We start from the raw sequence: 57,671 nt of genomic DNA on the forward strand, positions 1-57,671 counted from the left end.
GTGCGTAATTTGAATAGGAAAGAAAACTAATGAGCAACATCGAAGAACGTGTAAAGAAAATCATCGTAGAGCAACTGGGCGTTAAAGAAGAAGACGTTAAACCAGCGGCCTCTTTCGTCGACGACTTGGGTGCCGATTCTCTGGACACTGTTGAGTTGGTTATGGCTCTGGAAGAAGAGTTTGACACTGAGATCCCTGATGAAGAAGCTGAAAAGATCACTACTGTTCAAGCAGCGATCGATTACGTTTCAAAGAATCAGTAATACTGAATTCCTGAAAACAGGCGGCTCTGGCCGCCTGTTTTTGTTTCCGCGCTTTACATCAGTGCAGAAAGAGAGTGTTATTAGTGTCATTATGTTGATTGATGTGACTAGGTCATGTCAGGTAAAAAAGGTAAATAGCGTGTCAAAACGTCGTGTAGTGGTAACTGGCCTGGGTCTGGTGACCCCTGTCGGCAATACTGTTGACAGCACTTGGAAAGCGTTGCTGGATGGTAAAAGTGGTATTGCCCCGATAACCAAGTTTGATGCCAGCGAGTTTACAACTCGGTTCAGTGGCTCAGTCAAAGATTTTGATTGTGAGCAATATCTTTCCAAGAAAGATGCTCGCAAAATGGATTTATTTATTCAGTACGGCATTGCCGCCGGTGTTCAAGCGATTAATGATGCCGGTTTAGATATGAATAATGAAGATCCGCAGCGTGTTGGTACCGCCATCGGTGCTGGTATGGGCGGAATGTGGTTGATTGAACAAAATCATAGTGCCTTGCTCAATGGTGGCCCACGCAAAATTTCTCCTTTCTTTATTCCGAGCACCATTATTAATATGGTTGCGGGTCATTTATCGATTATGTACGGCATGCAAGGTCCTAACTTTGCGGTCACCACCGCCTGTACCACAGGTGTACATAATATAGGCTTTGCTGCTCGCACGATTGCCTATGGCGATGCGGATGTCATGGTTGCCGGTGGTGCTGAAGACGTCACCAGTCCATTAGGTGTTGGCGGATTTGGTGCAGCGAAAGCCTTGTCGACTCGCAATGATTCCCCAGAGCAAGCCAGTCGACCATGGGATAAAGATCGCGACGGTTTTGTGATTGGTGATGGTGCCGGTGTCATGGTGCTTGAAGAATACGAGCGTGCTAAAGCCCGTGGCGCGACCATATACGCTGAGCTAGTTGGCTTTGGCATGAGTGGCGATGCCTTCCATATGACATCACCTCCAAGCGATGGCCGCGGTGCGGCATTAGCCATGGTTAATGCGATTAAAGACAGCGGAATTAATGCTGAGCAAGTGGGCTACATTAACGCCCATGGCACATCAACCCCAGCGGGTGATAAGGCCGAAGCGGCTGCGGTCAAATCAGTGTTTGGCGATCACGCCTATAAAGTGATGGTCAGCTCGACTAAGTCAATGACAGGTCATTTGCTTGGCGCTGCCGGTGCCGTAGAAACTATTTTCTCTGTGCTCGCATTAAAAGATCAAGCCGTGCCACCTACGATTAATTTGGATAATCCCGATGAGGGATGTGATTTAGACTTTGTGGCGCATCACGCCCGTCAGGCTAAGTTTGATTATGCCTTATGTAATTCTTTTGGCTTTGGCGGCACCAATGGTTCGCTATTGCTAAAGAAGGTGTAACCGTATTGTTCGATTAAAGGCGCCAATTGGCGCCTTTTTTATGCGTAAAATAAATCCCAGATTAACTTTTCACCATTGACTATTCCCCTTGAGCATAAATCGTAATAATGTTCCTTTTTATGAAAGGATAGCGTTTGATGTTAAATCTTAGCGTCGTACCAGGTGTCTTTATTATGGGAGCAATAGCCGCTAATTTGACCGAATTTGCCCGGGGAGAAACCGGCGCACGATTGCCACAATTTTCATTAGGTGTCACCACATTAACCTTAGCCGTGCTGAGTTACACCATCGTATGGTTTGCGCTATTAGTGTGTGGCATATATTCATCAGATGGTGAGGGGTTTTTCGCAGGCATGGAATTATTGGGGGTGTTTCTCGCCGGCATTTGCCTGTATGCGCTTTTGCCCGTATCGCGACTCATAACCGCGGCCACTCAACGTTGGATATATCGTCTGGCCTTACCCATCATTCTATTAAGTACTTACTTGGTGGTATCTATTGCGGGGTAAGGTGTTAGCCATGTTTTGCTTGGGACCACTTGGATATCGGGCTTAAGCTTACTCGTTAATCTTATGCGATCATCAATGTGATTGAGATATATTAGAATAATTGGATTACAATTATATAAATCTTTCTATCAGAGTCTGTTATGGAACAACAACGCACTATTACCCTACGTTTTTTAGCTGAGCCTAGCGATGTTAATTTTGGTGGCAAAGTTCATGGTGGCGCGGTCATGAAATGGATTGACTTAGCGGCATACGCCTGTGCGGCAGGTTGGAGTGGTCAGTATTGCATTACTGCTTACGCCGGCGGTATCCGTTTTGTCAAACCGGTGCAAGTTGGTAGCTTAGTAGAAGTGACGGCTAAGGTCATTTATACCGGCAATACCTCCATGCACATCGCTTTAGACGTAAAAGCCAGTGATCCTAAGACTCGAGACTTTACCTTAACGACTCATTGTGTGGTGATTATGGTGGCGGTCGATGACCAAGGCAAACCGGCTACTGTGCCAGAATGGGTACCCCAAACAGACGCAGATATTGAGCTGCGCAATTCTGCTATTCGTTTGATGGAAATGCGCAAGAAAATTGGGGCGGAAATGGAAGCTCATATCAAGTTGTAAATCCGAGGTGGTCAAGGCGCTAATTATGCTGCCGAAGTGTTCTTGGTTTGTTAGACTGGCAAAAAACAAATGGGAGACATTAGGTTATGGCGAAAGTTGCCTTTATTGGATTAGGTGTGATGGGCTATCCCATGGCGGGCCATTTAGCTAAGGCTGGTCATCAAGTTCAAGTGTACAACCGGACTGAAACTAAAGCTCGTGCTTGGAGCCAAGAGTTCAAAGGTCAGTGGTGCGCCACCGCGGCTGAGGCCGCTGCGGGTTGTGAATATGTGTTTGTTTGCGTCGGCAATGATGATGACCTTCGCCAAGTGGTACTTGGTGAGCAAGGAGTCGCTGAAGGTATGAGCCCTGACAGCATACTGGTCGATCACACGACAACCTCAGCGGATGTGGCTCGTGAATTATCGCGTATTCTCCATTCACGCCAAATAGCCTTTGTTGATGCGCCTGTGTCCGGTGGCCAAGCAGGGGCTGTCAATGGTGTGTTAACTGTCATGATGGGCGGCAAGGAAGATGTGATAGCCAAAGTGACACCCTTGATGACGGCTTATGCCCGCTGTAGTCAACGCATGGGCGATGTTGGCTCTGGGCAGTTGACTAAAATGGTCAATCAAATATGCATTGCTGGCGTGGTTCAGGGGTTAGCCGAGGGCTTACACTTCGCCCGTCAGGCCGGCCTTGATGGCGAGGCGGTGGTTGAGGTCATTCGCCATGGTGCGGCGCAAAGTTGGCAAATGGAAAATCGCTATCAAACCATGTGGCAGGGACAATATGATTTTGGATTTGCGATTGATTGGATGCGTAAAGATTTAGGGATTGCGCTAGACGAAGCTCGCCGCAATGGCTCGACGTTAGCATTGACGGCGTTAGTGGATCAATTTTATGGTGATGTTCAAGCCATGGGTGGACATCGCTGGGACACTTCAAGCTTGCTGGCGAGATTAGATAAATAATAACGCCAATTAAGTGACTTAATTGGCGTTTTCAGCTTGAGTGTCTGCCTGATTAGCTGGGGCTGACGCTCAAGTATTCAAGTTCGATATCGGCAACCGAGGCTAAGGCACAACGGCTCATCGCAAATAATGAAATTTGCCCAGCATTTGATTCCACTAATACTGCTCTAATCATGTCTTGATAATCCAGTCGATGAATATTCATCAATGATAACGCCATCTGCATCGGCATTAAGCTGGGGTTAAAGGCGGCATTTTCAGCGTAACGACCGACCACAAATTCCCCTGTACGCATTTCAATGACAACGGCTGCATGACACGCAGAGTAGGGGGCATAACTGCGTCCTGCTTGTATTAAGGCGTGTTGGTATAGTGGCTCATTGGTGGTGTAAGCCAATGCGGCGCCTGAATTTTGTAGCAATGGGGCATTGATACCTAAATCTGAAGGTCCAAAAGCATAGGGTAAATAATGACTCAAGGGGGCAACATCTTGGGCAGGCAGATGAATGTTGATCGATTGGCCTTGATATAATTCATTGATAAATTGGCGGCAATGACCACAAGGACTGGCATTGACTATGATGTCACTGATGGCGGTTTCGCCTTTGATCCAAGCATGACTAATCGCACTTTGCTCAGCATGGACTGAATGACCCAAAGCTTGCTGAGGGAGTTCTAAGTTAGCCCCCATGTACAAACGACCACTGGCTCCGATGGCTAATGCGCCAACTCGGAACTGACTTATCGGTGGATTGGCTAGGGTTGCCGCCAGCGTTAACAGCGCGACGTACAACTCTTGTCGTGTCAGGCGACTGTTAAGTGCGAACTCGGCTAATTGCGAGGCAGAAAAGGTACCATCAAATTGCGCGGTTAATAACGGCCTGACTGAGTCGGCAAGGGCGCTAGACATGGTATCCAATGCAGGTGTAAAACGTGTTGGCATGAATAATATTCCTTATAAGGACTGCAAATATTTAACGAGTGCCTGTAATAACTTTTGTTTCTCTGGATTTGCTTCGGTTTGCTCTAATAGATTCTCAATCCGCAAGACATAATCGGGATCTTCCATGCGCTGTTGGCAAAAAGTGCGCCAGCGCAAACTTTCGTCATAACTTAATGTGGTGGGATAGTTGCGAGCCCGATATCGGAATAACATTTCAGGTAAGCGTGGGTCATCAAACTGTAACGACAGTCCCGCCAGTTGCTCTGGCGCGGTATGACGGATAATTTCCATTTTCGCTTTATCAGCATGACTAAAGAATCCGCCGCTATACAGCATGAGATCAGGATCTTTATGACTGTTTTCCATGGGGGTATCAAATACCGCCGCTAACTTTTCACGCAATTCGCTGTGTTGACGTAGGCGCTTATACTGTTCTCTAGCAAAGTCTTTATCAAAACCTAAACGAGCGGCATTGTCATCGGTGAGACTTTTGGCCGGTGCAATAAAGGGGCTTTTATTGAGGTGGATTTGTTTTATACCTACCGGCAACTCATCGTCGGCAAGATCCGCTCTAGCCGTGTATAAACGTTGTCTCAGTTGCTCAACATCTAACTCAAGCAACGGCGAGATATCCATGGCTAAATTGACACAAATAACAGAATTTTTGTTGTCGGGATGATAAGCCACGGGGGCTATGAGTGTCAGACACCCTTGGCTGGCCGCAATTTTACTACTGATATGCACCAAGGGTTGCATGTTGAGGACATCTACCATGCTAGCGACTTGCTGCTTGCGCCGCAGTGAGAAGTAGTAATCGAATAGCTTAGGTTGTAATTGCTTGATAAGTTTAGCAAGACCAATCGTTGCATAGACATCAGACAAGGCATCATGGGCTTTTTCATGGCTTAAGCCATTGGCACTGCTTAAATGTTCGAGTTTAAAGCTTGGGCTGCCATCTTCTTTCTGCGGGAAATTAATGCCTTCGGGTCTCAAGGCATAGCAGGCACGCACGAGATCAATAATGTCCCACCGGGAATTTCCTTGTTGCCATTCACGGGCATAAGGATCGATAAAATTCCGGTAGAATCCATAACGGGTGACTTCATCATCAAAGCGTAACGAGTTATAACCCACGACACAGGTGTTTGCTTGACTAAACTCTGCCTGGATGCGCCCCATAAATTCTGTTTCAGGCATGCCTTTCATGTTAGCTAATTGCGGAGTGATCCCCGTGATCAATATGGCTTCAGGCTCTGGTAGGTAGTCAGTCGCAAGCGCACAATAAAAGGTCACGGGTTGACCTATGATATTGAACTCATGATCGGTTCTAATGCCAGCAAATTGCGCTGGTCTGTCTTTAGCGGGCACGGCGCCAAACGTTTCATAGTCGTGCCAAAAGAAGGTGGGTTGTTCACTCATGTTTAATATTGTCCGATGTGTAGACTAAATTTTTTCATTTCAGCAGCTTAGTCTTATTTGATGTTCAGTGTTGTTTAGTGAAGTATTTTGTTAATTGCTGTTGCGTACATAATTTTCGTCCAGCGCTTTAAGCGGCAGCGTACATAAAAATAAAATAAAGAATGAACTGACAAATAAACAACTAAACAAACTGCTCGGTAACTAGCATGATAAGGCTTTCTTGATAGCAGATCGAGAATCTTTCTGTGTCTATGTACATAAGAAGGGGACGCTAGGTTGGTAATATCGATTTTGAAGAGGGAGTGTGGCGAATACCTGAGCCTAAAGGTTTGAGAGTGCGGTAGACAAGGGGCGCACATCAAGATAATAAAGAGGGTACAAAGCCTGAAAACATCCGGTCCCTAACAAAGTGCAGGAAATATTACTGAATTTAGGTTTACTAGTGCAGACCAGAACATGATGTTCTGGTTTAATCCCATCGGACACTTAATTTTGAGACAGTATGGTCAATAAATTAAGAGGTCTATGAGTGACTAGCCTAGTGAATTTGTCGATACTGGCGCTTAGATTTTCGTCATTAAGAAGGGAACATTCAACATCTGCTGTGGTATTGATGCAAATCTTTGCTTGGAGCAGTAAACTAGCGCGCTCAAACATGAGTTTTCATCGTTTTACCGCGTAAAGCCGTTTTAGATCCCGCTGGGATAAGGTGTGTCATGAGTTATCGTTGTCCCATTTGTACCGAAAAGTTAACTATCCAACAGCAACACGATGCGCCAAGGTCTTGGTCATGCTGCTTGGGTCATAGCTTCGATATTGCCAAAGAAGGCTATGTCAATTTATTGCCAGTGAATAAAAAGAAGTCCAAAGATCCCGGTGATAATAAAGAGATGATGTTTGCTCGGCGTGAATTCCTTAATGCGGGGTATTATCAATGCTTAAGTGATCGGGTTAATCAAGTCATGATTGCCCATCTCCATGACGATGCCGAAAGTTTACTCGATATTGGCTGTGGTGAAGGTTATTACACCGGACGTTTAGCTCACGCTCTAGCTAGCGCCGGCTTTAACATCGAGCTTGCCGGTTTGGATATTTCTCGTAGTGCATTACGCTATGCCGCTAAAAGATACTCAGCAATACATTTTGCGGTTGCCAGCAGTTATGACATGCCTTATGAAACGGCGAGTATGGATGCCATGTTACGTATCTATGCACCATCACAATTGAGTGAGCTGCAACGAGTACTCAAACCTGATGGCCTGCTATTGACGGTATCGCCCGGTGAACATCATCATTTTGCCATTAAAAAAATGATTTATGCCAACCCCAGACTCCACTGTGAGACTGTGCCTGAGTTGGCGGGATTTACTTTACTTCATAGCGAACGAGTACAAACCCATTTACAACTCGAACGAGCCGATATGATTGCTCATTTCCTGCAGATGACACCTTATGCGTGGAAGCTAAGTGATGAGCAAAAACAGCAAATGGAACAGTCAGGATTAAGCTGCGAATTAGACTTTCAACTGGCCTTATATCGTCGCGATTAACGCGGCGCTTGTTAGTGATTTGTAGCGACTTTTTCGGCTAATAAGGCGCAGTTGCCGCCTGAAAATGCAGCGAACAGGTGGCTTGATTAATTTATGTTGGAAAAATGCAACAACTATTTCCATAGGAACTGATATCTTTTGTTGACATCTCCCTCCAATGGTTTATAGTCATTCTAGCTAGAAAGTTAGGCTTATATTTATGTATGCAATGCGACCCAATTTGTCCTGTTAACATAAGTAAAACCGGCATTTTCAGCTCTACCGCCGTTAGGCTTTTTATTATTTATGTACAGGATGACTATTATGTCTCAAGTAACTGGTGTAGTTAAGTGGTTCAACTCTGACAAAGGTTTTGGTTTCATCGAGCAAGAAGCTGGCCCAGATGTGTTCGTTCACTTCCGTGCTATCAACTCTGATGGTTTCAAAACTCTGGACGAAGGTCAGAAAGTACAGTTCACTGTAACTCAAGGCCAGAAAGGTCCTCAAGCTGAAAACGTAACCATCGTTGGTTAATTTCGCTTAAGGCTCTTATCGAGAGTCAAATAAAAGCCGTGGCATTGACCATGGCTTTTTTATTGGCTGACGTTTAGTAGTCCGGCATTTTCTGTCCGATACATCATCTTCTGCATTCTATTCTGCTTTAGTGTTGCACTCTGCTATTGGCTCTTATGCCATCGCTCTTTACGCCTGAGTATTTCACTGCCACCACACGATTTACACTAAGCGATTAAGCGCTAAGCATGAGGTAATACCCCCTCAGCACTGGGTAATAATTTCTAAGCAATATGCCCTAAACAAAAAGCCCCGAGTCATAAAGGTAATCGCCATTCATGTTATCTCTAAGCATGACGGCATCGAGGTTGCTGTTGTCTTTGATTGCAATGCAGGCTTTCAACGAGTTATCTACCTTGGCAAAATGGTCACTTTGATGGCGAGATGAACTTGATTGTTAGCTGGCGTGACTAAGGCTAATCAGCGCTAGGCAACACAAGCCGCTTGCCTGAGAGTTGGCAACACGTTGGCGCTGCTGGCCGAGATAATCGGGATGATTTTGCCTGTCAGCTAACATCATTTTTCGTAGTGACAGGCTAGAGTAAGACTAAGGCTAGGCTAAGGCTAAGGCGTAACAATCTAAGCGGGGTAAAGTTAGCCAAATAAAGACTCTTCGAGCGTCTTACCTTTCATCAGCAATTTGTATTGCCAACCACGACTGGCCAATAATTCAAATATCGATTGTTCAAGTGCAAATGCCTGATTGGAATCATACTCTATGATAAATAAACGGTTTTTAGTATTTGAGACTTGAGTGACGCCAGCCAACGCCCGTAAGGTTTGTTCTGCATCGGCACTATCATGGCATAACTCGAGGCTTAAACAAGAGTGTTGATGAGCATTGAGATCCAGCTGGCGGGTCACTTGGCCATGCTCGAGATAGATCACTTGGCGACAGAGACTTTCAAGTTCGTCGAGATTGTGCGAACTAATCACAAAGGTGACTTTATCGCTGAGAGATTGGATTAGCTGACGTAACTCTCTGGCATTTAACGGATCCAGCCCCGCCGTGGGTTCATCCAGCAACACCAATTCCGGTGTGCCGATTAAGGCTTGGGCAATTGCGACACGCTTGGCCATACCATGGCTTAATTGTCCGGGCTTTGAATTGGCACTGGTTTGCATACCGACCAAAGCTAACACTCTGTCAGTTTCATCCCTTGCTTGGCGTTTATTAAAACCTTGCAATTGCGCCATAAACATCAGCTGATTACGAATGGTTTCATTAGGGTTTAGTTTCGCATCTTGCGGTAACACGCCAATCCGGTTGACTAATTTGGGGGAGCCAGGCGCTTGACCCAATACGTTGATCTCGCCAGCATCAAAAGGGAAAAAACCAGCGATACAACCAAATAATGTCGTTTTACCGGCACCATTGGCTCCAACTAACGCAACGGGTTCGCCTTTCACTATGGTTAAGGATAACTGTTGCAAGACAGGCTGTTGGTATCGCTTACAAAGACCCGAAATAGTTACAAGTGTCATAGGGACATCCGTTTCAAATAAAAGTAGGCCATAATCAGCAGCACCAGCGTTTGAGCGATAGGGAGCGGAATATATCCTAAGGCATCCGCCCCAGAGGCCAGTAATAAATCCGTGGTTTGTGAACCTAACATCACTAAGTTCACCACGTTGAGCCAAGGGAAATTAGTATTAATGACTAAGCTGACAATACTGGCAATCAATAACAGTGCCGCGGCAAGCATACTGGCATGACGGGCGCTGTTGGCATATAAGGATAATAGTGCCATTAATCCAGTGAAAGGTAACAGGCTGATAGTGATCAATAGGCTGCTACTGATCATGGCAGTGAGGCTAGCATCATGATTGGCCATTATAGCCATCACATAGGCGAGCAGGGCTGCCAATAGCACTAAGCTAAACTGGATAAACATTTGGCCAATGAATCGACCGTAAAATAATCGATATCTACCGGTTCTGATGGTCAGAAACTTAAGGGTGCCATTGTGTTTATCGGTGGCAAACATATCGGCACACAGTAACAAGGTATATAAAGGGAACAGGTAAAGCCCTATGGCCCAATACAGCATCTGTTCGGGACTCGTCCAACTTAATAGCGCATTGACTTGTTGGTCAAGGCCATAGCTGCGCAGTAATTCAACCACGATGGGCATGGTAATCAGCTGACTCGCTTGATTGATTGGGTAGATAAAGATTAATAACCAAATGCCGGTAAACACCCCCAGCCCCATCATTCCTCGTTTGGTGAATAATGTTCGCGAGATCTCTTTGACAGCAATGAGTGTGACTTGGTGCTGGGATGTCATAAATCGTCCAAATTTATTCGAGTAATTTTTCTAATTGGCTGAGTCTGTCATGCAATTGCTGGACTTGAAGCTCAAGCGCCTGAATACGGTCAAGACTTGTGTTTTCCATGGGGGCATCTGACGATACACTTGCGCTTTCAGCCACAGCCTCTGTTAGTAGGCAGCTAAAGCGTGACTCCCGTTTCCCTGCTTGTCTTGCCAGCATCTTGACTATCGGTGTGGGCGCGTGTGCCAAGCTTTGTAACTGTTGCTCGACTTGCTGAGTGTCACTAAATTCGAATAAGCGCTGACAGCGGGTTCTCAGTTCCCCTGGGGTTTGTGGACCGCGTAGCAGTAACACGCAGACAATGGCCACTTGGGCTGCACTAAATTGCAAATCACTGAACTCAGTATTACAAAATCTATGTTGATATTTGCTAACTCGGCTGCCAAAGCCTGCACTGGTATTAACAAGGCGCTTTTTGGCAAGTTCATCTAGGGTATCTTGAACCTCGGCTTCAGACAGTGACAGCACAGGTTCACGACTTGTTTTTTGATTACAGGCTTGAGTTAAGCTATTAAGAGAAAGTGGATAGAGCTCAGGGGTAGTGATTTCTTTTTCGAGTAAACATCCAATCACTCTGGCTTCAAGGGCAGTTAGTTCCATGTCAAGACTCCTCCGGAATAGTTGCCATTGTTATAACAAAGCGATTGGCACTTGCCTATGAAAAACCACTAACCAATGGCACTGTCTGCTGGTTAAACACCCAGTGCCATCAGAGATTATTCTTCGATAAGGCGAATACCTGTGGTTTCTATCGCAATTTTTTGTTGCTTATACAGACCACCAATACATTTTTTAAAGGCTTTCTTGCTCATTGCCAATGTTTGGTAAATCACTTCCGCATCGGTTTTATCGGTCAGTGGCAAAAAACCACCGGCTTGTTTGAGCTTGATCATGATAGACAGACTTTGACTATCTAATTCAACTTTTGAACCTCGGCTCAATTGCAGATCAATTTTACCATCTGAGCGCATGCGCTTGATGTAACCTTTGGTTTTGAAGCCTGGCTTGAGCACTTGGAAGACTTCATCTTTATATAGCACGCCCCAATGAGCGCCATTGATCACGGCCTTGTAACCCAAATCTGTTCGGCCAGCAATCACCAGATCGACTTGCTCACCTTCTTTATAGAAGGGCGGGGTTTTATCGAAGAACTTGTCAATTTTGGCGGAAGCAACGATCCGATCATCGGCACGGTTAATATGGACATAGACTAAGGCATAATTACCGACTTCTAATGGCTTAGCTTGCTCAGCAAAAGGTAAGAGTAAGTCTTTATCCAATCCCCAATCCAAGAATGCACCAAAGCGACTGGTTGACACGACTTTAAGGCTGGCCAGCTGACCGACTTCGGCCTTGGGAGTACGAGTCGTTGCTATGACCTTATCTTCGGAGTCTAAATGCAGAAACACCTCGACCTTGTCGCCAACTTGGCAATCTTTAGGCGCTAATTTGTTAGGCAATAATACCTGGCCCAATTCGTGTGCATTAAGGTAATAGCCAAATGGGACTTGCTTAACGACTTCTAGCGAACTGGTCTTACCGAGTTGATTCATGAAACCTCAAATTCAGTTATCTTAATACTCAAGGATTATAGTGTAAATCGCTACAACAGGCGATGATCAATTGGTGTTGAAAGGATTATAACGGCCGTGAAATTCACTAATAAGGCATTAATCTTTTTACCTTGAAAATATTGGGGTTATATAAGGTTGAACAATTGCAATTAAGATGTAATTTCTTACTTGCAATATATGGAATACACAGGTTTAATTGCGCGCTTAGTGTAAGCGACTTGTGCTTGGTTAATTTGGCTGGCAATGAGGTTTTCTGCCAAGTATTAAGCTAGGTACAAGTTTCACTAAATGATGGCGTTAATGGCTGTCAGTCACACAATATGCAGGATTATCACTGCCGTTGATGTGACCCGTTTACTTATCAAGATGCGTGTTAGGCTGCGGGTTGTCTGCAAGTATCTGTGTATTGTTGCTACGCGCTACAACAGGCTTGTTGTAGGCTTTGTTAAACATGAGGTAACACTACCTCCATCCACTCTCAATTTGAGAGCAGACAGGCACATTGAATGAAAGAATGGTCGATTGAAGATGCTCGTGCTGGGTACAACGTTGCACACTGGAGCCAAGGATTTTATGGTATTGATAACCAGGGTGAGGTGACTGTCTCTCCCGATCCTGCTCAACCACTCAATAGTATTGGGTTAAATAAGCTTGCCCGTGACATGGTCAAAGCTGGTGTTTCGTTACCTGTGTTAGTGCGTTTTCCACAAATATTGCACCATAGAGTGCATAGCTTGTGTCAGGCTTTTAACCAAGCCATCGCCAAGTATAATTATGAAAATGATTATCTACTGGTTTACCCCATTAAAGTGAATCAGCAACAAACGGTTGTTGAGGAAATTTTAGCCAGTCAAAAATCAAATGCAGTCCCCCAACTCGGGTTAGAAGCTGGCAGCAAACCAGAATTAATGGCCGTATTGGCAATGGCGCAAAAAGCCAGTTCTGTGATTGTATGTAACGGTTATAAAGACAGTGAATACATTCGTCTGGCCTTAATTGGCGAGAAGTTGGGTCATAAAGTTTATATCGTGCTTGAAAAGCTATCTGAACTGCGGATGGTGATGGAAGAAGCCGCGAAACTGGGGGTGAAGCCTCGATTAGGTTTACGCGCCCGATTAGCTTTCCAAGGCAAAGGTAAGTGGCAAGCGAGCGGTGGCGAAAAATCAAAGTTTGGTTTATCTGCCGCACAAGTATTGACCGTTATCGACCAATTAAAGCAAACTGACATGCTCGACTGTTTACAGTTATTGCATTTCCACTTGGGCTCGCAAATGTCGAATATCCGTGATATTCGACAAGGGGTGAGTGAAGCGGCGCGATTCTATTGCGAATTACGCCAATTAGGCGCGCAAATTGATTGTTTCGATGTGGGAGGCGGTTTAGCCGTTGACTATGATGGTACCCGCAGTCAGTCAAACAATTCAATGAATTATGGCTTAGCTGAATACGCTAACAATATTGTTAATGTGTTGTTTGATCTGTGTACGCAATATCAGCAGCCGATGCCGCGGATTATTTCCGAATCCGGCCGTCATTTAACGGCGCATCATGCGGTGTTGATTTCAGATGTTATCGGCACGGAAACCTATACCCCTGAGCGAGTAGTTGCGCCTGCAGATGATGCTCCGCAATTATTGCAAAATATGTGGCAATCTTGGAATGAAATCAGTGCTCGTGCCGATTCAAGAGCATTAATTGAAATATACCATGACAGTCAACATGATTTAGCAGAAGCCCAATCTTTGTTTGCTGTGGGCCAATTGTCATTAGCTGAAAGAGCGTGGGCCGAACAAACCAATTTGCGAGTGTGCTATGAACTGCAACAGTTGTTAAGCACTAAAAATCGTTTTCATCGTCCAATCATTGACGAGCTTAACGAGCGCTTAGCGGATAAGTTCTTTGTCAACTTCTCGCTGTTCCAATCATTACCAGATGCCTGGGGGATTGATCAGGTCTTCCCGGTATTGCCGCTGTCGGGTCTTGATAGTTACCCAGAGCGCCGAGCGGTGATGTTAGATATCACCTGTGACTCGGATGGTATTGTCGATCAATATGTTGATGGTCAAGGCATTGAAACCACATTGCCGGTACCGAAGTGGAAAGCTGATAGCCCGTATTTGCTAGGTTTCTTTATGGTCGGTGCTTACCAAGAGATTTTAGGGGATATGCATAACCTCTTTGGTGATACTAACTCAGCTGTGGTATGGGTTGAGGAAGGAGGGAAGGCCAACATTGAATCGGTGCTGGCTGGCGATACCGTGGCGGATGTACTGCGTTATGTAAATTTGGATGCGGTTGAATTTATGCGAACCTATGAAGAGCTTGTGCATCAGCATATTGCCGAAGAGGAACGTGCATTAATCCTTGAAGAGTTACAAGCCGGGTTAAAAGGTTACACTTACCTTGAAGACTTAAACGGATAATGACTCAAGCTAGGGTGATGACATGTTTTTTGAAGCAATAGAAAAAAAATTTGAAATCACCCTCGTGCCTCAACGCCAAAATTTGCGCGAGTTATCCGCAGCATCGCTGACACAATTATGCGAGTGCGCTGGAGTCACTATCATCTCGGCGCATCATCATCACACTTGCGACAGTTATGTGCTTAGCGAGTCGAGTTTATTTGTTTGGGAACATAAAATGATGATGATCACCTGCGGCAGCACGCGTTTATGCGATGCGTTGCTGTGGGTGATAGACCTTGTTGGCAGGGCCAACGTTGCCTCAGTGCTCTATGCTCGTAAACATCAAATTAAGCCGCAATTGCAACCTTCGCAGTTTAGCGAAGATGCTGAGCGCTTACAGCAAGTAGTCGATGGGCAGAGTCAGGTCATGGGACATCCGTCATCACCCTTGGCACTTTTTCGATATGTAAACCCGAGCATAACAAAGATTAATGAGACAGTATTAGGGATCAGTATGTATCATATTGCCCCCAGTATTGCCGCAGCATTGCGCGAGAATGCGGGTGTCGGCCGCGACATCATTCAAGCATTAGCAAACAAGCATTGCTTAACAGAATTTAAATATGATGATCATGCGTTTACTCCTTACGGTTATTCGTTAAATGGAGTGTCGCAGCAGCACTATGTGGCGTTGCATATTTCGCCACAAGAGCCGATGTCATATGTGAGTTTCGAGACTAATCTCGATGATTCCGAAGAGCTTTCTCATGTCATTGAGGCGCTGATAATATTTTTCCAGCCTCAGTATTGGGATTACTTTGGTCTTAATAGTGAAATGCATAGTCACAACTTTCCAGCATATTTATGTGTTGGAAGCTGCTCACTGCCTTTGGAACAGGGCTATACTGTTCACTTCAGTCAATTTGGAATTCTGAAGCATGGATCCATTAGCCCTGAATATCTTTGATTCGATGGCAACGCCATCCCCTTGGAGTGTGTTATGACCACTATGGCAGAAAAACCAGATTACTCATTGTTTTCGAATGCATTTGGTTACTTGCGTCAACCTTTAGACTTTCGACCTTTAGAAAGTGATGCCGACGTTGTTGTTATTGGTTTGCCATTTGATATGGCGACCACAGGTCGCAGCGGCGGTCGTATGGGGCCACGCGCTATCCGTAATGCATCAGTCAATCTTGCATGGGAGGAAAAACGCTGGCCATGGAATTTCCGTTTAGCCGATTATGTTAAGATCGTTGACGCTGGGGACTTAGTGTATAACTGCGGTGATGCAGAAGATTTTACCGCCCGTGTTGAAGCCTTTGCGACCAAAGTGCTGGAGTCTGGTAAAAGTTTGTTGAGTTTTGGTGGTGATCATTTTGTGACCTTACCATTACTGCGCGCGCATCACAAAGTTCACGGCACCATGGCGCTTTTGCACTTTGATGCCCATACCGATACGTATAGCCAAGGCAGTAAGTATGATCACGGTACCATGTTCTACCATGCCCCTAAAGAAGGCTTAGTCGACCCTGCGCATTCCGTTCAAGTGGGCATTCGTACCGAATACAATCCAGAAGGTCACGGTTATCAAGTGATTGATGCCGCCACCGCGAATGAACTGAGCAGTGATGACATTATTCGCCAAATCCGTGAACGCGTTGGTGATATGCCACTGTATGTGACGTTTGACATTGACTGTTTAGATCCTTGTTATGCACCAGGTACTGGCACCCCAGTTATCGGTGGTTTAACCTCAGACAAAGCGTTAAAAATCATTCGTGGTTTACAAGGCATGAATATTGTCGGTATGGACGTGGTTGAAGTCGCCCCAGCTTACGATAGTGCTGAAATTACCGCCTTAGCCGGTGCCACCTTGGGCTTAGAAATGCTTCATGTGTGGGCTGATAGTAAAGGCTTAGTAAAATAAGCACTGACTTATTAATAAAAACCTGTGTTTTCTACACAGGTTTTTTTTTACTATTAACTCATTGGTACTGACTACATGGATGGGGCTATGATAGATTTAACGCATATTCGCCGCGAATATTTAAAAGACGGGCTAAGAGCCAAGGATTTGCCTGTGGATCCTATGGCGTTATTTGAGTTGTGGATGAGCCAAGCGGCAGACGCCAATCTATCAGATCCGACGGCCATGGTGGTGGCCACCGTTGATGACCAAGGGCAGCCATGGCAGCGGATCGTATTATTGAAACGGTTTGATGAGCATGGTTTTGTGTTCTTTACCAATTTAGGCAGCCGCAAAGCCACGCAATTGAAGCACAATAGTCATATTAGTTTGCTGTTCCCGTGGCATATGCTGGAGCGACAAGTCGCGGTGACTGGGGTGGCCCAGCCGCTAAGCACTGCCGAGGTGGTCAGTTATTTTATGCACCGTCCAAAAGATAGCCAAATAGCGGCATGGGTATCCAAACAGTCATCTCCCTTAAGTACTCGAGGCGTGTTGGAAGCTAAATTTCTGGAAATGAAACAAAAATTCTCGAAAGGTGAAGTGCCAGTCCCAAGTTTTTGGGGCGGTTATCGTGTACGCGCCTCTCACATCGAATTTTGGCAAGGTGGCGCCAACCGTTTGCATGACCGATTTTTATACACGCGCCAAGAAGCGACATCTGCATGGGAAATCGAGCGACTAGCCCCTTAAATGATGGTGGCTAAGATAATTTTCTCTTAGCCATTTAGGCTGAAAAATACAAAGTGTGGTGATTTACCCTATAGTTATACTAAGGCCGTGAGTAAAGGGAGATTACTATGGTGACAGAAGCCGACAGCTATGCTTATTTAATCAATTACCTTTCCGAAAATCTTGGTGTTTTTAGTACACCCAGCGCAGAGAAATCCGCTCATGCTGTCACCATTATGGGGGCATTTGAAGAGCAATTAGCCGTGCAAATTATCCAAGTGTGCGGTCAAAATCCTCAATTAAGTGCCAATGACAGAAATCAAATCATCAAAGAAGTTGATGCGGTGATGTTTGATCTTGAGGAAGTTTTAGCCGCGGTTGGCCAGCGGCCAGTAAACACTCAGCAATTAGAGTTTATTCATGAGCTTACTGGTTTGTTAAAAAATCTTTTTGATATTGCCATTAGTGATATGCTGACCAAGCAGCAACAACAAGTGAGTTAGTGATAAAAGGAGCGGCCTATGTTGACTGAACTGACTGGCTTTGATCATGATGTGGTGGCGTTTAAGGTGAGCCAACAGCTTACTTATGAAGATATGACCTCAACCTTAATCCCTGCGATTGAGCAAGTGCTGGCCGATCATGTTTGTGTTCGGCTTTGGTTGCAATTTAGTCGTGATTTTACTGGGTTTAGCCTTAAGGCACTGTGGAGTGAAACCTGCTTTAATTTACTGCATTTGGACGACTTTTCAAAAATAGTCGTGATAGCTGATACCAAAGAAATGAGTGCCGGGATCATTAGTTTATGGACTATTAGCGCGTGTCCTTTTAAAGTGTTTGCTTTGGATCAAACCGAACAGGCGAGGGGGTGGTTTACCCAAGTCGCCTAACTACCGCGAGAATTAACATGCGCCGTTTTATTTTACTCATAGCCCTAGTGGTTTCCAGTCAAGTTTTTGCTTATTCCAAACCTGTATTAGGCCCCGCTGAAATCTTCGAAGTTGGTGATAGCGCTAAGGAGTTTTTAGCGCGCATTGATACTGGCGCTGCTAATTCTTCACTCCACGCTGTTGATTTAGAGGTTGAAGGAGGCGCTAGCAAGATCAAAAAGCATGATATTGGTAAAACGATCCGTTTCAATACCGAAAATCATCGCGGTGAACACTCCACCTCAAGCGGCAAGATCGTCGATGTGTCGACGGTAAAAAATGCTCAAGGTATTGAAAGTCGCTATATGGTTGAACTTGCCCTGGGTTTTGACGGTGATGTCCGTCAGGTCAAAGTTAATCTCAGAGACCGCACTCACATGGATTACAAACTCTTGATCGGCCGCAATTGGGTCAAGGGTCACTATCTCGTGGATGTAGAAGAAAAACCTGTGATTGGCGCCAAAGCTGACATTGCGATTATCGAGTCTGATCTCATCTATGAAGCGCGCATTGATACTGGCGCGGTTGAAACCTCACTGCACGCCACCGAACTGCATATTGTCGATGAGGATACCGATAATATGGATAACAATATCGGTAAAATCATTCGCTTCAAAACTAGTAATGAAGACGGTCAAGTGGCCACAGTGTCCACTAAAATCGTGGATACCTCATTGATCCGTAACTCTCAAGGCAGTGAGGTCCGTTATATGGTTAACCTGACCTTAGGTGAGCCTGGGAAAGAATATACCGTCAAGGTGAACTTGCGTGACCGTACTCAAATGAGCCAAAAGTTACTCATTGGTCGCAATTGGTTGTCAGGCCATTATGTTGTAGATGTTAACAAACGTTAATGTGCCTTGATGGCTAGGGTGAGGATAGCAATCTCGTCGCCTTGGTCATCTTTGACGAATAATTTACAGGCGTGGTAGCGCAGGTGATTACCATAAGAGTCGATAGCCAATGAATAGCTGACGAGATGATTGGTGTCTTTGAGACGCTGATCTTGCCGGTCTTCAATTTTAGCTATCGCCGCGGGATACAATGCCTGATTGGTTAAGCCCAACATGTGTTGTTGATGTTGACCGAGTAGCTGACATAAGCCGGCATTCAAGGCGATATGTTCGCCGCTTAAGCGTTTGACACTGTATAATATCTCAGCAGACTGCATTAAGCTCAGGTGATTTTGATAACCCGCCATAAAACTGGCTTGCAGTTCTTGATGAACCGCGAGTTCCTCTTCTAAGGCGGTGTGACTGGCCGCTAAGCTAGCAATGGCTTTGTCGAGTTGTTGAGTTTGTCCAACCAAGGCGCGCGCTAAAGTGCCTAATTCATCCGGCCGGTTGCCGCTGATCTCAATTTCTTCATTGCGGCCTTCTGTCAAGGCCTTAACCAAATGATGTAACGGTACAACCAGCACCTTGTGCAAGGCCATAAATAATGAAATTAGCGCAATAATTTGAATCGCAATTAAGGATAAGCCCACTTGATCTATGATGCTGCGGGCCTCGCCGGCTAAGGTGCTGTTGGGAGTTAACGTCACTACCTGCCAATGGGTATCGGGCATCATTAATACGCTGACCGAGGCCGGTTCTTTAAACAGTGGGTCTTTGGTTAAGTCAAACTGGACTGAGGGATTAATATGATTAATCGCGCCTAAATGCCACGCCAAATGATGGCTTAAACTGACTTGTTGTTCCTGCTCGAAGTGGTTAAAGGTCCGATTAAATAGCTGTTGGCTAGCGCTAGGGATGGGCGCCGTCATTAATGTTTGGTGTAACTGGCTTATTTGATCTTCTACTTTGTCAAATGCAGGGTAGCGTGCGCTCAATTGGCTCAGGTTAGTTATCATCGATGCATCTTCGAGTAACATCGGCGGCATGGCGATTAATTGTTGAAAATGATCGACAAGGAGTACATACCCTGCTTGGTTTGCGAGTTGATTGTTGATGTATTGTGAGAGCCCTTTTAAGCTTAGATCCACGGTGGCGACGCCAATCAGTTGGTGCTCTGACCAAATGGGTGCGCTGGCGGTAATCATGGGCTCATGGGTATAGATATCCCGATAAGATGGGGACCAATAGACTTTACCCCGCGGCATGATACTGGCCGCTAAGTACCAAGGCTCTAGCCGGTAATCTTTGGCATTTTCTTGATTATAATCGTCAATAATCGTTAATTGATTATCTTTATCTCGGGCGTAAAAAATACTCTGGTGGTTTTTATCTCGTTGTGAAGGCCAAATGCCTCCCCCCACGATTAAGGTTTGCTGGCTCTCCATGGCTAATAAGGCGGGGACCGAAATCGCCAGTGTTTGCGGTGCGTTTTGATAAAGCTCGGCGGTGGTCGCCATCATTTGCACTAACGCAGAAATCTGAAAGGTCACGGCATTCAGTTCACTGACGACCAAATGACCCAACTGCAAATTATGATCGCTTTGTTGTGTTGCTTGCCGTTGCTGAGCAATACCAAGCAACACCCAAAAAGTAGAGGCAATAATGAAAATTGCCACTACCGCTTGAATTGCTGTGAGTTTAACCGCTAAATTTTGTTGCCAAAAACGCTTAAGTAGCTGATGGGGCATAGTCATGAGATCCTTTACTTTGCCCTATCGAATCATAATTTGAGGTCAGTTAGCAAGTGATCCAATGTTAAGACGGTTTTTTCTAAACTTTCACAATTATTTACCGCCTTTAACGCCGCAGATTCGGTGAATAGAGATTGTTCGCGAATATCCATCAAATTACTCGTGACCTCGAGTGTGACAGCGTGTTGTTGCTCTGCGGCGGTCGCGATATGGCTGCTCATTACACTGATTTGCACACTTTGCTCGGTAATCTTCATGAGTTCGGCATTGGTTTGTTCAACATGAGTTTTACTCGTTTGAGCTTGACCCACAGTATTAGCCATTAACTCAGACAATTGTTCACTGCCTTGCTGCAGTAACTCAATCATGGCTTTGATTTCAACCGTTGCCTGTTGAGTACGACTGGCCAACGTTCTGACTTCATCAGCCACCACGGCAAATCCGCGGCCTTGTGGTCCCGCTCGCGCCGCTTCAATCGCCGCATTTAGGGCCAATAAATTGGTTTGCTGCGAAATACCACTGATGGTGGTGACGACCGCGTCAATGTCGGCGGCATTTTTATTCAAGGTGTCAACGGCAACGGCGGCTTGATTGATATCTTGAACTAACGCTTCAAAGTGAGACAAACTGGTTTGCAGATGTTGGCTGCCTTGCCGAGCTTGCTGCTGGCCAAGGCCTGTGATTTCGCGGGCTTGGCTGGCATTATCGGCAACATCTTTGACGGTCGCCGTCATTTCTTCCATGGCGGTAGCTAATGAATCTAAATGCCGACGTTGAGTTTGTGTCAGTTGCTGGCTTTGCTGGGCCTCTTGCTGAAATTGCTCGACAATATGACGCACATCAGAGCTCGCGGTTTGCATGCCCTTAACCAATTGATGTTGGCGCTCCACCAAGGTATCGATGCTTATCGCCAGTACACTAAATTCATCTTTGACTTTAAAAAAGTTTAAGCGACCACGTAAATCCCCGTCTGCGGCCTTTTGTAGTGCGGTGACTGTGGTAAATAACGCGCCACCCACAAAGGATGAAATATAATATTTGACGATACTCAATATACCGACAGATATCAGGGTCATGGCAATAATTTGCGGATTGAACATGCTTAATGGCGTGGATGGGTTGGCTAAGTCGATGACCACGAGGGTTTGCAGCAGGATGAAGGCAATCGCTATAACCAACAGCAGGTTAAACTTAGTGGCTAGCGACATATTTATTAGAAATTTATCTACCCAACGGAATTTAACTTCTCTCATAAATTATCCGAGATTGAATTGCATAATGAATCGTGGCGACAATGTAGCGCTTGTGAGTAATTTGTTCCACAGATTTAGTGCGTTAGATAGAAGGGGTGGGGGATTTTCGTACAACTTGGTCGCGACTTTAATATGAGAAGGACCTCGGCAGCTAAATAGCTTGTTCACAAGGCCATTTTTCTTGGTTAAAGCGGGATATCCCCTAGTCAAATAGGCGCTCGTGTCGTAAACTTTCACTCTTTTTATCTGTTATTGTGTTGCGTTTACCATGATGGCTAACGCCATGGGCGACATACGCTCCTCGCATATAATGGATGGCACATTAACCGTTTTGCATTCTGTCTTAGGGCAATGCAACAGATAACAACGCAGTGGAAGAGAAGATGCAGCAGTTAACCGAGATCGTAGAACAGGCAATCGCCACGATCGACGCCACCAATGATTTAAAAGCATTGGATGAGATCCGCGTCGATTACTTAGGCAAGAAAGGTAAAATCACCGACATGATGAAGCTGATGGGCACTTTAAGCCCAGAAGAAAAGCCTCTGTTCGGTCAAAAAGTGAACGTGGCTAAGCAACAAGTTCAACAGGCATTAAGCCAAAAATTAGAGCGTTTAAAGTCTGCCGAATTAGAAACTAAACTGGCGGCTGAACAAATCGATGTTACCTTACCTGGCCGAACCTTAGTTAACGGTGGCTTACATCCAGTCACTCGCACCATTGAAAGAATTGAAAGCTTTTTCGGTGAGCTTGGATTTAGTGTTAAACACGGTCCAGAAATCGAAGATGATTTTCACAATTTCGATGCATTGAATATTTCAGAGCACCATCCTGCTCGTGCGGATCACGATACCTTTTACTTCAATCCTAAGTTGATGTTACGTACCCAGACTTCGGGTGTACAAATTCGTACCATGGAAAATGAACAGCCGCCATTACGAATTATTTCTCCTGGTCGTGTTTATCGTAACGATTACGACATGACTCACACGCCGATGTTCCATCAGGTAGAAGGCTTACTGGTAGACGAGCATGTCAATTTCGCCGAGTTAAAGGGGATTTTGCACGATTTCTTGCGTAACTTCTTTGAACAAGATCTTGAGGTCCGTTTCCGTCCATCTTATTTCCCCTTCACAGAGCCATCTGCAGAAGTCGACGTTAAAGGAAAGAATGGTTGGTTAGAAGTCTTAGGTTGCGGCATGGTGCATCCTAATGTGTTACGCAGCGTTGGCATCGATCCTGAAAAATATTCGGGCTTTGCATTCGGTATGGGCGTTGAGCGTTTAGCCATGTTGCGTTATGGCGTAAATGACTTACGTGCCTTCTTTGAAAATGACCTGCGTTTCCTGAAACAGTTTAAATAAGCGGAGCAATCTCAATGAAATTTAGCGAATCTTGGCTTCGTGAGTGGGTTAACCCTGCAGTCAATCGTGAACAACTATCCCATCAAATCACCATGGCCGGTCTCGAGGTCGATGGAATTGAACCTGTGGCTGCCGATTTTAGCGGTGTGGTGATTGGTGAAGTCGTTGAATGTGGTCAACATCCAGACGCTGATAAATTGCGTGTGACTAAAATCAATGTCGGTGCTGAAGAGTTACTGGATATTGTCTGCGGTGCGCCTAATTGCCGCCTCGGTTTAAAAGTCGCTGTGGCGATGGTTGGTGCGGTGCTACCGGGTGATTTTACCATTAAGAAAGCCAAATTACGTGGCCAGCCATCTCATGGCATGCTGTGTTCTTTTGGTGAGTTAGGCATTAATGTCGAAAGTGATGGCATCATTGAGCTACCGCTCGATGCACCAATTGGCACGGATGTTCGCCAATACTTACAGTTAGACGATGCCATTATCGAGGTCGACTTAACGGCTAACCGTGCTGACTGTTTAGGTATGGCAGGTTTAGCGCGTGAAGTGGCGGTATTAAACCGTATCGAAGCCTCAGAGCCAACTTGGCAAGCCGTGACAGCGACCACCGATCAGCAAGTCGCTGTTAATGTCGAGGCTCCAGCAGCCTGCCCACGCTATTTAGCACGGGTGATCAATAATATTGATGTGAGCGCGGCGACCCCTCTATGGATGCAAGAAAAATTGCGTCGTAGTGGTATCCGTAGCATCGATCCCATCGTTGATATTACTAATTATGTGTTGGTTGAGTTTGGTCAGCCGATGCACGCATTCGACCTCGCTAAGCTTGATGGTGGCATTAATGTACGCTTGGGTAATGGCGCCGAAAAACTGACCTTGCTCGATGGCAGCGAAATTACCGTGCCTACCGATACCTTAGTGATTTGTGATGACCAAAAGCCGGTGGCATTAGCTGGGGTATTTGGTGGTCAAGATTCGGGTGTTAGCAGCGACAGTCAAGACATTTTACTCGAATGTGCTTTCTTTGCGCCTTTGGCTATCATGGGTAAAGCCCGCCGTTTAGGCTTGCACACTGACTCATCTCACCGGTTTGAGCGTGGGGTTGACCCAGAATTGCAACACAAGGTCATGGACAGAGCGAGTCGCCTGATCCTTGATATTTGTGGTGGCAAAGCCGGTCCTGTCGTCGAAGTGGTCAGCAATGAGCATTTGCCTAAGCCTGCCGCCATTGTTTTACGTCGCAGTAAACTCGATAAAGTCTTAGGTCATGTCATTGGTGATGATGACGTTGAGACCATTTTGACCATGTTAGGTTTTGCCGTGACGCGTCAAGGTCAAGATTGGGCGGTCACTACGGCTACCTATCGATTTGACATGGCCATTGAAGAAGACTTGATTGAAGAAGTCGCGCGTATTTATGGCTATAACAATATCCCAAATATCGCGCCAGTTGCTTCACTCTCTATGTCCGATCATCATGAAGCCGATATCAGCTTACGTAAAGTTCGCGGTGTACTGACTGCCCGTGGTTATCAAGAAGCCATTACCTATAGCTTTGTTGATCCAAAACTGCAGAACATATTGCATCCTAATGAAGCGGCGATGGTATTACCGAATCCAATCTCTGTTGAAATGTCGGCCATGCGTCTGTCAATGTTCACTGGGTTGTTGGGTGCGGTAGGTTATAACCAAGCTCGTCAACAGTCGCGCGTACGCTTATTTGAGACGGGTCTACGCTTTGTGCCTGATGAGTCAGCCGAATCTGGCGTACGTCAACAAGCGATGCTCGGCGCCGTCATTACCGGCTCTTTGGCCGATGAACATTGGGATATGGCGAGCAAAGCAGTTGATTTCTTCGACATTAAAGGTGATTTAGAATCGATTATCGGCTTGACAGCAGCAGATTCAGAATTTACGTTTAGAAAAGCGTCGCATAGTGCGTTGCACCCAGGGCAATGTGCTGAAATTCTAAGAAATGATCAAGTGATTGGTGTGATTGGTGCTGTTCACCCAAGCCATGAGAAGGCCTTTGGTCTGAATGGCAAGACCTTGGTCTTTGAAGTGCAATTAGATGCCTTATTACATGCTAGTTTGCCGCAAGCTCAAGCTGTGTCTAAGTTTCCAGCAAATCGTCGTGATATCGCTTTAGTCGTAGACGAAGCAGTCGCCGCCGGTGAAGTTGTAAAATTGATCAGAAAAGTTGGCGAAAATCAGTTGGTTGGCATAAACTTGTTTGACGTATACAGAGGTAAAGGTGTTGAGCCTGGCAAAAAGAGCCTAGCGATTGCACTTACCTTACAAGACAATACTCGTACCCTTGAAGAGAAAGAGATTGCCGAAATGGTAGATTCTGTTGTTTCTGCACTCAAGACCGAGTTCAACGCATCGTTGAGGGATTAAAGTATGGCACTTACCAAAGCCGAAATGGCAGAACATCTTTTTGAGACTCTAGGCATCAATAAGCGAGTCGCTAAGGAGATGGTTGAGTCGTTTTTCGAGGAGATTAGAAGTGCCCTCGAAAATGGTGAGCAGGTCAAGTTATCTGGCTTTGGCAACTTTGACCTCAGGGAAAAGAATGAAAGACCGGGAAGGAACCCAAAAACTGGTGAAGATATTCCTATTTCTGCTCGCAGAGTAGTGACCTTCCGTCCAGGTCAAAAGTTAAAAAGCCGTGTTGAGGTTTCTGATATTCAGAAGTCGTAAATCGTGTTTGAAAAGCCACTGTTTCAGTGGCTTTTTTTTTATCGTTTCAGTAGTATGGTTAGCTCCATTTTGAACGACATACTTGTCTGAATTTCTTCATCCATGACTTCAAAACAATCCCCATCTAGCAGTAAGTATTTTGACCGCCGTTTTGAGCGCGGTTTACTTCATCCCAAACATTGGCCCACTTGGCTGGCTATTGGTTTAATGGGCGTGTTTGCCTTTACACCAGTTCGCTTACGGGACGCGATTGCCTCCGTGTTAGCGCGGGTCGTATTTCGCCTAGCCAAAAAGCCGATTAACGTAGCTCGGGCAAATTTAGGTTGTTGTTTCCCTGACAAAAGCTCGCAGCAAGTCGAGTTACTGCTGAAAGAAAACGTCCGCAGCTTTGTGATGGTATTGTTAGGGCAGGCCGAATTGTTAGTGCGCTCAACAGCCTATATTCGCCGGAGGGTGGCACTGCATGGGTTCGAGCATGTCGAAGCCGCGAAAGCGCAAGGCCAAGCCATCATCTTTATTATGCCGCATGTTTGGGGGATTGATTACGCCGGTTTACGCTTAAATTTAGACTTGTCGCCCATGGTCACCATGGCAAAAGCGCATAGAAACCCGTTATTTAATTGGTTTAATAACCGGATGCGCAGCCGTTTCGGGGGCAATGTGTATATGCGTGAAGCGGGGATCCGAGCATTATTAGGCGAGCTTAAGCAAGGTAATAGCTTTTTCTATTTACCCGATGAAGATTTAGGCCCTAAAAATAGTGTGTTTGCACCATTTTTTGCCACTACTAAGGCGACCTTACCAGTGGTAGGCCGCTTAGCCAGTGTGGGGAATGCGCAAGTGTTACCCATCAAAATTGGCTATGATACCCAAGCGCATCAGTTTAATTTAACCGTGATGCCTGCCATTTTGCCGGAATCGATGGCTGGCAAAGAGCAAGAAGCGCTGGCCTTGAACCAAGCTGTTGAAGCGGTGATCTCGGCTTTCCCCGAGCAGTACATGTGGTTTTTAAAGATTTTGAAAACTCGTCCCGAAGGCCAAGCCAGTATTTATCAATAAACACCTACTCAGGATTCATCATCACAGCATTATCACCCCTGTGATGATGAATCCTCACGGTTTACACACTTGAAACTAATTGCGCCGCAATAATCACTGTTCCCGCAATAAATGCCACGACTAAGCCTAACTTGCCGCCAGCCACTTGATATTGACTGTTTGAGTGTGATTGCCGACGTTTCGCGTTGACCATAGCCACAGGTAAATACACGGCTAATATGACCAAGGCAATCGCTGCGTAGCCTAATGCCAGAATAAATCCTTGCGGAAAGAATAGGGCAAAGGCCAAAGGCGGGGCAAACGTAGCAAGGCTGGCTATCAGCCGATTAGACTTTAGCATGTCTTGAATAAAATCAAATAAGCCTAAGCTCACCCCTAAAAACGAGGTGGCTAGCGCTAATTCGGCAAATACGTTAATTGATTGGCCAATGATGGGCTGGGAGGCCTCGGCCGCTAATTGGCTCAACATGGCGCTTAGCCCCGGGTGCGCCATCAAGCTCGATTGCGCTAATGTGCCTTGGCTCGCCATTAACCATAAGCAATAAATCAGTAACGGGATGGCCGACCCTGCCAAGATCACCCTTTTGAGCGCCGCGATATCCTTGCCTAAATAGCGCACCACCGATGGGATTGACCCATGAAAACCAAACGAGGTAAAGATGATTGGTAGCGCGCTAATGACCAGCCCTTGTGTCAGCGGCGTGGTGGTTAAGTTAGTGAGTTTGACCTCGGGCAGCAACAGATAAAAGATTAACACTAAGGCGATGATTTTAAGCGCAAACAGACTGCGGTTAACTAAATCGACAGAGCGGGTGCCAAGCGCGACTAAGCTGGCAATCAATAACGTAAATAATACCGCAATGGGGGTTGAAGAGGTTGATTTTTCCAACAGACTGCTGAGGCGTCCAGTCAGCTGCTCCGCGCCACCGGCAATGTAAGCCGAGCACAGTGCATAAAACAAAAATAGCATGGCAAAGGTCGCTAGCCACTGGCCAGATTGCCCTAAAAAGTGGTGAGCCAAGCTATGAAGGCTAGCATGTCGCGGGGCTGCATGATGCAACTCAACCATGAGTAACGCGGTATAGGCCATTAATGCCCACATGAGTAGCATTAAGCCGATGGCTAAGCCAAAACCTAGGCCAGCGGCCGCAAGGGGAAGAGCTAACATACCCGCACCTATGGTGGTGCCTGCAATAATCAGTATGCTGCCGAATTGAGAGGTTGGTTTCATTGTGTTTCCGTATTCACTGTAAAAGAATGATCCGGAAGAAGAGTTACCTTACACTGCCGCCGCCGAACCTTAAGAGGTTGGCCACAATGGCAAGCGTTTAACCGCTATCTATGCCATTGTGGCAACAGATAGTAATAATAAGGTAAGTAGCAGTGCATTTATGAAAGCCCATAATGGTAAGAGAACTCACCATAGGGGCTTTCTAGTGAACTTGTCAATCGCTGCTTGAACACAAGCTTATTTTTGTGATCCACTAAGCATACTGAGTGAATGCGGCGGCAATAATAACGGCAAAGACAGGCTGGCTTTGAGTCCTGGGGCATTATCATCTAATTGAATGTGACCGCTGTGCAAATGAGCGATAGCCTTGACCAGAGACAAACCGAGCCCCAAGCCTGAGTCGGTACGGCTTTTGTCGAGTCGATATAATCGTTCAAATACCCGTTGGCGCTCTGCTATTGGGATGCCAGGGCCGGTGTCGGCAACCACGATCAATACCTGTGGCACCGCCGCCGAGTTGATGGCTTCACAACTGACCTGAATATGACTGCCTGCGGGACAATAGCGAATGGCGTTTTCCACTAGGTTTGCCAACAATTGCAGTAATAACTCTTTATCGCCTAAGACATAACATGGCTGCTCGGCTTGGGTAAAACCAAAATGAATACCGGCATCATCGGCTACATCTTGATAAATATCAGTCAAGGTTGTGACCACATCAGTCATCGACACTGGGCTAAAGCGACTGCGACGAGCCCCTGATTCAATTTGAGATATTCGCAGCAAGGCATCAAATGTCGCACTAATGCGCTGCGATTCATCGATGGCTTTTTCTAAGGCTTCTTGCGCCTTATGGCCCGCCTCATGGTGAGACATGAGTTGCTCAAGATTCAGTAATTGATATTGTAAACGGCTGATCGGGGTCTTGAGTTCATGGGCAATATTGGCAGAAATATCGGTCATGGCATCTACCGTGGCTTGTAGCCGAGATAACATCACATCAACGGTTGCGCTGATCTTGGCCAAATCATCACTGTGATAACTAATGCCCGTGCGGGCACTTAAATCACCATCGGCCGCGGTGAGTAGGACGGCTTCAATGGCGGCGATGCGCCTTTGGCTTCGACGACTGATATAGATGATGATAGCCACCATGGCCAAGGTGATCATAAAGCCAATAATGGCAAAACCACTGGCGAGGATGGCCAGCATTTGATCACTATCTATGATGTCGTCACCGTCGATATAGCCCTGATGACCGATGGCTTGGCTGTGTAAGCTTTGCTCGGTAATGTCGTCTTCCATTCTATCGAGCTTATGTTCGACAAAGTGGTAGGTCAGCACGGTCATTAATAACATGCTGGCGATAAATACCCCGACAAAAATAAGCCCTTGTTGGATGGCACTGCTGCGTAGCCATAATGGAATATGGCGTCTGACATGGCGAGTTAACCAGGGCCATAGCTGTGAATGGGTCATGATTTATCTGCCGCTGCTGAGGTCACCATCAGCTTATAGCCCGCACCTCGTACGGTCTGTAATACACTGTCATTAAATGGCTTTTCAAGTTTATTGCGTAAGCGACTGATATGCGTTTCGACCACACTTGTTTGCGGGTCAAAATGGATATCCCAGACATGTTCTAACAACATGGTGCGGGTGATGACTTTGCCTGGATGACGCATAAACAGCTCTAAAATACGGTATTCTTTTGGTTGTAGCTCTAAGAGAATGCCTTGGCGACTCACACTGTGTTCGGTGAGATCCATGCTGATATCACCATAGGTTAAGATATTTGAACGAATTAGAGTTGAGCTGCTGCGGCGAGTTAACGCCGCAATACGTGCTAACAATTCAGAAAAAGCAAAGGGTTTGGTTAAATAATCATCCGCACCCGCTTCTAAGCCCTCGACTCTGTCATCGACACCACCCAAGGCGGTAAGAAACAAGACCGGAATATTGACTTGGGCAGCCCGCATGGCTTTCACTAATGATAAGCCATCGAGACCGGGTAACATCCGGTCGATAACAGCCACATCAAATGATTGGGTTAGCATCAGTGTCAGGGCATGACGGCCATCAGCTATCACCTCAACGTGATGACCGGCTTGGGTTAATCCTTGTTCAACAAATTGACTAATACTTGGGTCGTCTTCAACCAATACTATATGCATAACAATATCTTGCTAATCCAATATGGTGTCATCATAGCACAGGAGAATCCGGATGTTGGCGGTCGTTATCTTGCCGGTTGTCACTGCCCGTTAACCATTCGATTAAACTCATGAAAAGGCCAGCAAACATGCTCGCCCCTAATGTTATCAAGCCAATGATTAGCATGGCACAAATCATACTGATGCTCAGGAGGCTGGTTAATAAAAATGCTAGGGTCTGTTTCATTGTATACTCCAATGCCGCGTTGAAATGACGCCTGCCCCAGCGTTCAGCGTTGACACTGGCGGGGCTGGCGTTATCGTCAATTAGCGATTAATGCGAATGTGTTGCCCCTCGGGGCTAAGCAGGTCTGCCTCATAACTTATGTGTTGGCGTTCTTGCTCTAATTCAACCTTATATACCTTGGCAGAGTATTGGCTTTCGAGTTGGCTAATGATCTCCACCAAAGGTTGGCTGCTGCCCTGACGTATGGCATCACGCACAGCCACATCGTCGGCATCGATATCCTGATCAGTAAACATCGGGCTAGTGACTTCGGCGTTGTGGGGATTGATAAAACGCTCAATTTCTTGCCCTTTGGCATTTACTAGAGTCACTTCGTAACGATTGCTGCCCATATGCTGGTCAAACTCGGCATCGATAGCGATAGCAGAGGTGGCTTGTTGGGCAGCGTTAATCGCCTGAGTCAGGCTCACAGTCGCGCCATTAAAGTCTGCAGCGGTAAAATCCAGCTCATCAGCCAATGCATAGCTAGCGCTGAAGATGGATGCGATGAATAAGCCAATGGCCATAGGTTTGAGTACTTGAGTCATAATGAGAGCCTTTAAAGTAAGTCGAGTAACTTGATGAGGCTATCTTAACCGCCACACTTGTCGGCAACCTTGCCTGAAGATTACATTTTTGTAAGCTTGATATTCATTTTAGATTTAGGTTTAGGCTCTACACTTGGCGCAAGAAAAATGTCGGAAATATTATGAACACATCAAGATGGTTTTTAGGGGTAAGTCTGAGTTCAGCACTGGTTGGCTGTGGTTTTGTTGGTGAAACGGATAAACAGCAGTTAGAGCAAGTGTGGTTGGCTCAGCATCAAGAGGTTCAACAAGCTATCGAGGACATTCGTGCCCAAGGGCTAGAGATGGTCGCGCAAACGGCTCAAGCAGGCTCTGTCAGTGCTTGCGTGGCTGAGGCATTGGCCGAGTCTCCGGTGGGGGCATTAGCGAGTGTCGAAGGGGCGTTGGCTGAATCGGCCAACATTACTGAGCTACTCGCCAGTTTGCAAACGGCCATGAGTGAGGAGTTGAGCATTGAAACAGTCTCAAATCTATTACAACAAGGGGCAGATGCTGCAACATACGCCAAAGATTTGATAGCAGAGCAAGGGCTGGAACAAGCGCTGGCGACGTTATCTCAAATGCAGCAAGCCACGAGTGAGTTAACGGATCAAGATCTGGGCGCGCATTTACAAGCATTGGTGCTTGCCTGTGAGGCCAACTAGGTATTAATGACCATGCCCCGAACTTCGGGGCATGGTGGTCTTGTGGCACTTTATCTGATCGGGTCTGGATTTTTGACTTGGCGATTGGCACCCACCACCATCATTTCGCATTTCGGACAATCAAACACCAGTTTTAGTACATCGCTACCTATTTCTAAGATCAGGGGTTCTGCCTTGATGCCGGGCACTTCTTTAGGGCAGAGATTAAAGTTAAAGCGTAAACAATGCTTAGTGATCATCAAGGGGACTTCTTCGGTGACCCCATTCTTCTCATAAGTGTCTTGAATTTCAATCACACCATGGCGCTGATAAAAGTCTTTCGCCGCGTGGTTGGCCACATTACCTAAATAGCTGAGATGTTTGCTTGGATACACAGCCTCTTGATGATGCTTCCATGGCAAAGGTCGTTGATAACCCGCTTGGCGTGCCTGCTCTAACGCAACGATGGCATCGCGGCGCAGACCATTGAGTATTGATGCCGGTACAAACCAAGGTTGTGATGTCGCTAAGGTGATGTGCTGCGCTTCGAAATCGGTGGCTCCCAATTTTGCTAATTGAGTGCGCATTTTATCAAGGGCGGCATCATCACGCGCTGGGGTCTTATCGATGGCGATTTCAGCATAACCTGTGTGGCCATAATGATCGCTAATCGACAGTCCTAAGCCCGTATCTGTCTCTTGTAACACCATATCAACAGCGATGATACGTTTGGCCGATTCTTTGGCCAGCAACATTTCAAAGGCTTGGTTATGGTTACGGTATAGTGTCATGCCCACTTTTAAATCATGAGGCACTTGCATCACGTATAAGGTATGGCCATCGGCGCGATTGACTCGCAAACCTTGCAGCTTGTCGTCTGATTGTTTGGCTTTGGCATAGTTGGCGGGGAAATAACACAGACCATCGCCATTGTTGAAGTCCTGGTTGGACTCGACTTTGATAAAGTCTTTGCCTAGGCTCACGACTTTGCCGACGTCTTGACCAATGTATTTAGGCGAGCGGAAATCACTGACGCCTTGGCTACGTTCATGGACAAAATAGTCGGTGCGTCCCCGATTAAAGGTTTTTTCGGGATCGGGAGTAAAGCTGTGCTCTACGCGGCCATGGGAGGCGGCTTGCAGTTCGGGTCGACGGGCGATGATGGCATCAAGCGCCTGACGATAATGGGCAGTCACATTCTTAACATAGCTTAAGTCTTTTAAGCGACCTTCAATTTTGAATGAGCGAATGCCGGCATCAATTAAGGCTTCAAGGTTATCGGTTTGGTTATTGTCTTTGAGGGACAATAAATGCTCGTTTTCCGCGAATATGTCGCCTTGGCGGTTTTTGAGGTTCGCGGGTAAACGACACATTTGGGAACATTCACCACGATTGGCACTGCGGTTGCTAAAAGCATGGCTTAGATTACATAAGCCACTATAAGCCACGCATAAGGCGCCATGAATGAAAAACTCCAAACGCATTTTGGTAATGGCCGCAACATCACGAATTTGGCTTAAGCCCAATTCGCGAGCCAGCACCACTTGCGAAAAACCGACTTGCTCTAAGAAGGCCACTTTTTCAGGGCTGCGGTTATCCATTTGCGTACTGGCATGCAGAGCAATCGGCGGCAAGTCCAGTTGCAAAATCCCCATGTCTTGCACGATTAAGGCGTCGGCTCCAGCCTCATACAGTTGCCATATGAGCTTTTGTACACCAGCAAGTTCGTCATCCATAATGATAGTGTTTAAGGCCACGAACACTTGGGCATTGTAACGATGGGCAAACTCACATAAACGGCCAATATCTTCTACGCTGTTTCCTGCGGTGGCGCGAGCTCCAAAAGCGGGGCCACCAATATAGACAGCGTCGGCACCGTGGCGAATGGCTTCCATCCCAAAATCCGCATTTTTTGCGGGTGCCAAAAGTTCCAGTTGATTTGAAAGACTTGGCCGGGGGGCAGGGGTATAGATCTCAGCTTGGCTCATGGCTCGCGCACTCAAGTTATCGGTACAAATAAAGGGCGCTAGTATAGCAAATTTGTGAGCAATGCCATCCTTTCTCGGTAAATATTGCCGAGCCACAAGCTGAGATATGGTTAAAATTACTGCTCTTGGTGCCGTTGATACAAGCGTTGTTGTACATCCTCTAGGGATAATTGCTGATCTTCGAGTAGTACCATCAAGTGAAACAGCAGATCGGCCGCTTCATTGACTAACTCTTGGCTATCGCCGGTCGCGCCGGCCAGCGCAGTTTCTACGCCTTCTTCACCTACCTTCTGAGCAATGCGCTTGCTGCCACTGGCAAATAAAGCGCTGGTGTAACTTTGACTCTCATCAGCGCTGGCCATGGCCAATTTTCGGCGGTGGATTAACGCGGACAACTGGTTAGTAAAGGGTTTACTGTATTCGGTGTGCCAACAGCTGGTGGCGCCAGTGTGGCACGTCGGGCCAACGGGTTGCGCCATAATCAACAGGCTATCGTTATCACAATCGGCGCTGATGCTGACGGCGTCTAAAAAATTCCCAGAACTTTCACCTTTCACCCATAATTGCTGACGGGAACGGCTGTAAAAGGTCACTTTGCCAGAGGCCAGAGTCTGGGCTAACGCGTCACGGTTGATGTAGGCCTGCATAAGCACTTGGCCAGAAATCACATCCTGAACAATGGCGGGCAGCAGTCCGTCACCTTTGTTAAAATCCAATTGTTCCATGAGATTGGCCTCATATTGGATGGCGGTCGCGCTGGCTTGATTCATAAGGTTTCCTTGCTTGTTCGCTGATATCGATTGAGCCCACAGGCTGATTAATTGACTCTAATGGCAATGGCTTGACTGTGTAGATAACGTTTTAACTCGCCAATATTGATCACTTGATTATGAAAAACACTGGCCGCAAGCGCCGCATCCACCTTGGCCTCCTGAAACACTTGGGCAAAGTGAGCCATGGTTCCCGCGCCCCCTGATGCCACTAGGGGCACTGTGCAGGCTTGACGCATTTGCGCTAATTGAGTGATGTCATAGCCTTGGCGTACCCCATCTTGGTTCATGACATTCAGCACGATTTCACCGCAGCCAAGTTGCTGGACTTTTTCTAGCCAATCTTGAGTGTACCACTGGGTTTGCGCGATAGTTCGGCTATCCCCAGTAAACTGCTTGACGTGATAACTGCCGGTGTTGTCATCATAAAATGAATCAATACCGACCACGATACATTGGCGGCCAAATTCATCACTGAGGCGCTCAATCAAACTAGGATCCGATAGGGCAGGTGAGTTAATCGAGATTTTGTCGGCGCCATAGGCCAGCAATTGTCGGGCTTGTTGGATGGAGTTAATTCCGCCCGCCACGCAAAAAGGAATATTGATTTGCTCGGCAATCCGCTCGACCCAAGACTTGTCGACGACGGCCCCTTGGGTGCTGGCAGTGATATCGTAAAACACCAGTTCATCGGCACCTTCGCTGGCATATCGAGCTGCTAAAGGCACGATATCACCAATAATCATGTGGTCGCGAAATTGAACACCTTTAACCACTTTGCCGTCGCGTACATCAAGGCATGGCACTATACGTTTGGCCAACATTGAATTGCCTCCTTAACATTAAAGCGTTGTTCTAATAAGGCTTTACCCACAATAATGCCACTGGCGCCAGAGTCACGCATGGCCTTGATGTCATCGAGACTGGCAACCCCACCAGAACCTTGCCAGCAGACGTGCGGGTAAGCTTGGGATAATTGCTGGTACAAGTCGACATTAGGGCCCTTGAGGGTGCCATCGCGACTGATATCTGTCACCAAGGCATGTTTAAGCCCACGACTTAAAAACTGATCCATCAAGGACTCTAACGCCACCCCAGCATCTTGTTGCCAGCCTGACACGGCCAAAGACTTCACCCCATTAATGATATTAATGTCTAAGGCGAGACAGATAGCGTCTTGGCCATATCGCTCTAGCCATTGGCCAACTAATTGCGGCTGTTTGACGGCTAAAGATCCAATCACGACGCGATCGCTACCACACTCCAATAAGGTTTGCAGATCTTGCTCTGAGCGCACACCTCCGCCAACTTGGACCTGACAATCTAGCGCTGTTATTAGCTGGGTAAGCAGCTGAGTTTGGCGCGCCAATGGCTGCTTGGCACCATCAAGATCGACTAAATGTAGCCACTGTGCGCCTTGCTCTTGGTAGGATAACAACTGGGTTAAGGGATCCAGTGCAAACTGAGTCTTTTGCTGATAATCCCCTTGGTAAAGCCTGACGACTTGACCGTCAATCAAATCAATCGCTGGAATAATCATGCTTGCATCTCCATAAAGTTGCGTAGGATGCGCTCACCGACGTCGGCACTTTTTTCAGGGTGAAATTGCACCCCCATAAAGTTATCGCGGCCAATCGCGGCACTAAAATCCTCGCCATAGTGGCAACTGGCAAGGGTATAAGATGACAACGGCGCCGCAAAGCTATGAACAAAATACACATAGCTGCCCGACTCGATGTCATTAAATAATGGATGATCGCTAACGGTTAGTTGATCCCAGCCCATGTGGGGCACAGGTAAACCTTCGGCTGTTAGTGGTTCAATCCGGCTTGGGATCAATCCTAAACAGGCAATATCGCCTTCGCTTGAATACTGACATAGCAGTTGCATACCAAGGCAAATCCCAAGGACGGGCTGGCTTAATGTCGGGATCACATTGAGCAGTTGGCTGTGAGCTAATTGCCGCATCGCGGCGCGAGCGGTACCGACACCCGGCAGGATGACTCGCGTGGCAGCGCGGATTTGCTCGGGATCGGCACTGATCAGCAACCGGCGCTCAGCAACATCCAATCGCTTAGCCAATACCCGCTCGCAGGCAAACTTTACTGAGTTTAAATTGGCGCAGCCAGTATCAATAATCACCGTGGTATCAGTTGGGGAGTGTCGATTCATATCACAGACTCCCTTTACTGGAGGGCAGATCATTGCCGTCTATTTTGATCGCTTGTCGTAAGGTGCGGCCAAAGGCTTTAAACATGGATTCCACCCGGTGGTGATCATTATCGGCGACGCTCGACACATGAATATTCGCCCTGAGCCCATCGGCCAAGGAGCGGAAAAAGTGCGGGATCATTTCAGTGGCTAAACCGCCGACGCGCTCGCCATTGAAGTGAGCATCACAGCGACAAAATGGCCGATTTGATAAGTCCAATAAACATTCACCGCGGGCTTCGTCCATCGGCAAGCTAAAACCAAAACGGCCAATACCGCGTTTATTGCCTAGCGCCTGATGAATGGCTTCGCCGAGAGTTAAGGCGGTGTCCTCGATGCTGTGGTGATCATCAATATGTAAGTCTCCTTGCACTTGTACCGTCAGGCTAATATTGGCGTGAGTGGCAATTTGATCGAGCATATGGTCAAAAAAACCTATGCCGGTATTAATCTCCTTGGTGCCTGGGGTATCTAAATCCACAGCTACCTTAATATCGGTTTCTTTGGTGGTGCGTTGCACGCAGGCACGGCGAGGCTGACTCAAGAGGGATTGCACTATGGTTTGCCAGTCATTGGTGCTGGGGTGGTACTGGATCCCCCGTATGCCCATGGCTTCGGCGAGTGCTAAATCGGTGGCACGATCACCAATAACGGCTGAACGGGTAAAATCGACTTTGCCTTGGATTAAGTAGTCTTTAACTAGGCCTAATTTAGGCTTGCGACAACTGCAATTATCGCGCTCAAAGTGAGGGCATATCAGCACTTGCTCAAAGTTCACGCCTTGGGAACGGAACACTTGCATCATTAAATTATGGGGTAAATCAAAGTCTGCTTGGGCAAAACTGTCAGTACCAAGGCCATCTTGATTTGACACCATGACCAAAGTGAATCCCGCCGCTTGTAATTGCAACAGCGCCGTAATAGCATCTTTTTCAAAGGCGAGCTTGGTTGCACTATCCACTTGTTTGTCAATCACCGGCTCTTCGATGAGGGTGCCATCGCGGTCGATAAAGAGCAGGGCCTTAGGCTGGTTCATGAGTTCACCTTTTGATTGTTATTGTTTGCTAGTTGAGAGTCGAGCGCTTGTAGCAGTGTGTCGGTATCGCTGCTGTCACTGACACTAAAGCGAATGGCGTTGGCCAGTCGCGGATGTTTATATTGGCGCGCGACGATGCCCGAGCGGGCTAATACGGTAGCGATGGCGTTAGGATCGCTAAATGCGGCGAGAATAAAATTGCCATGGCCAGGAGACATTCGAGTCACCCCTGCGTATTGAGTGAATGCCTGGCATAACCTTTGTCTTTGTTGATTTAGACTCAGCACTTGCCTTTGCATTTGACTCAGCCCCTCGCTGCATAATGCCGCCTGCGCTATTAAGGCCACGGGTAACGGCACCGGGTAGGGGGCGATGATGCGCATCATCATGGCCAAAATAGCCGGATCCGCTAAACAAAATCCGCAGCGCGCTCCCGCCAAGGCAAAGGCCTTAGAGAGGGTGCGTAAAATTACTAAATTGGGATATTGCTCGAGTAAATCGACCACAGACTCGCTGGCACTAAACTCAATATAGGCTTCATCAACCACTACAAGGCTGGACGGTAGCGCCATTAACACCGCCTCAATGCTGGCGCGACTTTGCAGGTTACCCGTGGGATTATTGGGATGGCAAATAAACACCAATTTACAGGCATGCATGGTACTGGCGGCTTGCGCTGGCAATGACCAATCATCGTTAAGCGGTTCATCGACAACGGCGACATGATGGCTGGCGGCGCTAATCGCATACATGCCATAGGTCGGGCTGAAGATGCCGATACTGTCTTGACCACTCACACAATAGGTGCGGATCAATAGTTCAATGGCTTCATCGGCGCCGCGACAGGTTAATACTTGCTCGGGAGTTACCTTGGCATAGCGGGCATAGGCCTCAATCAAGGCAGGAGGCTGGCAGTCGGGGTAGCGATTGATCCCCGCCGTGGAGGTATTGTTAAATGGCGACTCATTGGCATTGATCCAGATTTCGCCGCTGCCGCCTAAGCGCCGCGCACTTTCATACACTTGCAAGTCGATGAGTTCAGGACGGCACAGTTGCCGTGCTAAGGTTTCGGCGCGCTTAGTCATTGGCAAGCTCCTTCAGCCGCACGGCGATCGCATTGGCGTGGCCGTCGAGTAATTCTGCATTTGCCAGTGCCATCACGGCAGGCGCTAAATCTTGTAAGCCCTCGGCGCTGGCAGTTTGGACGGTATAACGTCGACTAAAATCCGCTAATGATAAGCTGGAAACGCTGCGGCTATAGCCATAGGTGGGTAATACATGATTGGTGCCACTGGCATAATCGCCGACGGATTCTGGGGTATAGGCGCCCACAAAAATCGAGCCCGCATTGCGCACTTGGGCCAAAACCGCTTCATTGTCTTGGGTTTGAATAATTAAATGCTCAGGCCCATATCGATTGGATATGTCACAGGCTTGCGCCATGGAGTCACAGACAATTAAGCGGCTATGGCTGAGGGCTTGGCGGGCTATGTTTTGGCGTGACAGTTGCGGCAATTGTCTGGCTAATGCCTCTTTTACTTTACGCAGTAATGCTAAACTATCACTCACTAACAGGACTTGTGAGTCGCTGCCGTGTTCTGCCTGACTGAGTAGGTCTGCGGCAATAAAGTCAGGATTGGCCAATTCATCGGCCAATATTAAGACTTCAGAGGGGCCCGCTGGCATATCGATACTGACGGAAACTCGCTGGGATTGTGCGACCTGTTGCTTGGCTTCAGTAACGTAACTGTTACCGGGGCCAAAAATTTTATCTACAGCCGCAATGGTCTCGGTGCCGAAGGCCAGCGCGGCGATGGCTTGGGCACCCCCCACTTGATAGATCTCGGTAATATCGCAGAGTTTGGCCGCGTAAATAATGGCGTCATTAATCGGTGCAGGACTGACTAATACACGGCGACGGCAACCGGCAATGGCCGCGGGGATGGCCAGCATCATCACGGTACTCACCAGCGGGGCGCTGCCACCTGGGACATATAAGCCGACACTGTCGATGGCATGGCTCTTGAGCTCACAACTCACCCCTGGGCGGGTTGAGACGCAAAGCGGCGCCGGTTGCTGAGCACGATGAAAACGCTTGATGTTGGTGATGGCATATTCGATGGATTGTTTTAGTTTATCACTGAGATTATCACCCGCTTGTTGCCATACTTGTGACGGCACAGCTAATGGCACTTGGGTGTGGTCAAATTCACGATTGAATTTAGCTAACGCCTCATCACCATTGTCTATGACTTGCTCGATGATGTGCCTGACGCTGGCGCTAACATCGGCACTGCCAATTTGCGGGGCGCGCTGTAAACATTGTCGTTGTTCTGCTGGGCTGAGGTTGTGCCACTGGATCACTTGCATGGCTTACCCCAACATCTTTTCTATGGGCAACACCAAAATCGAGGTGGCACCGAGTGTGGATAATTGCTCCATGGTATCCCAAAATAGATCTTCGCTGCTGACCGCATGGATGGCGACTTTACTGCCATCGTCATTGAGCGGCAGTATGGTTGGATTTTCTGCCCCCGGCAGCAGGGCTACAATGTCGGTGATACTGGCTTTGGGCGCATGCAGCATAATGTATTTGCTTTCCCGCGCGCGGATCACGCCGTTGATGCGAGATAATAGGGTATTTATCAAGGTTTGTTTGCTGTCGGTTTGGGCGGCAGATGATTGGATGACACAGGCCATGGAGCGATAAATAACATCTTGTTCGACCAAGCCATTGGCTTCAAGCGTGGCGCCGGTGGAGACCAGGTCACAAATACCATCGGCTAAGCCCGCTCGCGGTGCCACTTCCACTGAGCCTTTGAGCATACAGTCTTTATAATCAATGTCTTGTTGGGTCATAAAGCGTCGTAATAAATTAGGGTAAGACGTGGCGAGGCGTAAATTTTGTAAACTACTGATGCCTTGGTAGTTAAATTCCTTAGGTACAGCTAAAGATAAGCGGCAAGTGCCAAAGTCTAATTGCTTTAATTTTTGGTATTGCGCTGGCTTACCGATAAGCTCTCTGTCCAGTTGCTCTTCTTCTAATACGTTTTCGCCGATGATGCCTAAATCGACGACACCGTCCATGACTAAACCGGGAATATCATCATCTCTGACTCGCAGGATATCGATAGGCAGGTTATCCGCGTGGGCAATAAGACGCTGCTCATTGATGGTAAACTTCACTCCGCAGGATTTGAGTAGTGTTTGTGAATCTTTGGCTAAACGGCCAGATTTTTGAATGGCTATCCGCAGTCGTGTTTGTTTGTTCATGATCGTTCCTTGTTACTAAATTTAAGGTGATCAGGGACTTAAAACAAAAAACCCCTGAAATTCCTTCCAGGGGTTTGTGCAATATGCCAGCCGCCAGAAGGAGTCAGTCCTTCGGCAGTGAGCTTCCGAAGGCTACCGCTTGTGGTGATGGTGATGGCGTGTCAGAAACTGGCTCATAATTTGCTCTCATTAAGATAACATGCTGTGCTTGTTATTTAAGCTAGCGATATTTCAGGGTGTTAGCAAGCCTCTTTTTAGCTGGGTGAGTTTTATTCATCTTAAATCTATTTCTAGCGCGTAAGCGTTGCTCACTTGAATGCCCGTCGATTACAGGCATAATGCTGGCAATCGTTGGGCTTGATATGGCCATATAGTATAAGGGTTCGCTTGCGTCTTTCTCTCGTTGAAACAACCAATCATCTTTTTGGTGAACACGGACAATTGAGTCAACATATTCCTGGCTATCAATGCCGTCCGCAGCAGCAATCCATGGCGCAAGCGGTGGCCGATACCTTGTCTAACGGACCACATTTATTGGTCGAAGCGGGCACTGGCGTCGGTAAAACCTTCGCTTATCTCGGGCCGATATTATTAAGTGGTCAGCGAGTCATCATTAGCACCGGCACTAAAAACCTGCAAGAACAGTTGGTGTATAAAGACCTACCCGCATTAAGTAAAATATTGGATAAGCCGCTAGATATCGCCTTGCTTAAAGGTCGCAGTAATTATCTGTGTCAGTGGTTATTGGTGGAACAATTACAGGCATCGAGCTCGCTTGATCCCCAAGTGCTAGATGATTTGCTACGTGTTCACCAGTGGCAATCAAGCAGTCTTGATGGCGACTTGGATAATCTGCAATGGGTGGCAGAGCACAGCCCAGCGTTGGATTTGGTTCGCAGTCGCAAAGAGGGCTGTCAAGGGCAGGCTTGTGACTATTATCAAGCGTGTTTTACCCGTAAAGCCCGCCTGAAAGCGAGTGAGGCTAAGCTGGTGGTGGTTAACCATCATTTATTATTGGCCGATCAACAAGGATTACAACAAGAGGTGGAATCATTCTTACCGAATGTCGATGCGGTGGTGCTCGATGAGGTGCATCAATTGCCGGATCTCTTGGCCCGTCATTTTGCCACGGTTTTTTCGCAATCCCGTTGTCAGTCGCTGCTTAATCGGTTAGCGAGTATGGCAGCTCAACAGTTGGCTGATACTCATGCGCTAGCGAATGCGGTCGCACGGGCGAGCCAATGCTTAGCTGCGCTGCACCAAGATATTCAGGCACTAGCTCAACAACGAGCCAGTAGCAATTGGCGTGAATATTTAAGTCACCGAGCTATCAGTCAGCACCTTTGGCAATTACAGCAAGCCTTATTAACGTTGCAACAACTGCTTGAAGCCTTGCTGGTGACAGCACCCGAATTGGCGCCAATCATAGATTCGCTCAGTGAGCATGTCTCACAACTAACCGTGTTTATAGACGCGGACGATCCCCAATCTGCCTATGTGATTGAGGGGGCGAATGACCAGCAAAGACACCCGCTGAGCTTGCACCAAATTCCATGGCAATTGGGTTTGAGATTTCAAGGGCTAATGCAAGAGCAACATGGCCAAGCCTGCCGCTGGATCATGACCTCAGCCAGCTTACAACTGCGGGGCTCGCTAACTGAATTTGCGCAATATTTAGGCTTTAGTGGCCACTATGCTAAGCAGTTACGTCAGTTGGTGCTCGATAGTCCGTTCGATTATTACCAACAAGCATTACTCTGCGTTCCGAGACAATTGCGAGATGTGCGCCATCATCAAGCGGTCGATCAATTACTCAATATTTGTCAGCGAGCTATCACCGCTGCCGATGGCCGTACCTTTGTACTGTTCACCAGCCATGCCATGCTTAACCAAGTGGCACAGCGTTTACCGCGACTCGTGAGCCAACCGGTGCTTATTCAGGGGCAAGGTAGTAAACGTGCGTTACTGGATAAATTTCGCCAACTGGGTAATGCCGTATTACTGGGGAGTTACAGTTTTTGGGAAGGGGTCGATGTTAAAGGGCGGCAATTGAGTTGTGTGATCATCGATAAACTGCCTTTTACCCCGCCTGATGATCCTATGTTTGCCATGAAATCGCTGCAAGTGCAGCTCAATGGCGGTGATGCTTTCACTCAGTTGGCCGTGCCAATGGCCGCGATGAAATTAACACAAGGAGTTGGCCGTCTTATTCGGGATAGTCGCGATCGGGGGGTATTAATTTTGTGTGATAACCGAATTGTTCAACGCCCCTATGGTGGTGATTTATTACAAGCGCTACCCCCCATGCGTCGCACTCGCGATTTAGAGCAGGCATTGGCGATGTTGGCCAGCATCTAGCGGCGTAAAGGGCTCTGTGAACTGCACTTTAGAAACAAAAAGTTATCATTCATATTTTTTTAATTTTTTTTAGCAACATTTACTTCTGTTTATCGGTATTTATTTGGTATTTGCCACTAAAAATGGTGGTAAATACGATATTTCAACCGATCGCCATCCATGGTATTTTTTCAGATCTCAGCCTCTAGTGGGGCGTGATCTCGCTCACGTGCACAGGGGGAATTAGCCCTTAATATAGCGACTTCTCTGAAGGTGTTCATCCACCTCCCTGCGAACCAAATCAAGGATTGATATTGGTATTATTGGTGATTTTTTTAACCATTTAGGCGACCTTTAGGTCGCCATTTTTTTATGTCTAATTTGTTAATCCTTGGTATGATTAAGTAAAAGTACTGGGTTTCAGGGATATGAATAAACTTACCGTCGTTATGTTGATGTTGTGCTTGGCTGGGAGCCTGCTACCAAGTGTCAGTGCGAACGCCTTGCTTGTACCGCCCACCTCAGAAAAATCTCTGCCTACGGTTGAAAAAACACTCGAAGAAGTCGCAGGTTTTAATTATCAGGATCCATTAACCCGCGACACGCCACGCGGAGCAATTCGTGGTTTGGCCAATGCGGTCAGCGCCGGCGATTATGAAACCGCGACCCAATATCTTGATCTTAGGTATTTACCCGCAGGCATGGACGCCAGTCAAGGTCCAGAATATGTGCGCATGCTAAAGGCGATTTACGAGCGCCATATGCAGTTAGATATCTATGGTTTAGTGGAAGAGCGAGATGGCCTATTAAATGATAATTTGCCCACCTTTCGCGAGTTAATTGGTCGCTTTGATCATGATGGTCAGAGCGTGAGTTTATTATTGCAACGGGTGCCAGAACCCGGCATTGGCAAGGTGTGGAAAATATCCAATGCCACGGTGGCTAAATTACCTGAGTTATACCATGAACTCGGTTATAGCCCCTTAGTTGAATGGTTAATTGACAAGTTGCCTGAAGGCAAGTTTGCCAAACTCAATTATTGGGAATGGGCATTATTGGTCATTTATAGTGTAGCTGCACTGCTGATTACCGTGCCATGCTGTTGGATTATCGCGTTTGTGGTCAAGCGTGGCCAGTCACCATTAGCGCTTGAATGGGCATATTTTATCAGCTGGCCTTTATGTGCCTTTATTGCTGTTACCCTTAACCGCGTATGGTTATCGAATACCAGTGCCACTGTGATGATGCAAAAGTTTGTCGATACGGGCTTGCTGTTTATGCTGACCATTTTATGGCTGCTTTGGTCTGGTATCGGCTTAATTCAAGCGTCATTGCGACTTAAGATGCTGGCCAATGGCAAAAAACAAGCGGCCTCCTTGGTACGGCCGTTATTTAACCTCGCTCGGGTGATTGCAGTATTATTGGGCTTGTTAGTGTGGCTTGAATATTTAGGTTTTGATGCGGGAGCTATTTTAGCCGGCATGGGGATTGGCGGCATCGCAATTGCCTTGGCCTCAAAGCAAACCATAGAGAATTTTATTGGCACGATTACCTTATACTCAGCAGCGCCATTGAAGGTAGGAAATCTGTGTAATCTTGGCGGCTTAAAAGGCACCGTTGAGGAAATTGGCTTGCGTTGCACTCGGGTGCGCACGGTCGACAGAAGTGTTATTCATATCCCAAATTCAAAATTAGCTGAGATGGAAATTGAAAACATTTCGGAGCGTGAAAAAATTCGATTTAAAACCGATGTGAGATTGGCCTACACGACCCAAGCAGAGCAAGTGAACGCCATTATTGAAGAGATCACGCAATTGCTGGTGGATCACGACGATATTGACGAATCACCGCTACGCGTCACCTTTAAGGGGTTTGGGCTGGCCGGCCTTGAAATTAATGTCTTTGCTTATGTAGCCACCACAAGTTTGCCGACCTACCAAAGAGTGGCACAAGAGCTGCAATTAGGGATTATGACTATCGTGGAAAAGCACGGCAGCCGCATTGTGCCGGCAGTGCCCACCATAGCGACAGCTTAACCATTAATGGTAGAGTTGCTGTAACTGATGCGCGAGTTTATTGACCCGCCTTGCCAGTTCTTGGTTTAGCCACCAGTAACCGGCAAGGTCGGTATTTACTTTATCGCTGTCACTTAACGGGCCTTGAGAGTGCAAAATAGTGAGGGCATCGCCACTGAGCTGAGTGGGGCTGCGAGTCAGCATTTCTCGCGCCAGAGTCGACATCAGCGCACTGAGTTGGTTTTGTTCATCCGTATGGGGCAGGGTGGCGGGCCATTGAGTTTCTGTCAGGGTTTGCAGGCTATGCAAGATCCGTTTATGGGCCTCGGTAATATTGGCTAACCGTTCACTGCCCAAGCCACTTTCTCTAATCGCGTGGGGTAATAAGCTGGTTTGTTTCATCATTAAACTCTTAAGTTGGCTGATTTGCTGCAATGATTGGCTTGAATCAATACCATCCAGGTGGGCTTGATAAATCCGTGCGGCACTGTCGATTAATTCGGCGTTAAGAATGTGAAAATGCTGAAAGGCGCGAATGGGAAACAAGACTCGACTGGTCACCATGGCCAGTAAAGCTCCCCAAATCACATTAATGGTTCGCTCCCAAGCGACATATAGATTACCGGGACCTGCAGTGGCCACTAATGTCAGTGTCAGGGCGCACAGTAACATGGCGTAACTGTATCGCGAGCGAGTAAAATAGATACTGACCGCCAGCATGACTAAAAATAACCCGGTATGAGCGACACTGGCGCTGGCGGGTAACAGGTATAACGACAATCCCATGGCGGCTCCCGTTAAGGTGCCGATAATTCTTTGCCTGGCTTTACTTAACACTTCACCAAGATATGCCACAGAGCCCATCACCATAATAATTGTGATAAGCGCCCACACACCGTGCGGCACATTTGTGGCAGCAATAATCACCATGGCGATGGCTGAGGTCATGGTGACTCTGAGCGCATGAAACCAGGCAGGGTAGCGTAAAATAAGTTGCTCGAGTGTCATGGGTTATTCCTGTCTCAGCTGCGCCGACTCACTGTGAGTTCAAAGGCTCGTGTCCATTTTAGCAATAGCTCTTGCTCTTGGTGTTATCTAGGGGATTAACGTCTATTTATCTCGTCACTTAACAATGGAGTTAACCGCAGCGTTAGCTAAGCTGATATAATCGGCTTAATCGCATTTTGTATTGAGCCAATGCTGGTTCATTTTCCTCTGTATTAGAGATCTTCATGTCATTTACACAACTTGGCTTATGCCCAGAAATTACTCGAGCCCTGAGCGAGATTGATTATAGTCAACCGACAGACATTCAAACCTTGGCTATTCCTGAGGTCCTCGCCGGTGAAAACCTCATTGCTGCTGCGCAAACGGGCACAGGTAAAACCGCCGCTTTTGTGTTGCCTTTACTTGAGCGTTTTAAAGATTTACCGCCGATCCGGCCCAAACGGATCCGCGCCTTAGTCTTGACTCCCACCCGAGAGTTAGCACTGCAAATCACCAAAAATATCGAGCTTTATAGCCGCTATTTACCGAGCAAGTGCTTAGCAATGTACGGCGGTGTCGATAGCGCGCCTCAAAAGCGCGCCTTGATCCAAGGGGTCGATATTCTGGTGGCGACCCCTGGTCGATTGTTGGATATGTACACTCAACGTGCCGTGCATTTTGATGAACTTCAAGTCTTAGTATTGGATGAAGCCGATAAAATGCTGGATATGGGCTTTATCGAAGACATCAATCAAATTCTAGACCGGTTACCTAAAGACAGACAAAACTTATTGTTTTCAGCCACCTTATCTAAACAAGTAAGGCAGTTGGTGAAAACGGCTGTTTCGGCACCAAAAGAAATTGCTATCAGCCGCAAACAAGCCAACAAAGCGAATATCGAACAATGGTTAGTGACGGTGGATAAAGATAAAAAATCCGCATTACTCAGTCATCTGATCAAAGAAAGTGATTGGCAGCAAGCCTTGATTTTTATCGAGACCAAGCAAGGTGCGGCTAAGCTGGTGAGTCAACTTGAAAAGCGCGGGATTGTGGCGGAAGCTTTTCATAGCGGTCGTAGTCAAGCCTCACGTGAGCAAGTATTGGCAGATTTTACCGCTGGCAAGGTGCCATTTTTGGTGGCCACAGGGATTGCCGCACGCGGTATTGATATTGTCGAACTAGCCCGCGTGGTGAATTATGACTTACCCCATCAAGCCGATGATTATATCCACCGCATTGGTCGTACTGGCCGAGCGGGCTTTAGCGGTGAAGCGATTTCATTTGTGTCGATGGATGACTTTAAAAATCTGTGCAATATTGAGCGCCGACTCGAGCAATTGATTGAGCGCCGTGTCATTGACGGTTTTGCTCCGCGCAAGGTGGTGCCAGTGTCGGTATTAAATTTTGTGCCTAAACATCCGCAAGAGCGTAAGCCGCGAGTACACAAAGACAAGCCGAGTTTATCTGACTCTAGTGTTAACCCTCGTGGCCAAAAAATTTCAAAAGGTGGCAGTCGTCATCAAGCCACAACGACCGCTAAGACTGAGCGCTCCAAGCGTCCAGAAACGCCATCGCGTCGCCAAGCAGGCTCGAGTGTGGATCCATGGCAAGCCGCCGCGGATAAATTCTCAAAAGAGTAAGCTCGATTGCTACGCTTAAGTACACCGCCAAATTGGCGGTGTTTTTTTATCTGACGATAGTTAAGGTTGATAATTGAGGGGCATGGGCGCTATGGCCACTGCTGTTTAACCATCCCATGGTCGCCATAATGTTGCCAACGACTCAGCCGATGACGATTCATTTATAAGGATATTTGTTCTGCAAGCGCACTAAACTCACCCATACTGTATGCGTATGCTGCACTCAGTTGGCCTAGGGACATAGGCCGTGATGGCGGGTTGCAGATAGTTAAACTCACAGATTACAACGCATTTGCATAACGATGACGAAAAGGGGGACATTGATGAGCAAGAGGGATGACGCCACAGACTACCGCAAAGCTGATGTCGGTCGCCGCGGGTTTGTGCTATTTCAAGGTGTAGCGCTTCAATGACATCTGAGCAATGGTTAATCTTGCTTATTTTGTTGGCTACCGTCGCTATGTTTCTGTGGGGGCGTTGGCGTCATGACATGGTGGCAGCAGGCTCGCTGGCGGCTTGTGTGTTAACCGGACTGGTACCCGCAAGCGTCGCATTCTCGGGATTTAGTCATCCGGCCGTGATCACTGTGGCCTGCGTACTGGTGTTGAGCCGAGGGCTGCAAAGCTCTGGGGCCGTAGCCGCATTGACTCGCGCAGTGATGCCGGCACGTGCAGGCATGCTGCGGAGCCTGTCGGTGCTATGTGCTCTTGGGGCGGTACTGTCGGGTTTTATGAATAACGTCGGTGCGATGGCGCTGTTGATGCCTGTCGCGATGCAATTGGCCGGCCGCTTGGAGCTGACACCTGGGCAGTTATTAATGCCGTTAGCGTTCAGTACCATTCTTGGGGGCATGACAACCATGATTGGTACGCCGCCAAACCTGATTGTATCAAGCTTTCGTGAACAGACTGGCGCAGGTAGCTTCACCATGTTCGACTTCCTACCCGTTGGCCTCGCCGTTGCCGCCATTGGCGTGCTTTTTATTACCTTATTGGGCTGGCGCTGGGTGCCGGCTCGCAAGCAGTCTGGGGTGGCCGGTTTTGAATCAGAGGCCTACATCACCGAAGCCAAAGTATTAGACACCAGCAAAGCGGCTGGCATGAGTTTGCGAGAGATTGAAATCTTGATTGATGCCATCGATGCTCAGATCATTGGCATGGTCATCAACGAGGTGCGAATGACAGCGCCAAGTGCATGGCGGCGGGTCCGTGTCGGCGATATTTTAGTGATTGAGGCGGAGGCCACATCGCTGGCGGGGGTGCTCTCCACGTTAGGGTTAACGCTAGTCGAAGCAGTAGAGCAAGCTCAGCGAACCGCGGATGAAACCGATAAGAACAGCCAAAACGCAGCCCCCCACAGCCAATCGGCATCAGAACCTAACCTTGATGCGACCGTTGTTAATCAAGATGAGCTCACTAACGCTGCGGATCACACTGTGTTGATGGAGTTAGCCGTGTTACCCGGATCGCCGCTGTTAGGACGTTCAGCGCGCGACATTCAATTACGCACCCGCTACGGCATGAATCTGTTAGCTGTGTCACGCCATGGCAAGCGTTCTCTGGCTCGATTACGTTCAAGGGCCTTCCGTTACGGTGACCTGTTATTGATGCAAGGCCCCCCAGAGGCGATTGCCCAGTTTGCCAGCGACAATCTCTGTGTGCCGTTAGCCGAGCGCGAATTGGCTATTCCCGACAAACGAAAAGCGTTGGAGGCCGCGATTATTATGGCGTTGGCTGTGGCGGCTGCCGCGTTTGGTCTGGTACCGGCGGCGATCGCCTTTGCCCTCGGTGTTCTGGCCTCTATGGCTGTGGGTACTGTGCCACCACGCACGGTTTACAATGTCATTGACTGGCCAGTGATTGTGCTCTTGGGGGCCTTGTTCCCTGTCGCTGGAGCCTTGGAGTTAACGGGCACTGCCAATCTGCTAGCTCAGTGGCTACTGAATCATATGGCGCAAGGTAATGCCATGGTAGGCTTGGCGTTGATTTTAGTGGTGAGCATGTTCCTTTCAGATCTGATGAACAACACCGCGACTGCCGCCGTCATGTGTCCGATTGCGATTGCGACCGCCTCAGCCCTCGGTGTCAGTAGTGATCCTTTTTTGATGGCGGTCGCCATCGGCGCCTCCTGTGCTTTCCTTACCCCGATAGGACATCAGAACAATACCATGATCTTAGGTCCGGGAGGATTTGGTTTTGGTGATTACTGGAAACTGGGCTTACCGCTTGAATTGCTCGTGGTCGGGATCAGTCTTCCCATGCTGCTGTGGGTGTGGCCGCTGTAAACTATGACGACAAATCCATCGCCGCCAATCAGAAAAATACTAGGCTACATCGCCATGGAGATAACGCAAGCTAGCTTGGGATAGAGCGAGTCCTGCTTTGGCAAATGAGGGGGGTAAGCGGTGTGCTTGCGCGAACCATAAAAAAGCCACCGCGAAGGGCGGTGGCTGGAGTTGTGACGGTCGGTCAAGCGCTAATTTATTCGGTGCCGAAGCTTACCAGAATGTCGTTAGAGCAGGGACCGTCGGTTTCGCAGACTTTGTAAGTGATGCTAGTGACATTGGCATCACGGAAGCGGTCGACATAGGAATTGCGAGAGGTGGAACCTACGGCTTCACCGTCACGATAAATCGTGTAATCCGCGGCATTGGAACCCGACCAAGCTAAATTAACACGGATGCTACCTCGGCGGGATTTATTGGCGTGTGTCGCCATTAATTCCAAATTACTGACAGGAACCTCTACATCAAAGTTCTGCATCGTGACGTCACTCGCGCCATCATTATCAGTCACCGTTAAGGTCACATCATAGTTACCACTGTCTTGGTATTGATGACTCACGTTAGCCCCAGAACCCGTGGAGCCATCACCGAAGTCCCAAGCCCACGACACAATATTACCATCACTATCTGTACTGGTGCTGGTAAAGGCACCTTGGCCGTTAGAGAAGCTCGCGCTAAAGCCAGCAACAGGCGCTTCGTTAGGAGCATCATCACCGTCAAAACTGCCGACTAAACTGACACCCGAATAGGCAGAGTATCCGTTTAGCATGACCCAGTATTCACCCGCTTGGGCTGGGTCAATGGGGCATGACTCATTATTACCGCTGGCATAGGGGCGACAATCGAAGTTAGAAGCGGTCGGTGCTTCGCCAAACTTGACATAGAGATCCGCATCGCCGGTGCCACCTGAAATATCAAAACTCAGGTTAGTTGCACCACTGGGTACCATTAAAGTGAAATAGGCTTTGCTGCCAGAGGCACCGCTGAGACCATTCATTGGCACGCCATTGGTTAATGGCGTCGCGCTTGGTGGTGGCGGTGGTGGCGGAGTAACACAAGGTTCAAGACCGACGACGGCAAATGCCGCCACCACATCATCCGTGCTTAAACCAAGATCGCTGGCGGCGCTTTTCACACCACAGGCACCGGCAGACATGGTGCTATTGGCTGTCCAATAGGCTTGGTTAGCCACCACAAAGGTATGGAAAGCCGAACGGGTATCCCAACCTGGCGTGTTAGCCAAGGTATAGAAGGCTTTATTAAACACCCCTGAGCTGAAATGCACATCCATGCCATCGGCATAATCATTAAAGTGACCGATAGAACGACCATCTAGGGTTGGATCGGCAAAATAACGTAATGCGCCCGCGCTTTTGAAAATATCAGCACCGACTAACCAATCATTGTCACCACGCATAAAAAACTCAGCGGCTTCACCGGCCATATCAGAGAAGGCTTCGTTCATGCCACCCGATTGATTGGCGTACACCAGTCCCGAATTTTGCTCGGTAAAGCCATGACTGACTTCATGGGAGGAGACATCTAAGCTCACTAACGGATGGAAGGTTGACGCGCCATCGCCAAAGGTCATGGCAGAACCATCCCAAAAGGCATTTTCATAGTTGTTGCTATAGTGCACCCGCATGGTTAATTGGAAGCTCAATGGCGCGGTGTTATACCATTCGCTATACATGTTATAGACCACATTACCGAAATAATGAGCGTCGTTAAGCGGTGAATAGGCACCATTGATTTCTTTAACCGTGTTTCGTGGGCAGGTGTAACTGAAGGCGGTGTTACCACTGGTACCATGATTAAGGTTAACGGTTTTGACGTTAGTTGAGTTCATGGTGCAAGAATCACCCGACTGAGTCACATCTAAATGACCGAAGTCGGTGCCGTATTCATATTGACCCACTTTGACATTACCGCCAGGACCGGTGCCGACCTCGATGTGATTGAGCCCCTCCCAGCGATCGACAACCTCACCAGAGTGCGCGTCTATCACAGTAAATGGGCGGCTTGGGCCCATGGCGGTTTCAGTCACGAATGATGTCATATAGACGAGACGGGCATCACCCTTATCATCTTGATAGACATACAAGTCGGCAGTTGCATTGCTTACCGCTTGTTTGGCGTGTGCTTTGGCAGATTTACCCCGCACTGCGATGGCCAGCGCGGCATCACTAGACAGGGAAGGTTTAACAAAATCGGCGGTTTTGTTGATGTTAGTTAGTACCCGGCCTTGAGGGTGGCTAAAAAAGCCCATTTGCGATTGATCGGCGGTAACGGCAAAACCAAAGACAGGTACATCAAAGTAGAACTGCTGTAATTTAACTTTAGTTTTATGTTTAAGTGCAAGGGTTTTGCTGGTTTGAAAGCCGTTGGCTGCATCGAGTTGCAGCATAGTTGCCATATCATTACTCGACGATATACGTTGGATTGAGCCGACATCCACAGCATTAGCTGCGTAGGCTGCGGTACCTAATTGCGCCGAGATTGCGACAAAAAGAATGGATAATTTACGGTTGATCACCATGCCTGAATTCCTATTTCTAAGATGAAATATGCCATCATGCTGCTGTTGGCGTAAGGGTTAGTATTCCTACTATGTAGAATCTGATGGCTAGCTATACCAGTGTACTGCTTCAATTAAACGAGCTATTTCTTCTAATATCAGCAATTAACTTGTTAAATTAGGGTCAAACCAGCCATTAGTTGTGAATATTAATTTAGTGTTAATTTTGCTGCAATGAGACTAAAGAGTTAACTTGGTGGTCAATTCACACATTTTTTACATCTACCTAACACTTTTGAATGACACTTGGCCGTGACGAATAGGCCAAAATGGCAATGTGTATAAAGAGTAATCAATCCGTATTTTCTTGGACGTCAAGGACCGAGAACCACTGCTCTTACTTATGTTTGGTGATATGATCGGATCATTCGGGTTCATTTCGCCCATGATGGAAGTTGAAATAGATGACAACATTTTTTGCTGATAAACGCCCAGCGATCATTTTGGCGTTAGACACCTGTACTGAAGGGTGCTCTGCAGCCCTACTTGTTGGGGAACAGCGCATTAGTCGCTACGCCGATGCCCCGCGTGAACATAGCCAGCGCTTGTTGCCTATGGTGGATGAAGTGTTAGCTGAAGCTAATGTTGGGTTAGCGGATGTTGATGTCATTGCCTATGGCCGTGGCCCAGGGAGTTTTACCGGGATCCGTATTTGCACCAGTATGACGCAAGGTTTGGCCTTGGGGGCTGACTTACCTGTCGTCGGTATTTCTACCTTACAAACCATGGCGCAACAAGCGATTGAGCAATATGGGGCACACCATGTGCTGGTGGCTATCGATGCCAGAATGAATGAAGTCTACTGGGGTGAGTTTCGTGCCGAGCAAGGCCTTGCTGTGTTGGTTGGCGATGAGCAAGTTAGCGCACCAGAAACTGTGTCGGTGTCGGTTGAGACCGAGCCGCATTTATGTGGTACTGGGTTTAGTGCCTACCCAGCGCTCTCAGCACGCTTTGGCGAACCTGCGAGCCAAGGGGTATTATTTCCTCAAGCGCAGTGGATGTTACCTTTGGCGCTTAAGGCTTGTGCCATGGGGGACGCCACCTGTGTGGACGATTTAGCCCCAGTGTATTTGCGCGATACGGTCGCATGGAAGAAATTACCTGGGCGTGAATGAAATCAAGATTGTGCTAAGCTCAATTCACTGGGGTTAGCACATAACATAAGGCGATAAGGAGATCTGAGTGATGGCATCGATACATTCCTTAAGCGGATATCCGCTGGCGCCAACCTCAATGATCCGTCAGGCGGTCGCCCCCGCAACCGCCACCGAGATAGCCGGAGCAACCACCGCTGTCGTTGCTCCATCCTCATCCTTAGCGCCAACCTCAGCGTTAACGCCGGCAACTTCCCTTAGCTTGAATCAACTCAATACCTTCGCCTCGAGTGAGGCATTATCTAAGATGCCGGTGAGTTCGCCAGTTCCCATTCGCAGTTATTTGTTGACCCAACACCAAGAGGCTCGTGAAAATATCCGCTCCTTGGTGGGTATTGATGTCTATGCTTGACGCCGAGCGTGGAGTTAATATATCCCGTAGCCGTTTTGTTGGTGAATTATTAGTTGCTATCTTGTTGGCTAGAATGCCAGTGATTAGCTTGCCTTTTAATTGGTTAGAAAGTTATTTTCATGAGATTTCCCATGCCTTAATGACAGTGATAACTGGCGGTGAAGTCAGTCATCTTGAATTGTTGAGTAATGGGGCCGGCTACTGTTACAGCGTCGGCGGCTGGCCGGTATTAATTGGCATGAGCGGTTATTTAGGCGCGTCCTTATGGGGCTATTTACTGTATTCATTGACCCAGTGGCCGCGAGGTATTCGGGTCAGTTACACCTTGCTTGCCTTCATCATTGCGCTTAGCACCTTATTATGGGCGCGCGATGGCTTAACCATGCTGATTTTGCTTTGTATATCTGCAGTCTTCTTATTACCCCTACGCTTTGCCAGTGCGAGCTGGTTATTAACCTTATTGCGGGTGATTGGCTTGGTGGTCATGCTCAATGCGATATTAAGTCCGTTAGTGTTATTGCAAGTTAGTGCACAAGGCGATGGTCAATTATTGGCCGAACTCACCTGGGTCCCGTCATTAGTGTGGGTTGGTTTATGGTGTAGTGTCAGTGTCTGTTGTGTGTATCTTTGTTGGCATCGTATCGATAAGCAGGCGTCATTGACGCTAAAATAACGCATTGGCAAATCGGTATCATCTTGGTAGTTTAGAAGCGGTTATAACAAACACCACCACAGGATGTGTCCATGAAACTACTAAAAACCTTGCTTGCGGCGACCTTAACCGTGAGTATGGCGCCGGCTTTTGGCGCTGAAGATGCCATTACTGCGGCAGTCAACAGCGACTTTAGACAAGCAGTCAATACCGAGCGCGACAATGCTCGTCACCCGCAAGAAACTCTGCAATTTTTTGATATCAAACCCGATATGACCGTGATTGAGCTTTGGCCAGGCGCCGGGGTTTGGTATGCCGAAATTCTAGGGCCATTAGTGGCTGAACAAGGTCAATATATTGCGGCCAACTTCAACACTCAAGGTGAGCCACTCACTGCCCGTGACAAGTTTTATCAGCAAGCAGGCCAAAAAGTTGAACAGTGGATTGAGACACACCGTGGCCAATTAGGAAAGGCATCTACAGTAACCTTACAGCCCCCCGAGCATTTGAATTTAGGCGCCGATAATAGTGCCGATCGAGTGCTTACCTTTAGAAATCTACATAATTGGCAAATGAACCAACAACTAGATGCGGTGTTTACTGCGGTAGCTCGGGTACTTAAACCGCAAGGCATCTTTGGGGTGGTAGAGCATCGAGGCAAGGTCGGTATGTCTGCTGACTCGGGTTATATGGCGCAAGAAGAGGTGATTGAGTTAGCGGCGAAACATGGGTTGGTTCTCATCGAAGCCAGTGAAATCAATGCCAATCCTAAAGACACCAAAGACTACCCTAAAGGGGTGTGGACCTTACCACCGCGGCTCGCGTTAGGTGAGCAAGATAAGCAACAATACCTCGATATTGGTGAAAGCGATCGGATGACCCTGAAGTTTATTAAACAATAATCATGACGGCGTTAACTTGGCGAGCGGGTGCTCGCCTGCATCCACTCGCCGTTGAGCTTGTCTTTTCTCATTCAACCCTAGCCGGTTGTTATTGGCCCGGTCATCATGGCCCAAGCTTCTCCAGTGCGGCCAAAGGCAAGGTTTTGCTGATTGCGGTTCATGGTTGGCTGGATAATGCCTACAGCTTTTATCCATTAGCACAATGCCTAGAAGATATCCCGCTATTGGCCGTGGATTGGCCTGGACATGGGTTATCACCCCAGCGGCCGCCCGGCTACCCTTTACACTTCTTTGATTATATTTCTGATTTAAAACAGATAGTTGATTACTGTTCCAGCCAATTTGAACAGGTGATTGTGGTGGGGCATTCTCTCGGGGCATTGGTGACATCAACGTACGCGGCAGTCGCGACCGAGTCGCTTGCGGGGGTGATATTACTCGAAGGTTTAGTGCCGATGGCTGAGCCTAGTCGCTGTGCAAAACAGCGCTTGGCCAGTAGTCTTAGCAGCCATGCTAGCCCCTCTGAACCCAAAGGCTACGCCAGTGTGGCAGCACTCGCTGCCGCTCGCAGCAAGCTTACTGGTCTGTCCAGTCAATGGAGTTATCTGTTGGTGGAGCGAAATACTGTAGAATACGCAGGAAAATTTTACTGGCGTACCGACCCGCGCTTAAAGAAAGATTCGCCATGGCGAATGACCCCTGAACAACGTCAACAGCTATTGGCAAATACGGATTTACCCATGTTGTTAGTACAGGGAGCGCAGGGTTATCACCAAATAACTTCTCAACTGAGTTTTGCTGCCGATTGGTTTCCCCGTTTGGAGCAGGTCACGTTACCTGGTGACCATCATTTTCATATGTCCGCAGCCGAGCAGCTTGCCGCGAGGATCCGTGAATTTATAACGCGTCAATGTCAGCTGGCCTTGTGATCGCCTAGGGCTATGCAAGATGTTGATTTTATGTGATGATATTGAAAATTAAAACGGCTGTATGATTTTTAACAGTCGACATAATAACAAGTATATCTCGATGGACCTTTAGGCTGGAAATGTCAGCTTTTCATCGAATTTGGATTAGGAGATTTTTTGTGAACCAGCCTTGGATTAATCACTTACCGGCCGATGTGCCCGCGAATATTGACCCAGAAGCCTACAGCTCGTTGGTCGATATGTTTGAAAAATCGGTTCACCAGTATGCCGACCAAAGTGCGTATATGAACATGGGGGCGGTATTAACCTATCGCAAATTAGAAGAGCGCAGTCGTGCTTTTGCGGCCTATTTACAAAATCAACTTAAGCTAAAAAAAGGCGACCGTGTCGCCATTATGATGCCTAATCTTCTGCAATATCCCATCGCCTTATTTGGTGTGCTCAGAGCCGGTTTAGTGGTGGTCAACGTCAATCCGCTGTATACCCCAAGAGAGCTCAAGCACCAATTACAAGACTCTGGTGCTAAAGCCATTGTGGTGGTGTCCAACTTTGCTAGAACCCTCGAAGAAGTGGTGGATGATACCCCAGTGGAAAGTGTAATTATCACTGGCCTTGGTGATTTACTGAGTCCGCCAAAGCGCACCTTAG

53 protein-coding genes (1 of these 53 only partly in view) are annotated in these 57,671 nt (G+C 47.5%); 29 read left to right on the forward strand and 24 right to left on the reverse strand.

Features of this window, described 5'->3' with window-relative positions; translation table 11 throughout:
• Window positions 1–29 precede the first annotated feature (29 nt).
• From acpP to KU855_RS01585, 5 genes are all read left to right on the forward strand, one after another.
• Window positions 30–263, forward strand: coding sequence for an acyl carrier protein (gene acpP / locus KU855_RS01565; protein WP_006081231.1), 234 nt, complete (start codon window positions 30–32; stop codon window positions 261–263).
• Between the two features lie 139 nt (window positions 264–402).
• A complete protein-coding gene (gene fabF / locus KU855_RS01570; protein ID WP_218528585.1) occupies window positions 403–1,641 on the forward strand; it encodes a beta-ketoacyl-ACP synthase II in 1,239 nt (412 codons plus the stop codon).
• A 137-nt stretch (window positions 1,642–1,778) separates the two neighbouring features.
• Window positions 1,779–2,150: a hypothetical protein gene (locus tag KU855_RS01575; RefSeq protein ID WP_218528586.1), complete on the forward strand. Its 372-nt coding sequence runs from the start codon at window positions 1,779–1,781 to the stop codon at window positions 2,148–2,150.
• 140 nt (window positions 2,151–2,290) lie between these two features.
• Window positions 2,291–2,767 (forward strand): acyl-CoA thioesterase, encoded by a 477-nt coding sequence (locus tag KU855_RS01580; protein ID WP_218528587.1) that lies wholly within the window; start codon window positions 2,291–2,293, stop codon window positions 2,765–2,767.
• Between the two features lie 86 nt (window positions 2,768–2,853).
• Window positions 2,854–3,720 carry an NAD(P)-dependent oxidoreductase gene (locus KU855_RS01585; protein ID WP_218528588.1) on the forward strand — a complete coding sequence of 289 codons (867 nt, stop codon included), beginning with the start codon at window positions 2,854–2,856 and terminating at the stop codon, window positions 3,718–3,720.
• Window positions 3,721–3,772: 52 nt separating this feature from the next.
• Here KU855_RS01585 and cdd read toward each other — a convergent pair whose 3' ends face one another.
• Both cdd and sbcB read right to left on the reverse strand, forming a co-directional pair.
• Complete coding sequence (gene cdd, locus KU855_RS01590) at window positions 3,773–4,663, reverse strand: cytidine deaminase (RefSeq protein WP_218528589.1); 891 nt, start codon at window positions 4,661–4,663, stop codon at window positions 3,773–3,775.
• Between the two features lie 12 nt (window positions 4,664–4,675).
• Entirely contained in the window at window positions 4,676–6,082 is a 1,407-nt protein-coding gene (sbcB, locus tag KU855_RS01595; RefSeq protein WP_218528590.1) for an exodeoxyribonuclease I, read from the reverse strand.
• A 716-nt stretch (window positions 6,083–6,798) separates the two neighbouring features.
• Between sbcB and rlmA the strand changes: the two genes are divergently transcribed.
• Together rlmA and KU855_RS01605 are read left to right on the forward strand one after the other, a co-directional pair.
• Complete coding sequence (gene rlmA / locus KU855_RS01600) at window positions 6,799–7,632, forward strand: 23S rRNA (guanine(745)-N(1))-methyltransferase (protein WP_218528591.1); 834 nt, start codon at window positions 6,799–6,801, stop codon at window positions 7,630–7,632.
• A 303-nt stretch (window positions 7,633–7,935) separates the two neighbouring features.
• A complete protein-coding gene (locus KU855_RS01605; protein WP_218528592.1) occupies window positions 7,936–8,145 on the forward strand; it encodes a cold-shock protein in 210 nt (69 codons plus the stop codon).
• A 633-nt stretch (window positions 8,146–8,778) separates the two neighbouring features.
• Here the strand turns inward: KU855_RS01605 and KU855_RS01610 are convergent.
• The 4 genes from KU855_RS01610 to KU855_RS01625 all read right to left on the reverse strand — a co-directional run bounded on the left by KU855_RS01610 (window position 8,779) and on the right by KU855_RS01625 (window position 12,071).
• Window positions 8,779–9,669 (reverse strand): ABC transporter ATP-binding protein, encoded by an 891-nt coding sequence (locus KU855_RS01610; RefSeq protein ID WP_218528593.1) that lies wholly within the window; start codon window positions 9,667–9,669, stop codon window positions 8,779–8,781.
• Window positions 9,666–10,472: an ABC transporter permease subunit gene (locus KU855_RS01615; RefSeq protein ID WP_218528594.1), complete on the reverse strand. Its 807-nt coding sequence runs from the start codon at window positions 10,470–10,472 to the stop codon at window positions 9,666–9,668. The genes KU855_RS01610 and KU855_RS01615 overlap by 4 nt, the downstream gene beginning before the upstream one ends.
• 13 nt (window positions 10,473–10,485) lie before the next feature.
• The gene (locus tag KU855_RS01620; protein WP_218528595.1) at window positions 10,486–11,118 is read right to left on the reverse strand and encodes a YceH family protein; all 633 of its coding nucleotides are present in this window, start codon (window positions 11,116–11,118) and stop codon (window positions 10,486–10,488) included.
• 116 nt (window positions 11,119–11,234) lie between these two features.
• Window positions 11,235–12,071 (reverse strand): S1 RNA-binding domain-containing protein, encoded by an 837-nt coding sequence (locus tag KU855_RS01625; RefSeq protein ID WP_218528596.1) that lies wholly within the window; start codon window positions 12,069–12,071, stop codon window positions 11,235–11,237.
• A gap of 527 nt (window positions 12,072–12,598) precedes the next feature.
• Here KU855_RS01625 and speA point away from each other — a divergent pair.
• From speA to KU855_RS01660, 7 genes are all read left to right on the forward strand, one after another.
• A complete protein-coding gene (speA, locus tag KU855_RS01630) occupies window positions 12,599–14,515 on the forward strand; it encodes a biosynthetic arginine decarboxylase (protein ID WP_218528597.1) in 1,917 nt (638 codons plus the stop codon).
• 22 nt (window positions 14,516–14,537) lie between these two features.
• Complete coding sequence (locus tag KU855_RS01635) at window positions 14,538–15,464, forward strand: hypothetical protein (protein ID WP_218528598.1); 927 nt, start codon at window positions 14,538–14,540, stop codon at window positions 15,462–15,464.
• A gap of 33 nt (window positions 15,465–15,497) precedes the next feature.
• Window positions 15,498–16,427, forward strand: a complete 930-nt coding sequence (gene speB / locus KU855_RS01640) for an agmatinase (protein WP_218528599.1) — start codon at window positions 15,498–15,500, stop codon at window positions 16,425–16,427.
• Window positions 16,428–16,514: 87 nt separating this feature from the next.
• Complete coding sequence (gene pdxH / locus KU855_RS01645) at window positions 16,515–17,159, forward strand: pyridoxamine 5'-phosphate oxidase (protein ID WP_218528600.1); 645 nt, start codon at window positions 16,515–16,517, stop codon at window positions 17,157–17,159.
• A 107-nt stretch (window positions 17,160–17,266) separates the two neighbouring features.
• Window positions 17,267–17,641 carry a DUF3802 family protein gene (locus tag KU855_RS01650; RefSeq protein ID WP_218528601.1) on the forward strand — a complete coding sequence of 125 codons (375 nt, stop codon included), beginning with the start codon at window positions 17,267–17,269 and terminating at the stop codon, window positions 17,639–17,641.
• Window positions 17,642–17,659: 18 nt separating this feature from the next.
• A complete protein-coding gene (locus tag KU855_RS01655; protein ID WP_218528602.1) occupies window positions 17,660–18,028 on the forward strand; it encodes an STAS/SEC14 domain-containing protein in 369 nt (122 codons plus the stop codon).
• A gap of 17 nt (window positions 18,029–18,045) precedes the next feature.
• Window positions 18,046–18,921 (forward strand): RimK/LysX family protein, encoded by an 876-nt coding sequence (locus KU855_RS01660; protein WP_218528603.1) that lies wholly within the window; start codon window positions 18,046–18,048, stop codon window positions 18,919–18,921.
• Here KU855_RS01660 and KU855_RS01665 read toward each other — a convergent pair.
• Both KU855_RS01665 and KU855_RS01670 read right to left on the reverse strand, forming a co-directional pair.
• Window positions 18,918–20,657 carry a cache domain-containing protein gene (locus tag KU855_RS01665; protein WP_218528604.1) on the reverse strand — a complete coding sequence of 580 codons (1,740 nt, stop codon included), beginning with the start codon at window positions 20,655–20,657 and terminating at the stop codon, window positions 18,918–18,920. The two genes, KU855_RS01660 and KU855_RS01665, sit on opposite strands and share 4 nt — an antisense overlap.
• A 26-nt stretch (window positions 20,658–20,683) precedes the next feature.
• A complete protein-coding gene (locus KU855_RS01670; RefSeq protein WP_218528605.1) occupies window positions 20,684–21,907 on the reverse strand; it encodes a methyl-accepting chemotaxis protein in 1,224 nt (407 codons plus the stop codon).
• Between the two features lie 383 nt (window positions 21,908–22,290).
• On the opposite strand from KU855_RS01670, the gene pheS reads away from it, so the two are divergent.
• From pheS to lpxM, 4 genes are all read left to right on the forward strand, one after another.
• Complete coding sequence (gene pheS, locus KU855_RS01675) at window positions 22,291–23,271, forward strand: phenylalanine--tRNA ligase subunit alpha (protein ID WP_218528606.1); 981 nt, start codon at window positions 22,291–22,293, stop codon at window positions 23,269–23,271.
• Between the two features lie 14 nt (window positions 23,272–23,285).
• Window positions 23,286–25,673 carry a phenylalanine--tRNA ligase subunit beta gene (gene pheT, locus KU855_RS01680; RefSeq protein ID WP_218528607.1) on the forward strand — a complete coding sequence of 796 codons (2,388 nt, stop codon included), beginning with the start codon at window positions 23,286–23,288 and terminating at the stop codon, window positions 25,671–25,673.
• A gap of 3 nt (window positions 25,674–25,676) precedes the next feature.
• Window positions 25,677–25,976: an integration host factor subunit alpha gene (locus KU855_RS01685; RefSeq protein ID WP_218528608.1), complete on the forward strand. Its 300-nt coding sequence runs from the start codon at window positions 25,677–25,679 to the stop codon at window positions 25,974–25,976.
• Window positions 25,977–26,078: 102 nt separating this feature from the next.
• Window positions 26,079–27,035 carry a lauroyl-Kdo(2)-lipid IV(A) myristoyltransferase gene (gene lpxM / locus KU855_RS01690; protein WP_218528609.1) on the forward strand — a complete coding sequence of 319 codons (957 nt, stop codon included), beginning with the start codon at window positions 26,079–26,081 and terminating at the stop codon, window positions 27,033–27,035.
• Between the two features lie 61 nt (window positions 27,036–27,096).
• Here the strand turns inward: lpxM and KU855_RS01695 are convergent, their stop codons facing one another.
• The 5 genes from KU855_RS01695 to KU855_RS01715 all read right to left on the reverse strand — a co-directional run bounded on the left by KU855_RS01695 (window position 27,097) and on the right by KU855_RS01715 (window position 31,253).
• Window positions 27,097–28,266 carry an aromatic amino acid transport family protein gene (locus KU855_RS01695; protein ID WP_218528610.1) on the reverse strand — a complete coding sequence of 390 codons (1,170 nt, stop codon included), beginning with the start codon at window positions 28,264–28,266 and terminating at the stop codon, window positions 27,097–27,099.
• A 237-nt stretch (window positions 28,267–28,503) separates the two neighbouring features.
• Entirely contained in the window at window positions 28,504–29,745 is a 1,242-nt protein-coding gene (locus tag KU855_RS01700) for a cell wall metabolism sensor histidine kinase WalK (RefSeq protein WP_218528611.1), read from the reverse strand.
• Entirely contained in the window at window positions 29,742–30,440 is a 699-nt protein-coding gene (locus KU855_RS01705; RefSeq protein ID WP_218528612.1) for a response regulator transcription factor, read from the reverse strand. Before KU855_RS01705 ends, KU855_RS01700 begins: the two co-directional genes overlap by 4 nt.
• 31 nt (window positions 30,441–30,471) lie before the next feature.
• On the reverse strand, window positions 30,472–30,666 hold the full coding sequence (locus KU855_RS01710; RefSeq protein ID WP_218528613.1) for a hypothetical protein: 195 nt from the start codon (window positions 30,664–30,666) through the stop codon (window positions 30,472–30,474).
• Window positions 30,667–30,746: 80 nt separating this feature from the next.
• Complete coding sequence (locus KU855_RS01715) at window positions 30,747–31,253, reverse strand: PepSY domain-containing protein (protein WP_218528614.1); 507 nt, start codon at window positions 31,251–31,253, stop codon at window positions 30,747–30,749.
• Window positions 31,254–31,414: 161 nt separating this feature from the next.
• On the opposite strand from KU855_RS01715, the gene KU855_RS01720 reads away from it, so the two are divergent.
• Window positions 31,415–31,936: a hypothetical protein gene (locus tag KU855_RS01720; protein ID WP_218528615.1), complete on the forward strand. Its 522-nt coding sequence runs from the start codon at window positions 31,415–31,417 to the stop codon at window positions 31,934–31,936.
• A gap of 50 nt (window positions 31,937–31,986) precedes the next feature.
• Here KU855_RS01720 and KU855_RS01725 read toward each other — a convergent pair whose 3' ends face one another.
• From KU855_RS01725 to hisG, 9 genes are all read right to left on the reverse strand, one after another.
• A complete protein-coding gene (locus KU855_RS01725; protein WP_218528616.1) occupies window positions 31,987–33,903 on the reverse strand; it encodes a U32 family peptidase in 1,917 nt (638 codons plus the stop codon).
• A 116-nt stretch (window positions 33,904–34,019) separates the two neighbouring features.
• The gene (hisIE, locus tag KU855_RS01730) at window positions 34,020–34,673 is read right to left on the reverse strand and encodes a bifunctional phosphoribosyl-AMP cyclohydrolase/phosphoribosyl-ATP diphosphatase HisIE (RefSeq protein ID WP_218528617.1); all 654 of its coding nucleotides are present in this window, start codon (window positions 34,671–34,673) and stop codon (window positions 34,020–34,022) included.
• Between the two features lie 47 nt (window positions 34,674–34,720).
• Window positions 34,721–35,497 (reverse strand): imidazole glycerol phosphate synthase subunit HisF, encoded by a 777-nt coding sequence (gene hisF / locus KU855_RS01735; RefSeq protein WP_218528618.1) that lies wholly within the window; start codon window positions 35,495–35,497, stop codon window positions 34,721–34,723.
• Window positions 35,479–36,213, reverse strand: a complete 735-nt coding sequence (gene hisA / locus KU855_RS01740; RefSeq protein WP_218528619.1) for a 1-(5-phosphoribosyl)-5-[(5-phosphoribosylamino)methylideneamino]imidazole-4-carboxamide isomerase — start codon at window positions 36,211–36,213, stop codon at window positions 35,479–35,481. Before hisA ends, hisF begins: the two co-directional genes overlap by 19 nt.
• Window positions 36,210–36,845, reverse strand: a complete 636-nt coding sequence (gene hisH, locus KU855_RS01745; RefSeq protein WP_218528620.1) for an imidazole glycerol phosphate synthase subunit HisH — start codon at window positions 36,843–36,845, stop codon at window positions 36,210–36,212. The genes hisA and hisH overlap by 4 nt, the downstream gene beginning before the upstream one ends.
• A 1-nt stretch (window position 36,846) precedes the next feature.
• A complete protein-coding gene (gene hisB / locus KU855_RS01750; RefSeq protein WP_218528621.1) occupies window positions 36,847–37,920 on the reverse strand; it encodes a bifunctional histidinol-phosphatase/imidazoleglycerol-phosphate dehydratase HisB in 1,074 nt (357 codons plus the stop codon).
• Window positions 37,917–39,005, reverse strand: a complete 1,089-nt coding sequence (gene hisC / locus KU855_RS01755) for a histidinol-phosphate transaminase (RefSeq protein ID WP_218528622.1) — start codon at window positions 39,003–39,005, stop codon at window positions 37,917–37,919. Before hisC ends, hisB begins: the two co-directional genes overlap by 4 nt.
• Window positions 38,998–40,290, reverse strand: coding sequence for a histidinol dehydrogenase (gene hisD / locus KU855_RS01760; protein WP_218528623.1), 1,293 nt, complete (start codon window positions 40,288–40,290; stop codon window positions 38,998–39,000). Before hisD ends, hisC begins: the two co-directional genes overlap by 8 nt.
• 3 nt (window positions 40,291–40,293) lie before the next feature.
• Complete coding sequence (hisG, locus tag KU855_RS01765) at window positions 40,294–41,193, reverse strand: ATP phosphoribosyltransferase (RefSeq protein WP_218528624.1); 900 nt, start codon at window positions 41,191–41,193, stop codon at window positions 40,294–40,296.
• A gap of 387 nt (window positions 41,194–41,580) precedes the next feature.
• On the opposite strand from hisG, the gene KU855_RS01770 reads away from it, so the two are divergent.
• Window positions 41,581–43,551 (forward strand): ATP-dependent DNA helicase, encoded by a 1,971-nt coding sequence (locus KU855_RS01770; RefSeq protein WP_218528625.1) that lies wholly within the window; start codon window positions 41,581–41,583, stop codon window positions 43,549–43,551.
• Between the two features lie 407 nt (window positions 43,552–43,958).
• The gene (locus KU855_RS01775; protein WP_218528626.1) at window positions 43,959–45,566 is read left to right on the forward strand and encodes a mechanosensitive ion channel family protein; all 1,608 of its coding nucleotides are present in this window, start codon (window positions 43,959–43,961) and stop codon (window positions 45,564–45,566) included.
• Window positions 45,567–45,569: 3 nt separating this feature from the next.
• On the opposite strand, the gene KU855_RS01780 is transcribed toward KU855_RS01775, so the two are convergent.
• On the reverse strand, window positions 45,570–46,553 hold the full coding sequence (locus KU855_RS01780) for an FUSC family protein (RefSeq protein ID WP_218528627.1): 984 nt from the start codon (window positions 46,551–46,553) through the stop codon (window positions 45,570–45,572).
• A 224-nt stretch (window positions 46,554–46,777) separates the two neighbouring features.
• Here KU855_RS01780 and KU855_RS01785 point away from each other — a divergent pair, with 224 nt between their 5' ends.
• Both KU855_RS01785 and KU855_RS01790 read left to right on the forward strand, forming a co-directional pair.
• A complete protein-coding gene (locus tag KU855_RS01785; protein WP_218528628.1) occupies window positions 46,778–48,172 on the forward strand; it encodes a DEAD/DEAH box helicase in 1,395 nt (464 codons plus the stop codon).
• 409 nt (window positions 48,173–48,581) lie between these two features.
• The gene (locus KU855_RS01790; protein WP_218528629.1) at window positions 48,582–50,456 is read left to right on the forward strand and encodes an SLC13 family permease; all 1,875 of its coding nucleotides are present in this window, start codon (window positions 48,582–48,584) and stop codon (window positions 50,454–50,456) included.
• A gap of 196 nt (window positions 50,457–50,652) precedes the next feature.
• Here the strand turns inward: KU855_RS01790 and KU855_RS01795 are convergent, their stop codons facing one another.
• Window positions 50,653–52,995 carry a M4 family metallopeptidase gene (locus tag KU855_RS01795; RefSeq protein ID WP_218528630.1) on the reverse strand — a complete coding sequence of 781 codons (2,343 nt, stop codon included), beginning with the start codon at window positions 52,993–52,995 and terminating at the stop codon, window positions 50,653–50,655.
• 443 nt (window positions 52,996–53,438) lie between these two features.
• Between KU855_RS01795 and tsaB the strand changes: the two genes are divergently transcribed.
• The 6 genes from tsaB to fadD all read left to right on the forward strand — a co-directional run.
• A complete protein-coding gene (tsaB, locus tag KU855_RS01800; RefSeq protein WP_218528631.1) occupies window positions 53,439–54,149 on the forward strand; it encodes a tRNA (adenosine(37)-N6)-threonylcarbamoyltransferase complex dimerization subunit type 1 TsaB in 711 nt (236 codons plus the stop codon).
• A gap of 67 nt (window positions 54,150–54,216) precedes the next feature.
• Window positions 54,217–54,540, forward strand: a complete 324-nt coding sequence (locus tag KU855_RS01805) for a hypothetical protein (RefSeq protein ID WP_218528632.1) — start codon at window positions 54,217–54,219, stop codon at window positions 54,538–54,540.
• Window positions 54,527–55,213, forward strand: a complete 687-nt coding sequence (locus KU855_RS01810) for a M50 family metallopeptidase (RefSeq protein ID WP_218528633.1) — start codon at window positions 54,527–54,529, stop codon at window positions 55,211–55,213. The genes KU855_RS01805 and KU855_RS01810 overlap by 14 nt, the downstream gene beginning before the upstream one ends.
• A 71-nt stretch (window positions 55,214–55,284) precedes the next feature.
• Complete coding sequence (locus KU855_RS01815; protein WP_218528634.1) at window positions 55,285–56,094, forward strand: class I SAM-dependent methyltransferase; 810 nt, start codon at window positions 55,285–55,287, stop codon at window positions 56,092–56,094.
• A 2-nt stretch (window positions 56,095–56,096) separates the two neighbouring features.
• The gene (locus tag KU855_RS01820; protein WP_218528635.1) at window positions 56,097–57,023 is read left to right on the forward strand and encodes an alpha/beta fold hydrolase; all 927 of its coding nucleotides are present in this window, start codon (window positions 56,097–56,099) and stop codon (window positions 57,021–57,023) included.
• A 158-nt stretch (window positions 57,024–57,181) separates the two neighbouring features.
• Window positions 57,182–57,671, forward strand: partial view of a long-chain-fatty-acid--CoA ligase FadD gene (gene fadD, locus KU855_RS01825; protein ID WP_371316307.1) — the start only. It continues 1,193 nt past the right edge of the window; only the first 490 of its 1,683 coding nucleotides appear in the window; its start codon is at window positions 57,182–57,184; its stop codon lies beyond the right edge, outside the window.

Origin of the sequence: Shewanella sp. NIFS-20-20, from assembly GCF_019209865.1 — a bacterium.
Classification (GTDB): Bacteria; Pseudomonadota; Gammaproteobacteria; order Enterobacterales; family Shewanellaceae; genus Shewanella.

What these genes read in the sequence shown, in the direction of transcription:
- KU855_RS01710 (WP_218528613.1), bottom strand. Translation starts at nt 30,666, where the DNA reads ATGAAACAGACCCTAGCATTTTTATTAACCAGCCTCCTGAGCATCAGT.
- rlmA (WP_218528591.1), top strand. Translation starts at nt 6,799, where the DNA reads ATGAGTTATCGTTGTCCCATTTGTACCGAAAAGTTAACTATCCAACAG.
- speA (WP_218528597.1), top strand. Translation starts at nt 12,599, where the DNA reads ATGAAAGAATGGTCGATTGAAGATGCTCGTGCTGGGTACAACGTTGCA.
- pheT (WP_218528607.1), top strand. Translation starts at nt 23,286, where the DNA reads ATGAAATTTAGCGAATCTTGGCTTCGTGAGTGGGTTAACCCTGCAGTC.
- KU855_RS01665 (WP_218528604.1), bottom strand. Translation starts at nt 20,657, where the DNA reads ATGACTATGCCCCATCAGCTACTTAAGCGTTTTTGGCAACAAAATTTA.
- KU855_RS01605 (WP_218528592.1), top strand. Translation starts at nt 7,936, where the DNA reads ATGTCTCAAGTAACTGGTGTAGTTAAGTGGTTCAACTCTGACAAAGGT.
- KU855_RS01635 (WP_218528598.1), top strand. Translation starts at nt 14,538, where the DNA reads ATGTTTTTTGAAGCAATAGAAAAAAAATTTGAAATCACCCTCGTGCCT.
- KU855_RS01685 (WP_218528608.1), top strand. Translation starts at nt 25,677, where the DNA reads ATGGCACTTACCAAAGCCGAAATGGCAGAACATCTTTTTGAGACTCTA.
- cdd (WP_218528589.1), bottom strand. Translation starts at nt 4,663, where the DNA reads ATGCCAACACGTTTTACACCTGCATTGGATACCATGTCTAGCGCCCTT.
- sbcB (WP_218528590.1), bottom strand. Translation starts at nt 6,082, where the DNA reads ATGAGTGAACAACCCACCTTCTTTTGGCACGACTATGAAACGTTTGGC.
- KU855_RS01705 (WP_218528612.1), bottom strand. Translation starts at nt 30,440, where the DNA reads ATGCATATAGTATTGGTTGAAGACGACCCAAGTATTAGTCAATTTGTT.
- hisG (WP_218528624.1), bottom strand. Translation starts at nt 41,193, where the DNA reads ATGAACAAACAAACACGACTGCGGATAGCCATTCAAAAATCTGGCCGT.
- KU855_RS01785 (WP_218528628.1), top strand. Translation starts at nt 46,778, where the DNA reads ATGTCATTTACACAACTTGGCTTATGCCCAGAAATTACTCGAGCCCTG.
- KU855_RS01700 (WP_218528611.1), bottom strand. Translation starts at nt 29,745, where the DNA reads ATGACCCATTCACAGCTATGGCCCTGGTTAACTCGCCATGTCAGACGC.
- KU855_RS01725 (WP_218528616.1), bottom strand. Translation starts at nt 33,903, where the DNA reads ATGAGCCAAGCTGAGATCTATACCCCTGCCCCCCGGCCAAGTCTTTCA.
- hisA (WP_218528619.1), bottom strand. Translation starts at nt 36,213, where the DNA reads ATGATTATTCCAGCGATTGATTTGATTGACGGTCAAGTCGTCAGGCTT.
- acpP (WP_006081231.1), top strand. Translation starts at nt 30, where the DNA reads ATGAGCAACATCGAAGAACGTGTAAAGAAAATCATCGTAGAGCAACTG.
- KU855_RS01575 (WP_218528586.1), top strand. Translation starts at nt 1,779, where the DNA reads ATGTTAAATCTTAGCGTCGTACCAGGTGTCTTTATTATGGGAGCAATA.
- tsaB (WP_218528631.1), top strand. Translation starts at nt 53,439, where the DNA reads ATGACAACATTTTTTGCTGATAAACGCCCAGCGATCATTTTGGCGTTA.
- KU855_RS01655 (WP_218528602.1), top strand. Translation starts at nt 17,660, where the DNA reads ATGTTGACTGAACTGACTGGCTTTGATCATGATGTGGTGGCGTTTAAG.
- KU855_RS01660 (WP_218528603.1), top strand. Translation starts at nt 18,046, where the DNA reads ATGCGCCGTTTTATTTTACTCATAGCCCTAGTGGTTTCCAGTCAAGTT.
- KU855_RS01670 (WP_218528605.1), bottom strand. Translation starts at nt 21,907, where the DNA reads ATGAGAGAAGTTAAATTCCGTTGGGTAGATAAATTTCTAATAAATATG.
- hisD (WP_218528623.1), bottom strand. Translation starts at nt 40,290, where the DNA reads ATGCAAGTGATCCAGTGGCACAACCTCAGCCCAGCAGAACAACGACAA.
- KU855_RS01585 (WP_218528588.1), top strand. Translation starts at nt 2,854, where the DNA reads ATGGCGAAAGTTGCCTTTATTGGATTAGGTGTGATGGGCTATCCCATG.
- pheS (WP_218528606.1), top strand. Translation starts at nt 22,291, where the DNA reads ATGCAGCAGTTAACCGAGATCGTAGAACAGGCAATCGCCACGATCGAC.
- KU855_RS01715 (WP_218528614.1), bottom strand. Translation starts at nt 31,253, where the DNA reads ATGACTCAAGTACTCAAACCTATGGCCATTGGCTTATTCATCGCATCC.
- KU855_RS01795 (WP_218528630.1), bottom strand. Translation starts at nt 52,995, where the DNA reads ATGGTGATCAACCGTAAATTATCCATTCTTTTTGTCGCAATCTCGGCG.
- KU855_RS01820 (WP_218528635.1), top strand. Translation starts at nt 56,097, where the DNA reads ATGACGGCGTTAACTTGGCGAGCGGGTGCTCGCCTGCATCCACTCGCC.
- hisH (WP_218528620.1), bottom strand. Translation starts at nt 36,845, where the DNA reads ATGAATCGACACTCCCCAACTGATACCACGGTGATTATTGATACTGGC.
- KU855_RS01650 (WP_218528601.1), top strand. Translation starts at nt 17,267, where the DNA reads ATGGTGACAGAAGCCGACAGCTATGCTTATTTAATCAATTACCTTTCC.
- hisB (WP_218528621.1), bottom strand. Translation starts at nt 37,920, where the DNA reads ATGAACCAGCCTAAGGCCCTGCTCTTTATCGACCGCGATGGCACCCTC.
- pdxH (WP_218528600.1), top strand. Translation starts at nt 16,515, where the DNA reads ATGATAGATTTAACGCATATTCGCCGCGAATATTTAAAAGACGGGCTA.
- KU855_RS01775 (WP_218528626.1), top strand. Translation starts at nt 43,959, where the DNA reads ATGAATAAACTTACCGTCGTTATGTTGATGTTGTGCTTGGCTGGGAGC.
- hisF (WP_218528618.1), bottom strand. Translation starts at nt 35,497, where the DNA reads ATGTTGGCCAAACGTATAGTGCCATGCCTTGATGTACGCGACGGCAAA.
- KU855_RS01815 (WP_218528634.1), top strand. Translation starts at nt 55,285, where the DNA reads ATGAAACTACTAAAAACCTTGCTTGCGGCGACCTTAACCGTGAGTATG.
- KU855_RS01790 (WP_218528629.1), top strand. Translation starts at nt 48,582, where the DNA reads ATGACATCTGAGCAATGGTTAATCTTGCTTATTTTGTTGGCTACCGTC.
- hisIE (WP_218528617.1), bottom strand. Translation starts at nt 34,673, where the DNA reads ATGAATCAAGCCAGCGCGACCGCCATCCAATATGAGGCCAATCTCATG.
- lpxM (WP_218528609.1), top strand. Translation starts at nt 26,079, where the DNA reads ATGACTTCAAAACAATCCCCATCTAGCAGTAAGTATTTTGACCGCCGT.
- speB (WP_218528599.1), top strand. Translation starts at nt 15,498, where the DNA reads ATGACCACTATGGCAGAAAAACCAGATTACTCATTGTTTTCGAATGCA.
- KU855_RS01810 (WP_218528633.1), top strand. Translation starts at nt 54,527, where the DNA reads ATGTCTATGCTTGACGCCGAGCGTGGAGTTAATATATCCCGTAGCCGT.
- KU855_RS01780 (WP_218528627.1), bottom strand. Translation starts at nt 46,553, where the DNA reads ATGACACTCGAGCAACTTATTTTACGCTACCCTGCCTGGTTTCATGCG.
- KU855_RS01580 (WP_218528587.1), top strand. Translation starts at nt 2,291, where the DNA reads ATGGAACAACAACGCACTATTACCCTACGTTTTTTAGCTGAGCCTAGC.
- KU855_RS01615 (WP_218528594.1), bottom strand. Translation starts at nt 10,472, where the DNA reads ATGACATCCCAGCACCAAGTCACACTCATTGCTGTCAAAGAGATCTCG.
- KU855_RS01625 (WP_218528596.1), bottom strand. Translation starts at nt 12,071, where the DNA reads ATGAATCAACTCGGTAAGACCAGTTCGCTAGAAGTCGTTAAGCAAGTC.
- KU855_RS01695 (WP_218528610.1), bottom strand. Translation starts at nt 28,266, where the DNA reads ATGAAACCAACCTCTCAATTCGGCAGCATACTGATTATTGCAGGCACC.
- KU855_RS01620 (WP_218528595.1), bottom strand. Translation starts at nt 11,118, where the DNA reads ATGGAACTAACTGCCCTTGAAGCCAGAGTGATTGGATGTTTACTCGAA.
- KU855_RS01720 (WP_218528615.1), top strand. Translation starts at nt 31,415, where the DNA reads ATGAACACATCAAGATGGTTTTTAGGGGTAAGTCTGAGTTCAGCACTG.
- hisC (WP_218528622.1), bottom strand. Translation starts at nt 39,005, where the DNA reads ATGACTAAGCGCGCCGAAACCTTAGCACGGCAACTGTGCCGTCCTGAA.
- KU855_RS01610 (WP_218528593.1), bottom strand. Translation starts at nt 9,669, where the DNA reads ATGACACTTGTAACTATTTCGGGTCTTTGTAAGCGATACCAACAGCCT.